General features: G+C 61.3%; 66 protein-coding genes (1 of these 66 running past the window's edge). 15 read left to right on the top strand and 51 right to left on the bottom strand.

Annotated elements, in window-relative coordinates; all coding sequences use genetic code 11:
• The 3 genes in view from BGO64_RS08480 to BGO64_RS08490 are tightly spaced (at most 15 nt apart) and all read left to right on the top strand, a layout consistent with a single transcriptional unit that may run on beyond the window.
• On the top strand, window positions 1–102 hold the end of the coding sequence (locus BGO64_RS08480; RefSeq protein ID WP_286700463.1) for a heme/hemin ABC transporter substrate-binding protein. It extends 744 nt beyond the left edge of the window; 102 of the gene's 846 nt are visible here — the last part of the coding sequence; the start codon falls outside the window, past its left edge; its stop codon occupies window positions 100–102.
• Window positions 99–1130, top strand: coding sequence for a FecCD family ABC transporter permease (locus BGO64_RS08485; RefSeq protein ID WP_039040072.1), 1032 nt, complete (start codon window positions 99–101; stop codon window positions 1128–1130). Before BGO64_RS08480 ends, BGO64_RS08485 begins: the two co-directional genes overlap by 4 nt.
• Before the next feature lie 15 nt (window positions 1131–1145).
• On the top strand, window positions 1146–1937 hold the full coding sequence (locus tag BGO64_RS08490) for a heme ABC transporter ATP-binding protein (RefSeq protein ID WP_286700464.1): 792 nt from the start codon (window positions 1146–1148) through the stop codon (window positions 1935–1937).
• Window positions 1938–2034: 97 nt separating this feature from the next.
• On the opposite strand, the gene BGO64_RS08495 is transcribed toward BGO64_RS08490, so the two are convergent.
• On the bottom strand, window positions 2035–2643 hold the full coding sequence (locus BGO64_RS08495) for a YitT family protein (RefSeq protein WP_039040037.1): 609 nt from the start codon (window positions 2641–2643) through the stop codon (window positions 2035–2037).
• Window positions 2644–2935: 292 nt separating this feature from the next.
• On the opposite strand from BGO64_RS08495, the gene BGO64_RS08500 reads away from it, so the two are divergent.
• The gene (locus BGO64_RS08500) at window positions 2936–4285 is read left to right on the top strand and encodes a UDP-glucose dehydrogenase family protein (RefSeq protein WP_286700465.1); all 1350 of its coding nucleotides are present in this window, start codon (window positions 2936–2938) and stop codon (window positions 4283–4285) included.
• Window positions 4282–5280, top strand: a complete 999-nt coding sequence (locus tag BGO64_RS08505; protein ID WP_286700466.1) for an NAD-dependent epimerase — start codon at window positions 4282–4284, stop codon at window positions 5278–5280. Before BGO64_RS08500 ends, BGO64_RS08505 begins: the two co-directional genes overlap by 4 nt.
• Window positions 5281–5322: 42 nt before the next feature.
• On the opposite strand, the gene BGO64_RS08510 is transcribed toward BGO64_RS08505, so the two are convergent.
• The 3 genes from BGO64_RS08510 to BGO64_RS08520 are packed head-to-tail and all read right to left on the bottom strand — an operon-like array spanning window position 5323 to window position 8100.
• The gene (locus BGO64_RS08510; RefSeq protein ID WP_286700467.1) at window positions 5323–7011 is read right to left on the bottom strand and encodes an ArnT family glycosyltransferase; all 1689 of its coding nucleotides are present in this window, start codon (window positions 7009–7011) and stop codon (window positions 5323–5325) included.
• The gene (locus BGO64_RS08515; RefSeq protein WP_039040033.1) at window positions 7001–7360 is read right to left on the bottom strand and encodes a lipid-A-disaccharide synthase N-terminal domain-containing protein; all 360 of its coding nucleotides are present in this window, start codon (window positions 7358–7360) and stop codon (window positions 7001–7003) included. The genes BGO64_RS08510 and BGO64_RS08515 overlap by 11 nt, the downstream gene beginning before the upstream one ends.
• Window positions 7360–8100, bottom strand: a complete 741-nt coding sequence (locus BGO64_RS08520) for a glycosyltransferase family 2 protein (protein ID WP_042016786.1) — start codon at window positions 8098–8100, stop codon at window positions 7360–7362. The genes BGO64_RS08515 and BGO64_RS08520 overlap by 1 nt, the downstream gene beginning before the upstream one ends.
• A 311-nt stretch (window positions 8101–8411) precedes the next feature.
• Between BGO64_RS08520 and BGO64_RS08525 the strand changes: the two genes are divergently transcribed.
• On the top strand, window positions 8412–9254 hold the full coding sequence (locus BGO64_RS08525; protein ID WP_010673217.1) for a lytic transglycosylase domain-containing protein: 843 nt from the start codon (window positions 8412–8414) through the stop codon (window positions 9252–9254).
• A 570-nt stretch (window positions 9255–9824) separates the two neighbouring features.
• On the opposite strand, the gene BGO64_RS08530 is transcribed toward BGO64_RS08525, so the two are convergent.
• The 9 genes from BGO64_RS08530 to BGO64_RS08570 all read right to left on the bottom strand — a co-directional run bounded on the left by BGO64_RS08530 (window position 9825) and on the right by BGO64_RS08570 (window position 22111).
• The gene (locus BGO64_RS08530; RefSeq protein WP_281706351.1) at window positions 9825–10109 is read right to left on the bottom strand and encodes a DUF2845 domain-containing protein; all 285 of its coding nucleotides are present in this window, start codon (window positions 10107–10109) and stop codon (window positions 9825–9827) included.
• 71 nt (window positions 10110–10180) lie between these two features.
• Entirely contained in the window at window positions 10181–10405 is a 225-nt protein-coding gene (locus BGO64_RS08535) for a hypothetical protein (protein WP_286700468.1), read from the bottom strand.
• A complete protein-coding gene (locus tag BGO64_RS08540) occupies window positions 10402–12351 on the bottom strand; it encodes a hypothetical protein (protein WP_286700469.1) in 1950 nt (649 codons plus the stop codon). Before BGO64_RS08540 ends, BGO64_RS08535 begins: the two co-directional genes overlap by 4 nt.
• Window positions 12352–12378: 27 nt before the next feature.
• On the bottom strand, window positions 12379–12783 hold the full coding sequence (locus tag BGO64_RS08545) for a hypothetical protein (protein WP_286700470.1): 405 nt from the start codon (window positions 12781–12783) through the stop codon (window positions 12379–12381).
• A gap of 22 nt (window positions 12784–12805) precedes the next feature.
• Window positions 12806–13294, bottom strand: a complete 489-nt coding sequence (locus BGO64_RS08550) for a hypothetical protein (protein WP_286700471.1) — start codon at window positions 13292–13294, stop codon at window positions 12806–12808.
• A gap of 2 nt (window positions 13295–13296) precedes the next feature.
• Window positions 13297–14487 (bottom strand): hypothetical protein, encoded by a 1191-nt coding sequence (locus BGO64_RS08555; RefSeq protein WP_286700472.1) that lies wholly within the window; start codon window positions 14485–14487, stop codon window positions 13297–13299.
• A gap of 45 nt (window positions 14488–14532) precedes the next feature.
• Window positions 14533–18153, bottom strand: coding sequence for a curculin (mannose-binding) lectin protein (locus BGO64_RS08560; RefSeq protein ID WP_286700473.1), 3621 nt, complete (start codon window positions 18151–18153; stop codon window positions 14533–14535).
• A complete protein-coding gene (locus BGO64_RS08565) occupies window positions 18150–18533 on the bottom strand; it encodes a hypothetical protein (protein ID WP_286700474.1) in 384 nt (127 codons plus the stop codon). Before BGO64_RS08565 ends, BGO64_RS08560 begins: the two co-directional genes overlap by 4 nt.
• Window positions 18533–22111, bottom strand: a complete 3579-nt coding sequence (locus BGO64_RS08570; protein ID WP_286700475.1) for a tape measure protein — start codon at window positions 22109–22111, stop codon at window positions 18533–18535. Before BGO64_RS08570 ends, BGO64_RS08565 begins: the two co-directional genes overlap by 1 nt.
• A 118-nt stretch (window positions 22112–22229) precedes the next feature.
• Between BGO64_RS08570 and BGO64_RS08575 the strand changes: the two genes are divergently transcribed.
• Complete coding sequence (locus BGO64_RS08575) at window positions 22230–22517, top strand: hypothetical protein (protein ID WP_286700476.1); 288 nt, start codon at window positions 22230–22232, stop codon at window positions 22515–22517.
• 59 nt (window positions 22518–22576) lie between these two features.
• Here BGO64_RS08575 and BGO64_RS08580 read toward each other — a convergent pair whose 3' ends face one another.
• The 16 genes from BGO64_RS08580 to BGO64_RS08655 all read right to left on the bottom strand — a co-directional run bounded on the left by BGO64_RS08580 (window position 22577) and on the right by BGO64_RS08655 (window position 33327).
• Window positions 22577–23326, bottom strand: coding sequence for a phage tail tube protein (locus tag BGO64_RS08580; RefSeq protein ID WP_286700477.1), 750 nt, complete (start codon window positions 23324–23326; stop codon window positions 22577–22579).
• Between the two features lie 39 nt (window positions 23327–23365).
• Window positions 23366–23788, bottom strand: a complete 423-nt coding sequence (locus BGO64_RS08585; RefSeq protein WP_042881739.1) for a hypothetical protein — start codon at window positions 23786–23788, stop codon at window positions 23366–23368.
• Complete coding sequence (locus BGO64_RS08590) at window positions 23785–24342, bottom strand: phage tail protein (RefSeq protein ID WP_286700478.1); 558 nt, start codon at window positions 24340–24342, stop codon at window positions 23785–23787. The genes BGO64_RS08585 and BGO64_RS08590 overlap by 4 nt, the downstream gene beginning before the upstream one ends.
• Entirely contained in the window at window positions 24342–24881 is a 540-nt protein-coding gene (locus BGO64_RS08595; RefSeq protein ID WP_286700479.1) for a head-tail joining protein, read from the bottom strand. Before BGO64_RS08595 ends, BGO64_RS08590 begins: the two co-directional genes overlap by 1 nt.
• 8 nt (window positions 24882–24889) lie before the next feature.
• Window positions 24890–25201 carry a head-tail connector protein gene (locus BGO64_RS08600; protein WP_042881744.1) on the bottom strand — a complete coding sequence of 104 codons (312 nt, stop codon included), beginning with the start codon at window positions 25199–25201 and terminating at the stop codon, window positions 24890–24892.
• Window positions 25202–25203: 2 nt separating this feature from the next.
• Entirely contained in the window at window positions 25204–25392 is a 189-nt protein-coding gene (locus BGO64_RS08605) for a hypothetical protein (protein ID WP_042881746.1), read from the bottom strand.
• Window positions 25393–25458: 66 nt separating this feature from the next.
• A complete protein-coding gene (locus BGO64_RS08610; RefSeq protein ID WP_180911202.1) occupies window positions 25459–26748 on the bottom strand; it encodes a phage major capsid protein in 1290 nt (429 codons plus the stop codon).
• A gap of 68 nt (window positions 26749–26816) precedes the next feature.
• A complete protein-coding gene (locus tag BGO64_RS08615; protein ID WP_286700480.1) occupies window positions 26817–27752 on the bottom strand; it encodes a S49 family peptidase in 936 nt (311 codons plus the stop codon).
• Complete coding sequence (locus BGO64_RS08620) at window positions 27740–28993, bottom strand: phage portal protein (protein WP_286700481.1); 1254 nt, start codon at window positions 28991–28993, stop codon at window positions 27740–27742. The genes BGO64_RS08615 and BGO64_RS08620 overlap by 13 nt, the downstream gene beginning before the upstream one ends.
• The gene (locus tag BGO64_RS08625; protein ID WP_042881754.1) at window positions 28993–29181 is read right to left on the bottom strand and encodes a hypothetical protein; all 189 of its coding nucleotides are present in this window, start codon (window positions 29179–29181) and stop codon (window positions 28993–28995) included. The genes BGO64_RS08620 and BGO64_RS08625 overlap by 1 nt, the downstream gene beginning before the upstream one ends.
• On the bottom strand, window positions 29175–30896 hold the full coding sequence (locus tag BGO64_RS08630; RefSeq protein WP_286700482.1) for a terminase large subunit: 1722 nt from the start codon (window positions 30894–30896) through the stop codon (window positions 29175–29177). The genes BGO64_RS08625 and BGO64_RS08630 overlap by 7 nt, the downstream gene beginning before the upstream one ends.
• Before the next feature lie 9 nt (window positions 30897–30905).
• Window positions 30906–31391 carry a phage terminase small subunit P27 family gene (locus BGO64_RS08635; protein WP_286700483.1) on the bottom strand — a complete coding sequence of 162 codons (486 nt, stop codon included), beginning with the start codon at window positions 31389–31391 and terminating at the stop codon, window positions 30906–30908.
• 95 nt (window positions 31392–31486) lie between these two features.
• Window positions 31487–31867, bottom strand: coding sequence for an HNH endonuclease (locus tag BGO64_RS08640; protein WP_286700484.1), 381 nt, complete (start codon window positions 31865–31867; stop codon window positions 31487–31489).
• A gap of 86 nt (window positions 31868–31953) precedes the next feature.
• Window positions 31954–32496 carry a DUF2514 family protein gene (locus BGO64_RS08645; RefSeq protein ID WP_286700485.1) on the bottom strand — a complete coding sequence of 181 codons (543 nt, stop codon included), beginning with the start codon at window positions 32494–32496 and terminating at the stop codon, window positions 31954–31956.
• Window positions 32493–33011 carry a lysozyme gene (locus BGO64_RS08650; RefSeq protein WP_319894355.1) on the bottom strand — a complete coding sequence of 173 codons (519 nt, stop codon included), beginning with the start codon at window positions 33009–33011 and terminating at the stop codon, window positions 32493–32495. The genes BGO64_RS08645 and BGO64_RS08650 overlap by 4 nt, the downstream gene beginning before the upstream one ends.
• The gene (locus BGO64_RS08655) at window positions 32998–33327 is read right to left on the bottom strand and encodes a phage holin, lambda family (protein ID WP_231557464.1); all 330 of its coding nucleotides are present in this window, start codon (window positions 33325–33327) and stop codon (window positions 32998–33000) included. The genes BGO64_RS08650 and BGO64_RS08655 overlap by 14 nt, the downstream gene beginning before the upstream one ends.
• A gap of 313 nt (window positions 33328–33640) precedes the next feature.
• Between BGO64_RS08655 and BGO64_RS08660 the strand changes: the two genes are divergently transcribed.
• Both BGO64_RS08660 and chrA read left to right on the top strand, forming a co-directional pair.
• Window positions 33641–34582 carry a chromate resistance protein ChrB domain-containing protein gene (locus BGO64_RS08660; RefSeq protein WP_286700486.1) on the top strand — a complete coding sequence of 314 codons (942 nt, stop codon included), beginning with the start codon at window positions 33641–33643 and terminating at the stop codon, window positions 34580–34582.
• Window positions 34575–35945: a chromate efflux transporter gene (gene chrA / locus BGO64_RS08665; protein WP_286700487.1), complete on the top strand. Its 1371-nt coding sequence runs from the start codon at window positions 34575–34577 to the stop codon at window positions 35943–35945. The genes BGO64_RS08660 and chrA overlap by 8 nt, the downstream gene beginning before the upstream one ends.
• Window positions 35946–35950: 5 nt before the next feature.
• Here the strand turns inward: chrA and BGO64_RS08670 are convergent, their stop codons facing one another.
• Genes BGO64_RS08670 through BGO64_RS08680 form a run of 3 tightly spaced genes read right to left on the bottom strand, consistent with a single transcriptional unit; the run spans window position 35951 to window position 37777 of the window.
• Window positions 35951–36325: a hypothetical protein gene (locus tag BGO64_RS08670; RefSeq protein WP_286700488.1), complete on the bottom strand. Its 375-nt coding sequence runs from the start codon at window positions 36323–36325 to the stop codon at window positions 35951–35953.
• A gap of 10 nt (window positions 36326–36335) precedes the next feature.
• Window positions 36336–37481 carry a nickel/cobalt efflux transporter gene (locus BGO64_RS08675; protein WP_286700489.1) on the bottom strand — a complete coding sequence of 382 codons (1146 nt, stop codon included), beginning with the start codon at window positions 37479–37481 and terminating at the stop codon, window positions 36336–36338.
• A gap of 8 nt (window positions 37482–37489) precedes the next feature.
• On the bottom strand, window positions 37490–37777 hold the full coding sequence (locus tag BGO64_RS08680; protein ID WP_216944627.1) for a metal-sensing transcriptional repressor: 288 nt from the start codon (window positions 37775–37777) through the stop codon (window positions 37490–37492).
• 514 nt (window positions 37778–38291) lie between these two features.
• Between BGO64_RS08680 and BGO64_RS08685 the strand changes: the two genes are divergently transcribed.
• From BGO64_RS08685 to BGO64_RS08695, 3 genes are all read left to right on the top strand, one after another.
• Window positions 38292–39026, top strand: coding sequence for a HupE/UreJ family protein (locus tag BGO64_RS08685; RefSeq protein WP_438408979.1), 735 nt, complete (start codon window positions 38292–38294; stop codon window positions 39024–39026).
• An 11-nt stretch (window positions 39027–39037) separates the two neighbouring features.
• Window positions 39038–39730 carry a transmembrane anchor protein gene (locus BGO64_RS08690; protein ID WP_286700490.1) on the top strand — a complete coding sequence of 231 codons (693 nt, stop codon included), beginning with the start codon at window positions 39038–39040 and terminating at the stop codon, window positions 39728–39730.
• 175 nt (window positions 39731–39905) lie between these two features.
• Window positions 39906–40946, top strand: a complete 1041-nt coding sequence (locus BGO64_RS08695) for an amidohydrolase family protein (protein ID WP_286700491.1) — start codon at window positions 39906–39908, stop codon at window positions 40944–40946.
• A 93-nt stretch (window positions 40947–41039) separates the two neighbouring features.
• Here the strand turns inward: BGO64_RS08695 and BGO64_RS08700 are convergent, their stop codons facing one another.
• The 16 genes from BGO64_RS08700 to BGO64_RS08775 form a co-directional block, all read right to left on the bottom strand.
• Window positions 41040–41669, bottom strand: a complete 630-nt coding sequence (locus BGO64_RS08700; protein WP_286700492.1) for an antitermination protein Q — start codon at window positions 41667–41669, stop codon at window positions 41040–41042.
• Window positions 41669–42022, bottom strand: coding sequence for a DUF1064 domain-containing protein (locus BGO64_RS08705; protein WP_235687573.1), 354 nt, complete (start codon window positions 42020–42022; stop codon window positions 41669–41671). The genes BGO64_RS08700 and BGO64_RS08705 overlap by 1 nt, the downstream gene beginning before the upstream one ends.
• Window positions 42019–43008 (bottom strand): DUF968 domain-containing protein, encoded by a 990-nt coding sequence (locus BGO64_RS08710; protein ID WP_286700493.1) that lies wholly within the window; start codon window positions 43006–43008, stop codon window positions 42019–42021. The genes BGO64_RS08705 and BGO64_RS08710 overlap by 4 nt, the downstream gene beginning before the upstream one ends.
• Window positions 43005–43268, bottom strand: a complete 264-nt coding sequence (locus BGO64_RS08715) for a hypothetical protein (RefSeq protein ID WP_286700494.1) — start codon at window positions 43266–43268, stop codon at window positions 43005–43007. Before BGO64_RS08715 ends, BGO64_RS08710 begins: the two co-directional genes overlap by 4 nt.
• Window positions 43252–43470, bottom strand: coding sequence for a DUF3283 family protein (locus tag BGO64_RS08720; RefSeq protein WP_286700495.1), 219 nt, complete (start codon window positions 43468–43470; stop codon window positions 43252–43254). Before BGO64_RS08720 ends, BGO64_RS08715 begins: the two co-directional genes overlap by 17 nt.
• Window positions 43442–44068, bottom strand: a complete 627-nt coding sequence (locus BGO64_RS08725; RefSeq protein ID WP_286700496.1) for a 3'-5' exonuclease — start codon at window positions 44066–44068, stop codon at window positions 43442–43444. Before BGO64_RS08725 ends, BGO64_RS08720 begins: the two co-directional genes overlap by 29 nt.
• Before the next feature lie 30 nt (window positions 44069–44098).
• On the bottom strand, window positions 44099–44920 hold the full coding sequence (locus BGO64_RS08730; RefSeq protein ID WP_286700497.1) for a BRO-N domain-containing protein: 822 nt from the start codon (window positions 44918–44920) through the stop codon (window positions 44099–44101).
• A 103-nt stretch (window positions 44921–45023) separates the two neighbouring features.
• On the bottom strand, window positions 45024–45413 hold the full coding sequence (locus BGO64_RS08735; protein WP_286700498.1) for a DUF4406 domain-containing protein: 390 nt from the start codon (window positions 45411–45413) through the stop codon (window positions 45024–45026).
• Window positions 45403–45708 carry a hypothetical protein gene (locus BGO64_RS08740; RefSeq protein ID WP_286700499.1) on the bottom strand — a complete coding sequence of 102 codons (306 nt, stop codon included), beginning with the start codon at window positions 45706–45708 and terminating at the stop codon, window positions 45403–45405. Before BGO64_RS08740 ends, BGO64_RS08735 begins: the two co-directional genes overlap by 11 nt.
• Entirely contained in the window at window positions 45701–45907 is a 207-nt protein-coding gene (locus BGO64_RS08745) for a hypothetical protein (RefSeq protein WP_286700500.1), read from the bottom strand. Before BGO64_RS08745 ends, BGO64_RS08740 begins: the two co-directional genes overlap by 8 nt.
• A complete protein-coding gene (locus BGO64_RS08750; RefSeq protein WP_286700501.1) occupies window positions 45907–46134 on the bottom strand; it encodes a hypothetical protein in 228 nt (75 codons plus the stop codon). Before BGO64_RS08750 ends, BGO64_RS08745 begins: the two co-directional genes overlap by 1 nt.
• Window positions 46131–46391, bottom strand: coding sequence for a hypothetical protein (locus BGO64_RS08755; protein ID WP_280094277.1), 261 nt, complete (start codon window positions 46389–46391; stop codon window positions 46131–46133). The genes BGO64_RS08750 and BGO64_RS08755 overlap by 4 nt, the downstream gene beginning before the upstream one ends.
• Complete coding sequence (locus tag BGO64_RS08760) at window positions 46391–46885, bottom strand: hypothetical protein (protein WP_286700502.1); 495 nt, start codon at window positions 46883–46885, stop codon at window positions 46391–46393. The genes BGO64_RS08755 and BGO64_RS08760 overlap by 1 nt, the downstream gene beginning before the upstream one ends.
• Complete coding sequence (locus BGO64_RS08765; RefSeq protein WP_286700503.1) at window positions 46863–47921, bottom strand: conserved phage C-terminal domain-containing protein; 1059 nt, start codon at window positions 47919–47921, stop codon at window positions 46863–46865. The genes BGO64_RS08760 and BGO64_RS08765 overlap by 23 nt, the downstream gene beginning before the upstream one ends.
• A gap of 55 nt (window positions 47922–47976) precedes the next feature.
• On the bottom strand, window positions 47977–48120 hold the full coding sequence (locus BGO64_RS08770) for a hypothetical protein (RefSeq protein WP_281705823.1): 144 nt from the start codon (window positions 48118–48120) through the stop codon (window positions 47977–47979).
• Window positions 48113–49150, bottom strand: a complete 1038-nt coding sequence (locus BGO64_RS08775; protein ID WP_286700504.1) for a Rha family phage regulatory protein — start codon at window positions 49148–49150, stop codon at window positions 48113–48115. Before BGO64_RS08775 ends, BGO64_RS08770 begins: the two co-directional genes overlap by 8 nt.
• Window positions 49151–49207: 57 nt before the next feature.
• Here BGO64_RS08775 and BGO64_RS08780 point away from each other — a divergent pair, with 57 nt between their 5' ends.
• Together BGO64_RS08780 and BGO64_RS08785 are read left to right on the top strand one after the other, a co-directional pair.
• Window positions 49208–49462 (top strand): BssS family protein, encoded by a 255-nt coding sequence (locus BGO64_RS08780; protein WP_286700505.1) that lies wholly within the window; start codon window positions 49208–49210, stop codon window positions 49460–49462.
• A 256-nt stretch (window positions 49463–49718) separates the two neighbouring features.
• Window positions 49719–50024, top strand: coding sequence for a hypothetical protein (locus BGO64_RS08785; RefSeq protein WP_286700506.1), 306 nt, complete (start codon window positions 49719–49721; stop codon window positions 50022–50024).
• A gap of 19 nt (window positions 50025–50043) precedes the next feature.
• Here BGO64_RS08785 and BGO64_RS08790 read toward each other — a convergent pair whose 3' ends face one another.
• From BGO64_RS08790 to BGO64_RS08800, 3 genes are all read right to left on the bottom strand, one after another.
• Window positions 50044–50433 (bottom strand): hypothetical protein, encoded by a 390-nt coding sequence (locus BGO64_RS08790; RefSeq protein ID WP_286700507.1) that lies wholly within the window; start codon window positions 50431–50433, stop codon window positions 50044–50046.
• Window positions 50434–50500: 67 nt separating this feature from the next.
• Window positions 50501–50956 (bottom strand): phage regulatory CII family protein, encoded by a 456-nt coding sequence (locus BGO64_RS08795; RefSeq protein ID WP_286700508.1) that lies wholly within the window; start codon window positions 50954–50956, stop codon window positions 50501–50503.
• Between the two features lie 25 nt (window positions 50957–50981).
• Window positions 50982–51248: a hypothetical protein gene (locus BGO64_RS08800; protein ID WP_180911231.1), complete on the bottom strand. Its 267-nt coding sequence runs from the start codon at window positions 51246–51248 to the stop codon at window positions 50982–50984.
• A 104-nt stretch (window positions 51249–51352) separates the two neighbouring features.
• On the opposite strand from BGO64_RS08800, the gene BGO64_RS08805 reads away from it, so the two are divergent.
• On the top strand, window positions 51353–52036 hold the full coding sequence (locus tag BGO64_RS08805; protein WP_180911232.1) for a LexA family protein: 684 nt from the start codon (window positions 51353–51355) through the stop codon (window positions 52034–52036).
• The last annotated feature ends 1281 nt before the right edge of the window (window positions 52037–53317 follow it).

Below are 53317 nucleotides of genomic sequence, written 5' to 3' on the forward strand. Positions count from 1 at the left end.
GCCATCCACGCCATCGACGGGCATGCCCTGCAAGGGGGGCTCAGCCTTCGTTCCCTGCAACAGGCGAACCAGATCGCCCAGTGGATCAAGCAGGGTTCCTGATGCGCCTGCCTCTGCCCTGGCTGCTCGCCCTGACCGGCTGCGCGCTGGCGTTGCTGCTGGTCGGGTCCCTCGCGACCGGCCCCATGTCCCTCTCCCTTGGCGAGAGCCTGCGCGCCCTGTTTGCCGGACCACAGAGCGGGATTGAGGCTCACAAATTATTGATCGTGCAGGAGATCCGTCTGCCACGAACCCTGCTCTGCATCGCCGTGGGGGGCATTCTCGGCCTCTGCGGCGCCGTCATGCAGGGACTGTTTCGCAACCCCCTGGCAGACCCCGGCATCATAGGGGTGTCGGGCGGGGCGGCACTCGGCGCGGCCCTGGCCATCGTGTTGCTCGCCCCGTTGGGTTCGCACCTGCAGAGCCTGCTCGGCCTGGGGTTGCTGCCCCTGCTCGCCTTTCTCGGCGGAGCCCTCACCACCACCCTCGTCTATCTGCTGGGTACCCGGGAAGGGGGCACCTCGGTCACCGTGATGCTGCTGGCCGGGGTGGCCATCACGGCGCTCTCCGGCGCCGTCATCGGACTGCTCACCTACCTCGCCGACGATCAGATGCTGCGCAACCTGAGTCTGTGGCAGATGGGCTCCCTGGCGGCAGGCAAGCCGGTCGATGTGACGCTGGCGCTGCTGACCCTGGCCGCTTTGCTGCTGCTGTTCATGCGCGATGCCAATCCCCTCAACGCCCTGCTGCTGGGAGAAGGAGAGGCACGGCACCTGGGGGTGAACGTGCAGACACTGAAGCGTCGCCTCATCCTGCTCACCGCTGCCGGTGTCGGCGTGGCGGTGGCCGTGGCGGGCATGATCGGCTTTGTCGGCCTGGTGGTTCCCCATCTGGTACGGCTGCTGGCCGGTCCCAACCATGTCCGCCTGTTGCCGCTGTCTGCCCTGTTGGGGGCTGGCCTGCTGCTGGGGGCCGATATGCTGGCACGCACCCTGCTCGCTCCGGCCGAGCTGCCCGTCGGCATCATCACCGCCCTGCTGGGGGCCCCCTTCTTCATCTGGCTCTTGGTCAAGAGCCGCCGAACCCTGTAACAGGAGATCGTCACCTTGCCCGGATCCCCCTCCCCCCTGATCAGTTGCCGGGGTCTTCGCCTCAGTCGTGGCAACCGGCTTATCCTGGACAGCCTGGATCTCGACCTGCATGCCGGCAGCCTGACCGCCCTGCTCGGCCCCAACGGGGCGGGCAAAAGCTCACTGCTCAAGTGCCTGACCGGCGAGCTGGAACATGAAGGGGAGATCCACCTGTTCGGCCAGACCCGCAGGGGGTGGGCCGACAACGCTCTGGCCCACAGGGTCGGTGTGCTGCCGCAAAGCTCCTCCTTGAGCTTCCCCTTCCTGTGCGAAGAGGTGGTGGCCATGGGCCGGCTGCCCCACAGCGAGCCTGCCAGCCGGCGCGACGAGATTGTCCGCGCCGCCATGACCCACGCCGGGGTCGACCATCTGGCGAACCGCCTCTATCCCGGCCTCTCCGGCGGGGAGCGTCAACGGGTGCAGTTCGCCCGGGTGCTGGCCCAGATCTGGCAGGCCCCGGAGGAACCGCAGCAAGCGCGGCTGCTGCTGCTGGACGAGCCCACCTCGGCGCTGGATCTCAAATACCAGCACCAGTTGCTCGCCATGGCCCGGGCGCTGGCCGGTCGCAACACCGCCGTGCTGGTGGTGTTGCACGACCTCAATCTGGCAGCCCGCTACGCCGATAGGCTGGTGATGCTGGAGCAGGGCAGGCTGATGGCTGACGGCAGCGCAGGCGAGGTGCTGACCCCGGCGCTCATCGCGCGACTCTACGACTACCCCGCACAGGTGATCCACCACCCCGAGAGCGGCGTCCCCATGGTGGTGTGACCCCCAGGGGCAGATAGCAACAGAGCGCCATCAGGCGCTCTGTCTTTTTGCGGTATCCAGCCCTGGGCTGACCAGCAGGGCAATCCCCACGGGTACATCAGGCTATCTGGTAGCGCCCCGGCTTGTGATTGAGTGTCAACACCAGATTACAGATGATGGCGGCCACCACGGAAAGCGCCAGCAGCCAGGGGGAGACCACGAAGAAAGAGGCGACCACGATGGCGCAATCCAGCCCCATTTGCAGCTTGCCTGCCCGCACACCCCATCTGTCCTGAATGAAGAGCGCCAGGATGTTGAAGCCCCCCAGGCTCGCCTTGTGGCGGAACATGATGAGCAGCCCCATGCCGATCAGGGTGCCGCCGATCAGCGCCGCATAGACGGGTTCGATCTTGCCGATTTGCAGCACGGCGTTGAGGTGATCCGTCATGAAGGAGACGGTGGCCACGGCGGCAAAGGTATTGAGGGTGAAACGCGGCCCCATTCTGAGCCAGGCCAGGGCATAGAAAGGCAGGTTCATGGCGAAGAACAGCAGGCCGAAGCTGATGCCGGTCACCTGTTGCAGCAGCAGCGCCAGGCCGGCGGTGCCACCGGTGAGCAGGCCGACCTGATGGAACAGGAAGATGCCGAGGGAAACGAAGCCTGCTGCGGTCAGCAAGGCGAGCACATCCTCATAGAGCGGGTGCGCAGAGCGTGAAGTGTTGTCCATAACCAGGTATCCAGTCGCGAAGCAAGAGAGTGTTGGCCGCCCGTCGGGCGGAGCGAGCCCCGTGAACCGGGGCTTCGTTATGCAGACAGTCTCCAATTTGAGTGAGATGGATCACAAGTCCCGCCCTTCACGCGCCAAAATGGTGCGCGTCATCCAGGCGTTACAATCCTTGCACCAAAATGTCCCACACTCACCGCCGGCATGATGCTGAAAAACCTGAAACGGGCCGCTGCCCCCGCGCCCGAATCGTTCTAGAATGAGTCGCTTGTCACTGCCAGCGGAACAACAGCGGATGAGAGTCACCGTATTCGGAATAGGTTATGTCGGGTTGGTTCAGGCCGCCGTACTGGCGGAGATGGGTCACAAGGTGGCCTGCGTGGATGTGGATGCCGACAAGGTCGCGGGCCTGAAAGAGGGGCACATTCCCCTCTTCGAGCCCGGCCTCGCCCCCCTGGTGCAGCGCAACCATCAGGCCGGTCGCCTGATCTTCACCACAGACCCGGCCCGGGCAGTGGAGTTTGCCGAGCTTATCTTCATCGCGGTCGGAACGCCGCCGGACGAGGACGGGTCTGCCGACCTCCATCAGGTGATGACGGTGGCGGACACCATAGGCCGCCTGATGCAAGGGGGCAAGGTGGTGGTCAACAAGAGCACAGTCCCTGTCGGCACCGCCAGCCGGGTACGGCGACACATTGCGGAGCGCCTCGCCGACCGTGGTCTCGACCTTCCGCTCGACGTGGTCTCCAACCCCGAATTTCTCAAGGAGGGCGCCGCCGTCGCCGACTGCCTGCGGCCGGATCGCATCATCATCGGCACCGACTCCGATCACGCCTTCTCCCTGCTGGAGGAGCTCTACGCCCCCTTCAACCGCAAGCGAGACCGCATCCTGCGGATGGATGCACGCAGCGCCGAACTGACCAAGTACGCCGCCAACGCCATGCTGGCGACCCGCATCTCCTTCATGAACGAGATGGCCACCCTGGCCGAAGCCCTGGGCGCCGACATCGAGGAGGTGCGCAAGGGTATCGGTGCCGATCCGCGCATCGGCCACCACTTCATCTACCCAGGCTGCGGTTATGGCGGATCCTGCTTCCCCAAGGATGTCAGGGCGCTGATCCACACCGCGAAGGAGGCGGGGTGCGAGACCCCCCTGCTGCGCTCGGTGGAGCGGGTCAACGAGGCGCAGAAACACAGGCTCATGACCCGGCTGCACCACCATTTTGGTGCCAGTCTGTCGGGGCACACCTTCGCGTTATGGGGACTCGCCTTCAAGCCCAATACCGACGACATGCGCGAAGCCCCGAGCAGGGTGCTGATGGAGGCGATCTGGGCGGCAGGAGGCCAGGTGCAGGCGTTCGACCCCGAGGCCATGACCGAGGCCGCCCGCCTCTATAGCCAGCGGGCAGATTTGCTCCTGTGCGACACCCAGGAAGCCGCCCTTCAGGGGGCCGATGCCCTGCTCGTCTGCACCGAGTGGCAACAGTTCCGCGCACCGGATTTCGACCTGCTTCGCCAGACCCTGAAGCAGGCCATCATCTTCGACGGCCGCAACCTCTATGATCCGGCCCGTCTACGCCAGCGCGGTTTCACCTACTATGCCATCGGCCGTGGCGACAGCCTGGCTCATCAGGAGGAGCGATGAAGTACCTCGTCACCGGCGCCGCCGGGTTTATCGGATTTCATGTGGCGCGCAGGCTCTGTGGCGACGGCCATCAGGTGGTGGGGATAGACAACCTCAACGACTACTACGCGGTGAGTCTCAAGGAGGCGCGCCTCGCCCTGCTCACGCCTCTACCCGGCTTTCGCTTCGAACACCTCGATCTCGCGGACCGCGCGGCCATGGCCTCGCTCTTTGCCCACGAGCAGTTTGACCGGGTGATCCATCTGGGGGCCCAGGCCGGGGTGCGCTACTCCCTGGACAACCCCTTCGCCTACGCCGACAGCAACCTCACCGGCCACCTTACCGTGCTGGAGGGGTGTCGCCAGACCCGGGTGCAACATCTGGTCTATGCCTCCTCCAGCTCGGTCTACGGGCTGAACGAACAGATGCCGTTCAAGCCGTCCGATGGGGCGGATCATCCCGTCTCCCTCTATGCGGCGAGCAAGAAGGCGGGGGAGCTGATGACCCACTCCTACTCCCATCTCTACGGCCTGCCCACCACCGGGCTGCGCTTTTTCACCGTCTACGGCCCCTGGGGCCGGCCCGACATGGCCCTGTTCAAGTTCGTGCGCGCCATCCTGAACGGCGACCCCATCGACCTCTACAACCAGGGCCAGCTCAGCCGGGATTTCACCCATGTCGACGACATCGTCGAGGGGATAGTGCGCATCTCAGACAGCCCCCCCGCGGGCGATGCCCACTGGCAGGGGGCCCCGGACGCCAGCCCGGCCCCCTATCGCCTCTTCAACATCGGCAACGGCAGCCCGGTCAGGCTGCTGGACTTCGTGGATGCCATCGAGTCGGCCCTCGGCAAACGGGCCATCCGCAACATGCTGCCCATGCAGCCCGGCGACGTGCTCGCCACCTGGGCCGACACCCGCTCGTTGTTCGACGCAACGGGCTATCGCCCCCGTATCGGGCTCAAGGAAGGGGTCGACGGCTTTGTCCGCTGGTATCGGGACTACTACCGGGTCTGAGCCAAACGAGGTGGCAGGGTCCCCTGGCTCGCGACCCTGCGCTCAGGATGAAGGGATATAGCTGAAGGGCACCATGGTGGGGGAGAGCCCACGACAGGCGGGTTTGAGGGCCTGTGGGCCTGCCAGCAGCCAGTCGGTGCGGTGACGGTTGCCGAGGTTTTCCATCTTCGCGGGGTCAAAACACCTCACCATCAGGTCGGCGCTCCCCAGTACCCAGCGTCCGGGGGCAGCCCCTATCCAGGCGGCAGCTTCCCGAGCCTGCTCCCCGTCTCCCATCAGATAAGGGTAATGTTTCACTGGTTGCAGGCTAAACAGCAGATGCTGCTCCTTGAATCCCGCCAGCAGCAGTTCATCCCCCGCAGGCACCTTCTGCGCCGCCAATGCCATGACTGCCTGAGGGGTGCGCACCTCGTTGAGGCGCACGCTGATCCAGCAGGAGTAGATCAGCCACCCCACTGCCAGGGAGCTGAGAATGGCGGTCAGTGGCGCCCGGCGAAGCCAGGCATTGATCAGCAGCAAGGATCCCCCCAGCACCAGCAGGGGAAGCCAGGGATCCGGCCCCAGTTCCCCCAGACGGCTGGCCACTCTGTCGCTAAATGCCAGCACCAGAGCCCCCACCAGCCCTGCCCCCCCCAGCAGCCAGCCGAGCCCGGCCAGCAGTCGCCCCGGCCAGACCCGGACCAGCAGGGTGCCGATGAAGGGTGCGGCCAGGAGCGCCAGGGCGGGCGTACCGGGCGTGATGTAGACGCCCCGCTTGCCCGGCGAGCAGGAGAAAAACAGCACCACCAGCACCAGATAACCCAGCAGCAGCAGGATACGCCTGTCCTGCGCCCGGATGGCGCGCCGCCAGGCCACCACCAGCCAGGGCAGCAGCAGGGAGAGCGGCAGCCAGAACGGCGGGATCACCGAGGTGAGGTAGTACCAGAAGGGTTTGACGTGGTGCCAGGCGCTGGTATAGCGAGTCACCGTCTGGCGCAGCAGTATGTTGTCTCTGTAGGCCAGCAGGAGGGGATCCCCGCTTCGGGTCACGGCCTCCAGCATGGGGACCAGCCAGAGACCCATCGCCAGGGCCATGGCCAGCGGCCCGAGCAGGGCCTTCAGCCAGGCTGACAACGGCGCGGCGCGGATTTGTGCCCTGTGGGTCCAGAGCGCGGGAAGCAGCACCAGCAGGGCCAGTACTCCCACCCCCTTGGTGATGACGCCAAGCCCCGCGGCAAACCAGCCGAGCCAGTACCAGCGCCACCCGCCACCGCAGAGGAGGAAGCGCAGAAAACCATAGAGACCGAGGGTGATGAAGAAGGTGACCAGGCCGTCGATCTGCGCCGTCTTGGCCTGCAGGGTAAACTGGACGGTAAAGAGCAGCAGCAAGCCCGCCAGAAATCCCGTCGCCGGATCCCACAGGCGGCGCCCCAGATCCCACACCAGCAAGATGGTCAGCAAGCCAGACAGCAGGGAGGGCAGCAGAAAGGCCACCTTGATGGAGCCAGTCAACACATAGCCGATCGCGATCCCCCACATAAACAGCGGAGGCTTGTCCGGATAGAGCTCCCCGCCGCGCATGGGGAAGAGCCACTGGCCACTCTCCACCATCTCCCGGGCGATCAGGGCGAAGCGCGGCTCGTCCGCCGGCCAGGGATCCCGCAGACCCAGCCCGGCCCCCAGCACCACCAGCGCGATCAGCAGCAACCAGCCAAGGGACGTCTGATTGAGCAGGGTGCGATCACTCACCATGACGGGCCTCCCCGGTCACTGCCTTGTCCCGCCGCCAGCCCCGATGCTGGATATCGAGATAGAGGCTGTAGAGCGCGGTGAAGGTGGGGAAGAGGTTTTGCAGCACGCCGACAGAGTCCTGCTTGGGAGAGAAGGTGAAGTAGCTGAGCGTCATCAGGCTGCCGATCACGCTCATGTACCAGAACAGGCGCGGGATGACGGGTCGTCCCGCCCGCCTGGACGCCAGAAACTGCACCAGCCAGCGTCCGCCGAACATCAGCGCCCCCGTGTAGCCAATCAGCTTCCAGCCGGTGACATGCACCCCGGTCCAGTCCAGCCAGTCGATGGGGGCAGACAGCCAGGCGTCCATCACTCCAGCATCTCCCGGATTTCAACCACCTTGGATCGGCGCTGCAACCACCAGACCCCGACCACGTCCACCAGCCCGACCCAGAGCCGGTTCCAGACCCCGTATTTGGAGATGCCCGCCTGGCGTGGCCTGTGGTTGACCGGCCAGGGCGCCATGCGCCCCCCTTGTGCCTGGATCAGCGCGGGGATGTAGCGGTGCATGTGATTGAAGGCGGGCAGTTTCAGATACCAGTCACGACGCACTACCTTGAGCCCGCAGCCGGTATCCGGAATACCGTCGCGCAGCAGCAGGTCGCGAAAGCCGTTGGCCAGCTTTGAAGAGAGGCGCTTGACCCAGTCGTCACGGCGGTTGACCCGGTGGCCGATGAGGCCCACCTGGTATGGATCGCTCTGGTAGCGGCGCATCGCCTCCTCCAGCATGGCGGGAATGTCGGCGGGATCGTTCTGACCATCGCCGTCGAGTACCACCAGCCAGTCGCCACGCCCGTGGCGCACTCCGCTCAGCACCGCCATGCTCTGGCCCACGGCATGGACATGACGTAGCACCTTCAGCCTGGTGAAACGCGTCTGCAAATCGCGCAGTACCACATGGCTGTCGTCCACACTGCCATCGTCCACATAGATCAGTTCGTACTCGAACCTGCCCCCAAGGGCGGCATCTATTTCGCCGACAAGCGGGGCCAGATTATCCCGCTCATCCTTGGCAGGCACCACGACAGAGATATCGACCGATTCGACCATATGCACATCCTGCCCTCATCAGAGGCGCTATCGATTCACCCGGCAGACCCGACGACATTGCATCGATGGCCTGGCTGACATCATGCAAATACAAGGCGTTAGAAAACAACTCTGTCAGCATATTGAACTTCAATTAACAAATCTATCAAAGCAGTCACTGACCCGGGAGACTGCCGCTTCTCCCCTGCACCAAAAGTTCCATACCGTTTTCATCTCTGCCGCTCACCCACATAACCAGATGTTCCATCTGCTGGCTGGCGTCCCTCCCCGGATCGGGCCTATATGTTGCGGATACCAACGACGAGGTTTCCATGAAAAAACGACTCTGGGGCTGGGGACTCCTGATACTGCTCGCCACCACTTCCCACGCAGATCCCTTTCGTCAGGCCCCCAAGGCCATGAGCGCACTGCGCCAGGGCGCCGCCATGGAACAGGGAAACCCGCGGCAGGCCATCGCCCACTACTGCACCGCCGCCAACCTTGGCAACCCGGAAGCCTATTACCGCATCGGCCGCCTGCTGGCCCGCGGCCCCCAGGGGATCCGCAATGCCCGCAGCGCCAACGCCTACCTGGCCATGGCCATGCGCCTTGGCAACCAGCAAGCCGCCCGTTACTACAACGAGCGGGTCGGCAATGCGCCCCTGGGTACCTGCGGCATTGGAGGCGGTGGCGGAGCCCCCTGGGTGCGCCCCAGTACCCCCTTCGATCAGGAGCGCTACCTGGCCAGACAGTCACAGGCCAAGCAAAAGCTGGCCGTCATGATCCGCCAGGCCGCCCAGCGTCACAAAGTGGACCCCCAACTCGCCCTGGCTATCGCCATCGCCGAATCCAATCTGAACAGTACCGCCGTCTCCCCCAAGCAGGCTCAGGGCGTCATGCAGCTCATTCCCGAAACCCAGGCCCGCTTCGGTGTGACCCGGCCGTTCGATGCCCAGCAGAACATCCGTGGTGCCATGATCTACCTGAAGTGGCTGGAGAAGCAGTTCGGTCCGGACTGGGTGAGGATCAGCGCCGCCTACAACGCCGGGGAGCAGGCCGTGCTGCGCCACGGCGGTGTGCCGCCCTATCAGGAAACCCAGGAGTATGTGCAGCGGGTGCTCTACTACTCGGGGCAGGATCCTGACAAACCTGCCCGTCGCAGCTCACCGCGCTGAGCTTGCCCGGCGGCCCCTCTTCCCTCGCGCCTGTCGATCGTCCCGGCCTGCGGCGCCCGGCTTTGCCGCCCCTCTCCCATTGGTTTACAATCGACGGGTTTTTTGGAACCGGGTTGACGGCCCGTCGACCCGGCCCCACCACGACATCAGTTTGTTAATGCCAAGACATTAAACTGCTGAAAGGAAGAGAATTAGCCAATGGCTCAATTTATTTACACGATGAACCATTGAGGCAGAACGAAAGCTAGATAGAGCTACCAAGAGCCGCATAAAGCTGGCTAATTCATAATCTTACGCTCTTTCCCCATCAGCTAACCTCGGCTTTTCATAGCTCTTTTTGTGGCCCCATTTTGGCCCCAAACCCATCAGTTCTGCATTTTTTGGCCCCAGGATGGCCCCAATTTTGGAAGCCTTGTTGCTGGAGATAGTGGCGCCAATCCCCAAGAGAAATAGAACTGTCAGATCTGTCAGTTGCCAAGATGGAAAAGGGGGAGATGAAGCGTGCCGCGAGTGAACGGCTCGCTGAATTTTCAGAGGCAAGAATGGCCACATTGCGTGGCCATTGTCATATCAGCGAGTGAGGTCTTCTATCTGGGTAACCTTGCCATTGATGATGGTCACGGCCTGAGGGATGTCACTTTCGCGAGCCTGATAGGTCCAGCGCTCCCCGATCTTAGGGGCATCCAGAAGCCGCTCGTCGATGATGTCCTCTTTCATCTGAGGTTGACCGCACTTCTTCTGCACGTTGAAGGATGAGTCGCCTTCGCTGATTAATGCGCTTTTACATCGCATGGCTCCTGCCTGGGATGTAATGGGAACAAGAGCGATCAAACACAGCAGCATCCATTGTCTCATAGCTGATCCTTGTCAGTGGTTTATTGGCCGAGTACAGGCAACTATTGTAGTTCTACCTCACCGATATGGACTCAAACTTCTATCTCAAAGGTTGGTAGATCTGGAGCCTCCCCTAGCAGCTCTCCACCGCGGTAGAACGCCTTCTGGCCGATGGCCACCCCTCCCCCTCGCACGATCACCACGCCCCCGCCTGGGGTCTCCAGCGTGGTGCTGGTGCCCGTCGTTGCGGTGACGGTACCGACCAGCAACGGGTCGGCACCGGGTATCAGTGCCTGGAACTGCTTGAACAGGTTCATACAAATCGCTCCACACTCAGTTGCTGGCGCACCGTCATGGCTCGGCCCTGCATTCCAGCCGCGACCCTGACCCCTCGGTTAAAGCCCTTCCAGCCATCGACCGCCAGCAGCGCCCCGGGCAGGATGAGCCCGGTGTCGCTTGAGAGCGGCAGTTCGATGGTCTGGGTGCGCCTCGGCATGGTCTTGGCCAGCCCCACCACACCTTGGGCGCGAGCTGCCACCACATCGCACACCAGCGGGTGGGTGATGGTCGGTGCCTGCTTCTCCCCTGCCGTGCCTTGGCGCAGCACCCGGGCATTGATGCCCTGATGGCCACCGCTGACATAGATGCCGTTCGCCGCCTGACCCGGCTGGAAGTCGCTGCCCAGCGTCGTGATGATGGCGCGGGGGATGGCCACGTCTGCCAGCGCCCCGTCGAGCTGCCAGGGTACGGTCGGATAGCGCGGCTTGATGACCAGGTGCCGATCGCGCTGGTGCGGCAGCACGAACCCGCCCGCCGCCTCTGCCAGGTACTTGATCGCCTCGATGGGGGTCTGGCTCTCCAGACTGAAGAAGCCGCCGGGTACCAGCCAGTCCGGTGCCTGCCAGTCCAGGGTCCAGCCAAACGGCAGCAACGCCTCCGCCAGCTGGGCCATGGTAGCCAACGCGCTCTCGCTCACCGCTTGCGCCAGTACGTGGGTCGGCGACAGATAAGCGGTGCGAGAGCGACCGGTCAGGGTCGCCGACTGCCGGCCAAAGCTCTCGCTCGACTGCCAGCCGTCGCATACGCAGTCCCACTGCTGGCCGTTGACGTGGATGCTGACCTCCTCATCGTCCGTCATGGCCGCCGTCGCGATGCGCGGGATCTGGGCCGTGAACTGCCAGGCCCAGGAGTCGGTGTCGAGTTCGATGCTCAGCGAGGTGGTTGGGATATCGACCCCATCCCTCACCCGCACAATGCTTGCTGTGTTGCTCACCAGATAAACCCTCCGGGTTGGGATAACAATCTGAGCCTGTCCGAACCAGACGAACTCCAGGGAGGCGTCCCCCCGGGGCCGGCCGAACGCCAGCACCTTGGTCCGTTTGTCCGGGCGTACCGGGGGCGTCGTCGGCTTGGGCGGCGGTGACATGCCCCAAGGGGGCTGCATTGCCTCCTCCCAGCGCGACAGCCAGCCCTTGTGCAGCTGCAGGCCGAGCTGCCAGCGCTGATCCCCCAGGGTGACGCCGAGCGGGGTGGCCTCCTGCCAGCGGTCGGCTTGCCACTCCTTGTCCTGGCGCGGGGGGTTGCGAAACCCGCTCACCTGCCAGCGGCCCACCGGCGCCCCCTCGACCCAGAGCGAGCGGGTCACGGCATGGCCGGGTGGCAGGCTGTCGAAGCCATGGCCGTTGTTCGCGCCGAGGGCCTGCCCCTCGTCGAACGGCACCCGCACGGTGCCATCCTCCCGGGGCAGCTGTTCGGCCAGGCCGGTCCACTCGGTCTGCAGGGGGCGGGCCTCCTGCCAATGATTCTGACAGGGGGCGGGAACGAGGGCTGGCTGCTGCCAGTCGCTTTGCACTGCCCGGGTCACCAGCGCGGCCCGCTCGAAATGATCGGTGCTGGTGTGGCTCGGTCCCCGGAACACGTTGATGTCGTGGCCGGCCTCGATGGCAGGCAGCAGGGGTCGGGCTGTGCTGGCCAGGGTCGCCTCGATGACCACGGCGGCGCCTATCTCGACCACCGGCTGCGGCGCCGTGGCCAGCAGGGCAGCCGGGTAAACCGGTATCACCGCCAGGCTGGCCTGGGTCGCGGGCCCCGCCCCCTGCAGTGCGCTCGGCAGCACCAGGCCCGGGGAGCAGGTCAGGCTGGGCGGCAGGCTGGTCCCCCGCAGCACGGCCGCATAGCGCTGCACCTGGAGCGGGTTCAGCTCCAGGGTGGCGTTGGCCTTGCGGGCCTTCTGCAACTCCAGCCGGGCGTCGGTTCTGGCCATGCTGACCTCGTGGCTCACGGGGAGCGGTTAGGGTTCGGTAAAGATGGCGTCGTTGATGCGCACCATGGCGCCGGTGAACAGCTCACTGGCGGGGATTTCGATGTCGGCGCCGCTCTCCGGTGGCCCCACGTCGAGATCCGCCACAAAGCCCCCGTCCCGGTTGGCGATGCGCCCCCAGGACTGGACCCCGTTGGCGATCACCATCTGCTCGGCCAGGGGCTTGAGCGTCAGCACCCCGCCCGTCACGCTCTGGGCGCAAGGGTGGGTGAACTGCAGCGTCACCAAGAGCACCTGGCTGGTAACGGCAGCGCCCGGGGCGGGGCGTCCACCGGTGTAGATTTTGAGGGTCGCGGGCCCCGCGCTGCCCTCGTCGATGGCGGCCGCCAGCAGCTGGGCGCGGCTGGTGCGCAGTGCATCTGCATACGCGAACATAGTACCTCCTGGTACGGCCCTATCAGGCCAGGCCGACCCCCTCACCGGGGGCATAGGGGGTGGGGAGCTGGTAGTCGGCTGCCACCGCGTTGTAGTCGGCGGGGCCGAACGCGGGATCGTCCTGGGCGACCAGCATATAGCGGCGGTTGAGCCACAAGAGATCGAACCGGTATTTGCCATCGCTGGCGCGGCTCATGGTCTCGCCGACGAGGTTGCCCGCCTGGTCGAAGCAGAGCACCCGGCGCCGCACCCCCTCCCCGTTGATGGTGACCGTGCTCTCGATGTAGCCCTGCAGGGCGTTTTGCACCCCGTCGCGGATCCACTGCATGGAATGACCGCTGCAGAGCAAAATTGCCTTGGTTGGCAAATTGGGAATGGGGCCTGGGTAGACATAGCCGGGGATTCCACGCCAAGCCACGTCCTGCGGCTGAAACTGACTGCGGGATTCTTGGTTTGCGGGAATGGCGGTGATACGAACTACTGCCGCCGCATAGGGCAGATCATCAGCCATGCTTACCTCCATGGCCCAGTCAGATCAAAACCCATCAGCGTAACTCCACCGAGAGGAGACTCAGCGAAACCCACTCTAACAAAACGCACGATTTTTCCCGTCAATGCTGGCAGGTTGGCAAAGTTCTTGCGGTCCCATGCAGCTACGGTCGCAAAGGGGCATATGACACCAGGTAAATATCCTCGCAGATGGTTACCTGACTCCATTACCATTATGGGGTCCGCGCCCATATAAAATGCGTTGTCAGGACCATTTGGTACGGCCATCCCTGTACCAAAGCGGGAAAAGATACCTTTCAACCACCAACTCGTCACACCGAAAATCTGTGAGTAAGATCTAGCAATGACATGATGATCGCTGTTGTCAAACGAGCTGAAAGTATTTCCCCAGTTCGTGACTGCCCCGCCTGCGGGGCTCGCCCATCGACGGTTTACGTCACTGGCATCCATTGTGGGATAATGATTCAACACCGCATGGTAACGGTCACCAGGGCGGATCGAGTTGATATAGCCAAAGCTGTAGACATGCTGATAGCTGGATGCCGCATAAGCGGGCATAAAATAGAACATCTGAGGATCCCCTATTAGATCCCAACGCTTATCGCTATATCTGGCAGTCGCAGGCCAGCGGTGTTCATAGATGGTGGCATAGGTGTTTATATCCACCACATCTTCCACCATGGCCACCTTGGCTAAATGAGCTATATAGGTGACCCCCATCCAGCCGCTGAATGCGGTGTTGTCGATACGCAAGGAGACGTTGCCCGACTCGCTGACGTTGGTGGGGCGATAGATGGCCACCTGGCCGTCACCGCTCTCATGAGTCAGGGTCCAGCCGAGGGGGGCCACCTTCATGGTCATGGTGCCACTGGCGGCCGAACCCGGGTTGCCGCCGTCCAGCTCGAACCAGACCTCGGTGCTGCTCACCTTCTTGACTCGGTGCTCTCCGTTATAGGCCGCCGGGCTGGCGCCGCTCACCTCGACCACCGAGTCCTGCAGGTAGGCATGCCCACCCGCGATGGTGGCCTTGGCGGCCCCCTCGGTGGCATCCCATACCAGGCTGTTGAGGGTGAGGTTGCCGAACCCGGTCACCAGCACCGCCTTGAGCAGGGCCGTCAGGGCCCCGGCGGTGGTGTCCCCCAGGCTCGGGGCACCCTGCATCTGACTCGCATACCATTTCACCGGAAAAGCCATGGTGTTCTCCTGATTGGTTGGGGTGGGGCAGATTGCCCCACCCGGTTAACGGTTGACGTTGCCGCGCAGCTGCAGCTCGAACTTGTCGGTCTCCTGGGCCGCCACCGACTGCAGGATGGTGCGGATCACCCAGAGCGGATAGGCCGCCGCCTGGGTGGTGAAGCGCAGCACGTTGCCATTCGCCCAGCCCGCCCCCCAGCCCCGGTGATCCAGCAGGAAATAGGGCTGGCCGTTGTTGGGGTTGATGGGCGCCAAGTCGGTGTTCACGTCCCCCACCGCGATCTGGCCCACATGCTCGCCGACCAGCACAAAGTTGGTACTGGAAGAGAAGATGATGGCCCAGCGCTCCTGCAGGGTGGCGCGGTTGGTGACCTGGACTGGGTAGTCGGTGTCGTTGTACTGCGCCGTGGACTCGTCGCCGTCCCGGTAGTCCTGCCATTTGTTGGTCCAGGTTTTCTGGTCGAACAAATTGGTGTAGCGCGCCCACAAGTCGCCGATGATGAGCGCGCTCGACACCAGGGTGTCGGCGGGGTCGTAGTCGTGGGACAGGGGCCTGGCCAACTGCAGGCGGCCCGAGATCTCCACGTCAGTGACCAGGCTCATGTCCTCGATGCGATGCACCACGTAGAGGGGTTCAGCGTAGCCGGTCAGGCTCAGCGGGTTGGCCAGCGTCACCACGCCGCTGTCGAGGTTGACGCTGTAGAGCGACGTGGCCAGCTGCTTGCCGTCCTTGTCCTCCACATGGGCGTAGGCCAGCCGCACCCGACCGGTGTTGAGCTGCTGCCCCGCCGACACCCCCATGGGGAACGCCGCCTTGCGGGTACTGTGGATCACCACGATGTAGCCCTTGCGGATGAAAGGCACCCGGCCGTCTGACGGCAGCCGCACCGGATCCAGCCCGATGAGATCGGCATTGAGCGGCAGATAGCTGAACACCACGCAGTTGAACCGGATGGTGTCGGCCACCACGCTGAGCGGCCGCCAGATCTTGCCGTCCTCCCCCACCAGTTCGGCGTCATACCATGGCTCGGCCTCGTTGCCGGCGGCCGTGACCTTGCGGCCAAAGCGCGCCGTCACCACGCCGGTCTGGTAGTTCACCCGGCCATCCATGTCGGCGGTGGTGAAATAGCCGTCCCCATCCGCCGTCGCCTCGATGCGCCGACCGGTGGCGGTGTTGGCACTGAGGTAGAGGCTGCCCGGGGCCACGGGGGCGCCCGGGGTGCGGAAGGTCACCATATCCACCGACTGGACATTGAACGAGGTGGCCAGGGACTGCAGCGACGGCTGGGCCCCCTGCCCCGCCGCCCAGTCGGCCAGCACCGCCAGCCCGTTGCTGTAGTCGATGGTGCCCGCCTGGATGCCGGCGCCGGTCGCCGGATCCGGGTCGCGGTAGAGCAGCCCTTGCCGGTCCACGTAGGTGGACCCGCCCAGGGTGAAGCGCATCGATCCCTCCAGGATCGCCTCGGAGAATCCCGGGGTCACGTCGATGCGCAGCGCCTGGGCGGTCAGGGTGGCATTCTGGGCCAGGGCGCTGTTGTTGTTGCGGTAGGTCACATCGACCCAGCCCCCCTCGCCATCGGGGAAGGTGTAGGCGGTGTTGACGTACTGGATCCCGGTCAGGGTCCAGCGCATGTCGGTATACCAGGTGCCTGTCACCGGATCCTGGTGGCTGCCCGCCGGCACCCAGGCATAGGTGGGTTCGGGCAGCAGGGCGGTGCCGTCCGGCATGAAATGCAGGGTGCCGGCGTTGTAGTCGATGGCCCCCAGCACGTTGCCGCTGGCGTCCATCAGGTTGCCCTGGCCATCGTCCTGCAGCGTGATGATGGGGTCCTTCTTCTCGATGGAGAGGATCCGCTCAGACGCTGCCACGATGGCGTAGAGCGCGTTGAATTTGACACGCACCGACCCCGGGGTGAGGTTGTGGGCGCCGCCGCCATCCCCGTCCAGGGTGATGGAGAGGTGCCCCACCTGGCCGGGGGTAGAGAGGCGCCCCGGCTCGATGTGGCGCTCGGTCACCGGCTCGCCGTACTGGTACTGAGCCACGTACTCCTGGCCCAGCGCCGGCAGAGTGATGTGCTCCAGGTCGATGATGCCCTCGGCGTAGTTGATGGTGCCGGTGATGTCGCCCCGGATCCGCCCATCCCCCACCGCATCGTTGGCGGTCTTGCCGCTGCCCCAGGTCAGGATCAGGCTCTTGGGGGTGATACCGGTGTGGGGCAGCTGCCAGGCGCTCTTGCTGATGCTGATGGCCTGGCCGCTGCGGTTGGTGTAGTTGACCGGGGTGGCCCAGCTGAACAGGATCGCCGTGTCCACGTCCGGCAGCGCCCCCAGGGTCAGCATGACCGAGCCGGTGGCGTGGTTGACGACGCCGGACCCGTAGGACCTATCCGCCCCGAACAGCTCGCCACGGCCGTTGTCTTTCAAGTCGTACCATTTGCCTTGCGCCATGTACGACACCGTCAGGGTGCCCGGTGCCGGGGTCGGCTGCAGGGTGATGGTGTAGGCATAGCCCCGGTTGTTGGCCTTGATCTCGATCTGCGCCGTGTCGGCGATGCGCGACGGGCGGGCCGCCGGCCAGAAGCTGACGTCCTTGCTCGCGGCGCCGTAGTTCGGGCACTGGGCGTTGAACTCCATCTGCCCCCGGCCGTAGTCGATGGACCCGATCACCGACCCCGCCACCACCAGTTCGCCGCCCTTGTCGGTGATAACGGCGGCGCCGATGGTGATGGTCAGGGTGCCGGGCTTCACGCCGGTGCCGAGGAACAGGCCCCGGCTCGGGGCGATGCTGACCACGGTATTGAACGTGACCAGCCCCTTGCCGGAATCCACCAGGCTGGCCAGCTCGCCGGCGGCGGTCAGGTCCACCGCCGGGGTTTCACTGCGGGCCGCCGGCACCAGCTGGGTGAAGATGGTCTTGGCCCGCACCTGCATGGCCCCCAGGTTCACCGCCTCGGCCAGCTTGGTGGTGGCGAAGTAGTTGGCCGCATCGGCCACCACGGTCTCGCGCAGGGCGGTCTTTAGGTTGGTCACCACGTCATAGGGGGTCGGTTGCTCCCCCTCGAAAGTGTAGCGCAGCGGGTCCGCCAGCTTGCAGGTCACCACGTTGCGCGTGAACTCGGGCACGTTGGGCACCTGGAACTTGGCCAGCTGCTGGGTCACTTCCAGCACCCGCACGTACTGCTCGAACTCCCCCGCCTTGCCCTCGTTGCCGACCAGCACCAGGGTCTCCCCCACTTCCGGCAGGCGCACCTCGACGCGCTGGAAGAAGCGGATCGCCCGCTGCCCTTCCAACTGGGTGTCGTACAGAAAGCCGCGCCACTTCGGGCCCCTGGCCAGGTAGCGCTCCAGCACGTCGCGGGCCTCGGCGCGGGTGTCGTGGTGATCCCCGGTGCTCATCAGACACAGGCCCACGCTGGGGTCACTCGGCGGCAGCAGCACAGTAGTGTTGGCGCCGTAGTAGGTGTCGGTGTTGTCGGTCTGCACCGTCAGGAACGCCTTGCGCAGGCTGACATCCCCATAGGCGCGGTCGAGATCGCTCACATCGGGAAACAGGCTGTTGTGCTCGCCGCTCACGATCTCGCGGCCGGTCACCCGGCCACCGCCATCGGGGGTGTCCGTCAGGCGCTGGCTGCCGAGCAGCTTGATGTCGCCGGAAAGAATAGTCATGGGGTTACCTCAAGAAGGCGAAGGGTGATTTCATAAGGGGTCTGGGCGTCCGGATCCGCGATCCGATAGAGCTGTTTGGCCTCAAGTCCTCCCGCCCCCTCTCGCCGCCATATGACCGTGAAGATGCGTCCGTTGAGGTGGAGCTGCATTCGAGCAGATGGCACTGCGGCCAGCGCCTGCAACGCCAAGACGGTTGAACGTCGTACCCATGCCTCACCATCTGAGCGAAGAGTGATGGGGCGCCCCTCGGATTGGACGGACTCTTCGACGATAATGGCGCCGGAAAGCGTTGGGGTTATGACCTGCCCGACAGGCTCCCACCCGAACTCATCTTCCCAGTCCAAGTCATCTGGCAACTCGATGCCGGCTAGTGTGATCATCAGCTTCTGAGTCCTTGCTGTTTCAACACTCGCAACAATGCATCCAGGTTTTCCTCATCGGACTGGACTACTGCGGTGTCGGTGGCGGATTTGAGATAGATGGTGACCGTTTTATTGCTGCCTGATGGCGTCGGTGCACTCTGCTGTTGTTGTGGCGGCGTGGTCCCTACAGTCGGCTGAGTCGTCGCTTTCTCCGCTTCCTTCTGCTGTGCCTTGTTCAGCTCGCTCTGGAGCTGCGCACGCATGGCCTCCATCTCCTTCTGGAACTTCTCGCCGTAGTATTTGCTCCACTCGCTGTAGGCGGGGATGTCCCTGACCTTCTTGCTGTAGCGAGCCAGCTCCTCTTCCACGCCCGCGAGCGTGTTGGCCAGGGCATCGGCGTTGCCGCGGAGCTGGTTGATATCCACCGTCTTGTAGAAGAAAGAGCCAGCGCCAACGGTGCGCGTGACATCCCCTCGCCCTGTACCCGACAAGGCAGAGCTGCCACCACTAGTACTGCTGATGGCGTCTTCCACATCGGCTTTGGTCTTTTTGGCCTCGTCCTGCACCCCTTTGAGGTTTTCCCTCATGGTGTCGGTCGCACTCTTCGACTTGTCTGCCGCGGTGTTGAAGCCATCACCAATCTCTGCTGCTTTCGCTTTGGTTTGGCGGATATGATCATCCAGATAGGTAAGCCCGCGTCCTTGCTCCTGTGCAGAGACCTTTCCCGCCTGCCCTACCGATAACCAGACCTTTCTCAGCTCCTCCAGCTCTTGCGCCGTGTCTGCCTTGTTGACGGCCGCCTTCATGGCGGCGGCAATATCCTGCGAGGTGGCATTCACATCGGTAGCAACAGCACGGAAGGTGTCGATGGTCTGGCGGCCCACGGCATCAATGCCGGTATGGAGTGCTTGATAATCCACACCCAGGCGGCGCAGCTTTTCAGACAGTACCGACTCCGTGATCTGGGCTGTGCTGATGGCACCATTTTTCATGGTGTCAAAAGCCGCCATTGACTGGACCTTCAACACCTCGAGATCCTGCAGGCTCATGTCCTGCAGGCTCTTGCGCAGCCCTGCATCAATCTCGGTCTGGGTGACTTTGCCCTGTTCCTTGAGCGTCTCGAACGCCAGCCCAAGGTTTTGCAATGAGGTCGGATCGCCAATCTGCAGCTGACTGAACAGGGTGTTTATCGTGGTCGCCGTTTCACCGCCTTTGGCCTTGAGCTGATCAAAACTGCTGATCAGGTTCAGTACCGCAGGGCGACTCTTGGCATCCATCACCTGAGCGGTCATATCTGAGGCGGCGGCCAGATTGGCAAACCCCTGGCGCATGCTGGCCAGCGCAGCATCGGCCTGATACTGCATGGACTCGGCCTTGAGCCCGGAGGCTTCAAGCGCCTTTTGCACCTGCAACTGGCCCGTCAGGTACTCGCGATGGCCTTTGAGCCGCTGCTCGTAGGCTGCCCGCTCGACGGCGGAGAGGTTGGCGACCTCCTGTGCAGTGAGGATCTGCACATTCTTGAACTCATCAAACTGCGCCATGGTGGTCATGCCCTGGCGCTGCAGTTGGGCGAAGAAGGCGCGAGACTGCTCGGCCACCCGCTGCTCAATCTCCCCTGCTTCTCCCATCCTGGCGGCCCAGATCCCGGTGTCCTCCGCCAGCTTGGCCAGCCCCTTGCCACCCTCGTAGGCCAACGTGGCCAAGGCAGCATAGGCGGCAGCAGTGCCAAGCCCGATCCGGCTGAGCATGCCGCCGGCCTTGTTCCCCTTCTTGGCCATCTCCTCCATGGACTCGCCCGCTTTCTTGGTATCCGGGGTCACGCGGGTTTTCAGAATGTCGGCGAACTTGAGTAGATCGGTGCTCCACTGCACCACCTTCATGGTTGCCCAGGCTTTAACGGCCAGCGCAATCGCACCGCGCCACTCAACCAGTCCCTCCACAAATTCGCGCAGTCCCACCACGGCCACCTTCAGGCCATCCGATACTTGGCGGGCCCAGGCGGCCAGACTACCGTCGGCGGCAGCGGCCTTGATCTGGCTGGTGACGCTCTGCAACTCACCTTTGATGAAGTCAAAAATGCCCGCATCTGCCACGGCCAGTTCGACCCGATTCAGCTCCTCAAGAAAGTTCGACCAGATCCCGCTGAAGGTCTTTGACATGGCCTCAGAGGCACCCGCCGCATCCTGTCCCATCGCCTTGATCAACAGCTCGATCTCATTTCGGCCCAGCTTGCCTGCCGAGGCCATGGCGATGATCTCGTCAGTGGTCTTGCCCATGGCTTTCGCCAGAAGCTGAGCTGCCGGTACCGAGCGTTCGTTGAGCTGGTTCATCTCCTCGGCTTGCAGCTTGCCCTTGGTATAGGCCTGGCCGAGGGCGGTGATGACCCCTTCCAGATCCTGATACGTGCCGGCCGTCTTGGCGGTGTAATCGGCGGCGGCCTGCAGCACCCCGTTATAGGGATCCAGCCCGAAGTTCTTCGCCTTGATGAAAGCAGTCGTGATCTCGTTGAGCTGGAACGGGGTCTTCTCATTGAACTCCCGCAACCAGGCCAGTGCCTTTTCACCGCCGGCGGCGCTCCCCTCCACGCTCTTGAGCGAAACGCCCAGGCGCTCCATCTCATCGGCGGTGCGGATCATGCCGGTGGTGCGGGCAATCAGCTGATCAAAGCTGAGGTAGGCCGCTGCCGCACCAGTGATGCGGCCGATAAAGTCCCGCCAACTCCCACTCCCGCTCTGCACGCTTTGGTGCAGGCTGTCAGTGTTCTGCTCGGCCTGCTTGGCCTTCTTGCTGTATGCCTCCATCCCGGCGGCAGACGAGCGCAATTGCGTGGCCTGCCCAGCAAGCTGGCTCTTCAGATAAGCCACCTGGGTTCCGGCCTGTTGGCTGGCCGTTTCAATCCGCTTCTGCTCGCTGGCCAGCTTGCGGGTGTCGACCCCAGCCTCGGTCAGGGCGCGGCGCAGCCCATTGAGCGTGCTGTTCTGCCGTTGATATTGGCTATCAAGGGATTGCACTTCCCGGCGAGCAGCGTTGAACTCCCGGGCCTGCTGACGCAGCGCCTTCTCGCTGGCATCCAGTCCGTTCTTGAGGGCATTGGTTTGCCCCGCGCTCTCTTTGTACTGGTCCCCCAGCAGACGAACCTGATCCCGCGCATCCTTGAGCGCCTGGCGCTGCTCCTTGGTGACGCTGGTCGCCTCACTGTTGGCCTGGCGCAGCAGATCCACCTTGGCCTTGGCTTCCGCATGAGCGCTCGCCAGCCGCTCGGTCTCCTGCCGACTGGTGCTGTAGGCAGCATTGGACGCCGTCAGTTCTTTCTTGGCATCCGCCAGTGCTTTGCCCATGCCGGTGGCCCGGGAGCGAGCATCCTCCAGCCCCTCCCCCAGATCGGCGGTGCTGCGCTTGAGGTTGGCGAACTGGGTCAGGGTGGCGTTCTGCTCACCCAGGCGCTGCAGTTCATCCCCCAGGGAACCGACCTGCTCGCTGCTCGACTCGGTCTCCCCACCCAGGGTATCCACCTCGGTGATGAGCTTGCTGATCTCGGCCAGCCCCTCAACGGCGGCGCGGATCCGCAGCTGGATATCGGTGTCATTGCTGGCCATGGGGAATCCTCAGAAATGAAAAAACCCGCCGAAGCGGGTTTTTGTGATGCAGGTTCGAACAGGTCTAACAACTGTGAGTTATGTTTGTGTTTTGCCTGTCTCTATATGGAGTTAAGTCATGAGCACGGAACGCCTTGAATCAATCATGCAGGACATTCTGATTCAACTCGAGATGCGGATGGATGAATCCAATAAATTGCTCCGAGACATCCACTATGAATTAGTTCATCTAAGAAAAGAGTTTAACTTAGGTGATAAGCTCAGTGCAGTTAATTACCTATCCCGCCAACTAGACCTAATTGAGCTTGCAGTAACCCATGTTGATGACAACACCAAAGAAATCCTTGCCTGTGTTCAGACAAATGATATGGGCGATGTAGAACAGTCACAGACCCAAGTCTTGTAATACTCTTTATCTGATGCTATTCAGCCCACCGGAATGCTGGGCTGAATAGCACACCTTTGTTAATTGAGAATTTCCATCCGATACGGCTCAGACTTGCCGGGCTGGGTCACCAGTGAGCCTTCCAACTCCCCTTCCATAAACTCGCCACTCATCAGCGCCAGGGCGCCCTGGGCGGCCAGCATGGCCTGGTCGATGGTGACGCGCACCCGCTGGCCGGGGTTGGCCAGGTTCTCGCCGTCGATCAGGAAGTAGCGAGGCTTGAGAGTCTCGGTGGTGCCGGTGTAGGTGGTGCCGGTCACGGCCGCCTTGGTGTAGCTGACTTTGCAGGCCGCAGCAGCCTGATCGCTGATGGCCATCACCATGTTGCCGTTGACCTGGTAATCGGTGTCGAGTACCAGCGCGGTACCGCCAGCACTGAGCTTGACGGTAATGGTGCCCGGCTTGATAAAGGCGGTGGCAAGCTCGACCCAACCCAGCTTGCTGAGCGTGACCAGCTCATCCACCACCGGGGCCTCGGCCTGGGTGAAGGCCACCTGCTTGCCGGCGATGGCATCGGCCAGCAGCTGTTTGGTCATGGAGTCCCACTTCAGGGAGAGCTTGGCCGGGTCCTTCGGCAGTTGAACCGAGTCCAGCGCCTGGCCGAAGGTGCTGCGCTTCTTGGAGATGCGCGACTTTTCCTCGGTGGTCGGCGGGGTGACGGTGATCTCGTTGACGTTGATGGGGCCAATCAGGGGCCCTTTCACGCCATTGGTGATTTCGGCGATGTAGACATCACCGGCCAGCAGCAGGCCTTTGTCGGTAAATGACATGCTTGGATGCTCCTATGGTATCCAGATGGTGGTGCCAACCTAGAGGCTGGCGGTATAGGTGAGGCTGAATTGGATGGAGGTCAGCAGGGTGTCGCTGCCGATTTCTTCGGGTTCCAGATTAATGGTGCCCACCGAGATAGCGAGCAGCGTCGTACCCGGCAGGGGGATCCCCGCCGTCGAGGGCACCAGCGCCGCCAGCACCTCTGACAGCAGCTGGTCACGCCCGGCACGTCCGGCACTCACCGACTGGTAGAGATCCACCTGAATGTTGCGGGTGCGCTTCCACTCCCGCCCCCGCCGCTCCGGTTTGCCCTCGGTCAGTTCCCGAAAATGGGCCAGCGGCAGCGGGGTGTGCTGGTCGATCTGCGGGTCGCTGTCGCATACCCTGTCTTCTGGCGACAGTGAAGGCACGCTGCGCAATTTGGCCAGCAGCGCATCGATGATGACGGTCGCTTCGGTCATGTCACTCTCCTGGTGAAGGTGCTGGCAAGGTTGGCTTGCAGCTCATCGAGGAACTGCTCGGTGATGATGTCGTTCCACCAACCCCGCAGGCCCACACCGCCCGCCATCACCAGTCGCGGCTTGCCGGCTTTCGCATAACGGATCATCGGTCGACGTTTCTTGCCGTAGGGGTTGATAAAGCCGTAGACCTGCGCGCGCTTGCCGCCCCGCAGCACCCAGACGCTGGCCCGGGTGCCGGTGCCATCGGTGCGCTGACTGGCAAACTTGACTCGGCTGAACGGGATCTTCTTCAGGTCCAGGCTGATGGTGGCGACGTCGCTAGTCGCGGTCGCCTTGTCGAGTCGGATCCTCGCCCTCACCGAGGCGGTGTTGAATCCATCGGCGGCAATCCGGTTGACCATGTCACTCCGAGTGGCGGTGGCCACGTCATTGACTGCGGCCACCAGCTGCTTGCGGATCGTGGCAGGAAGCGCCTTGAATGCATCGACGCTCTCGCTCAGGCCAGTGACGTTGATCGCCCTGGCCCTGCGCTTTCGGCTTAGCCCGCCCGGCATCAGACCACCATCACCCGGAGCGTGGTGCCGTTGTCACTGCCCTCTATCAGCCCATCGATACGGTATTGCCGTCCCCGCAAGGTGATCTGGTCACCCTGGCGTGCAAAGGGGGGGACGAGTTCAGGCAGGATCAGGTCTATCTGGTGTCGCGGTTCGCTGCGGGCCCCCACCATCACGTTCTCAGCCGCCAAGAAGGCGGTGACCGGATAAGGCTCCCCCTGCTTCGGGGTGTAGGTGGCGGGCTCGCCGGAGAGTTTGCGGGCCGAGATCTGCAAGGCGCCAGGCTCGATGGCGGTATCTTCGATCAAGTACCAGCAGGCATTCCCCTTCAGCAACTGCCCGGGCAGGATATCGCCCCGTGCTCGCACCGTGATCAGGGTCGATCCGGTTGCATAGATGCTGCCCTGTGCCTCGCGCCCTGCCGCCTTCGGGTCAATGATCTTCGCCCACAGTTTGCCAAGCAGCGGCCATTCCGGGGGCGTGCCGGTTGCGGCGCCAAAGCGCGTCAGCCGGGTGTCGAGTTCGCCACTTTTAAGCATGCGTCCTCCTAGCCCACCACGATGTCACGATAGGGGTGGATCAGCGAGTCATACGCCAGCGGCAGAGTCGTGGCGATGGTGCCTGTCACCACGGCCTCCCGGTTGGTATACCAGTGGCCGATCAGCAGCAGGGCCGCCAGCTTGAGCGCAGGGGTGAGAGGCTGCCCCTCCTCCCCTGCTGCCACCAGCGGCTTGTTGATGTCGGACTGGATGTGGCTGATCGCCGCTTCAATCAAACCGGCCAGCAACGCATCTTCGTCGGTCATCTCCGGTTCGATTCGGCACTGTGCCTTGGCCTCTACCACGGTGATCAGCAACATGTTTACTCCTTACCTTCAACCGACTCGCCACCTTCGGTTGGGGAATAGAGCACGGCTACGCCGCCGTCGATCAGGGCCTGCGCCCTGGCATCGTCAAAACCGGTGATGTCGCCGGGGCTGTAGTTCTTGAAGGGGCGGATGACCTTGATAATGGTCAGGGCGGACTCGTCCGCCTTTACGGGTTTGGCCATGATGGCTCTCCTGAACGGTCTTGATAGTGAAATGGAAGGGGCCACGCAGTAGCCCCCTGCCCTGGATTACCAGGTCACTTCGGTGCCCAGCACCAGCCCTTCTACGTGACGGAAGCCCACATCGTGGTTACCGACCAGACGGATCAGGGACTGGTTGCGGGCGAAGGAGCTGACCAGCTCGCCGGCGGCATCCACATAGGTGGCCTCGCGGCTGAAGTCGATGGTCATGTTGTCCTGCTCGCCGATCACCACGTCGTTCCAGTCCGCGAAGTAGATCTCGGTCTGGTTGGTGCCGACCCCCAGATTCACCGGAATGGTGTTGGTATGGGCGACCGGGTAGCCCTTCAGCAGGCCTTGGGCCATCTCCGGATAGACCTTGTTGCCGTTGCCATCGCGCAGGCCAAACAGCTTCATCCAGGAGCGCGGGCTCATGCCCCAACCCGGGTTGATCATCAGGGAGTCGGAGCTCATCAGCTTCAGGATGAGCGAGTCGAGGTAGGCATCGATAGTGGCCAGGTCCGCCGTGCCGGTCCAGGCGACAGTGCGACCCGCGTCGGTGGCCACTTTCTTGAAGCCGACCGGGGTATTGTTGCTGCCGTCATCGCGCAGGAACGCCTTGTCTTCACGACCGCCCATGGCGGCGAGCATGTCACCCAGCACCAGCTGTTCAACGTTGTACCCGGCGCTCCCGATTAGCTGGTTGCTCATCGGCACCAGGGTGATCATGGTCTTGGCCGCCAGCTTCACATCATCGAAGCTGCCACCGGTGGCCTTGGCATCAACGCCTTCCCCCACGTAGCTGGAGGTGGCCCCGCCGGACATGCGCGGCATGCTCAGGTTACCGTTGGGGAGTGGTACCGGACGAGCCCCGAGTTTGCGCACGATGGTTCTCGGGCGCAGCAGCTCGATCACCTCGGAGTGCAGGTTTTCGGGGATGAGCGCACCACCGGAGCCGGAAGCCGTGCTGATCACCATGGCGATCCCGGCATCGCCGATCTCTTTGGCGGCAAACTGCTCTGCCAGCTTCATGTCCCCCTGACCGGCAGCAACGGCCATGGCGAGGCGAGCCATGCCGGCACCGGGGTACTGCTTGAGCTCTTGTTTCACATGAACAGCAGGGGAGCCAGTCATCGCGCCAGAAGCCACAACCGGTACTGCCTGCTGAGCAGCCAGCCGCTCTGCAGTTTCCATGCGGGTGATCTGGGCACTGATTTCCGCGACTTTGCTCTCGAGCGAAGTGAACTCGGCCAACTGCTCGGCACTCAGAGCCCCGCCCTGTTTCTCAATGTCAGCCAGGGCGGTGATCTGGGCGACGATTTCGCCACGCTCGCGGCGGAGGGTTTCGATAGTTTTCATCGAGTGGTTTCCTTTGGGTATAAAAAAAGCCCCTGATGGGGCTTATTGGGATGGGCTCCGCCGCAGGGCTAGAGCTGGTTCTGCAATTCGATGGCTTTGGCCCGCAGGCCTACGGTCTGCTGGGGCTTACCCTGGTTGGCCACGCTGGCGGCGAGGGCGTTGAGATAATCCTGGGGATTGGCCAGCTCGTCGGCCAGGCCATTGGCCACGGCTTCACTGCCGCTGAAGAGGGCTGCCTCGGTGGCCTTCACTTCCTCTACCGGCAGGTCGCGATAGCGGGCGACGGAGCTCACGAACAGCTCGTAGGCCTGATCCATCCGGTGATCGATGGCGGCCATCGCCCCCTCGGAAAGGGGCTCGTGTGGAGTGCCGTCTTTCTTGCGCTCGCCGCGGTAGAAGGTGGTGAAGGTGAGACCCACTTCCTGCTCCCACTTGCTCACCTCCATGTGCTCCATGATGACGCCCACCGAGCCGCAGCCGCCGGTCTCGCTCACCACCACCCTGGTGCAAGCGGCCGCGATGAAGTAGGCAGCCGAGTAGGCGGCGAAGTTGACCAGGGCGGTGATCTGTTTGACGCTGCGCTTGGAATAGATGTACTCCGCCAGCTCCTTGCAGCCCACCGCCATGCCGCCGCCGGAGTTGATGTCGAGCACGATCTCCTTGACCCGCTCGTCGGTCAGCGCAGTGGCGATCTGCATCCTCACCCACTCGTAACTGGTCAGCTCGGTGCAGGTGGCATCGATGTGACCACGCCGCGCCATCAGGATGCCGTGCACTGGGATCACAGCCAACCCGCCGATGCGGTTCTTGAACTCGCCCCTGGCCTCCAGCGGCGCAGGCTCTAACCCGTCCGGCAACTCGTCGGCGGCCATGATGTCTCGCTGGTTGCCTAGCATCCGTGGCAGCAGCAGGCTCTTCACCCCGGCCAGAACATCCTGGGTGGCATAGAGGGGTTGGCCAAACGCCATGCTGGCCAGATGGGGGTAATTGATCAGCTTCGGCATAGGATGGCCTCGATCTCGTTGAGTTGTTCGGCACTGGCTTTGGTAATGCCTGGCGGGAGGGAACCGGTGCTCACCATGTTGAGCGGGGTCAGGTAGATTTCTCCACCTGCTACCGGCGGCAGGTTCTCCAACCGGCGGATATCGTTGACGCTTAGCCAGCCCCATTGGCGGCCGAGGGCATACGCCTCGTAGCGGGACTTCTGATCTGCCCGTAGCAACCCGGAGACGTTGAACTCGATGTAGAGGTTCTTTCGCTCCGCTGGCAACAGCAGGTCGCGCATCATGGCGCCTTCGATCCGCTTGACCCATGCCAGCAGGGTGTAGATGACAAACTGCAGCCCCTGGTGCTCGATGTTGTTGTTCGTCGCCCGCTCCAGTTCGCCGATCATGTGCGGCGGCACCTTGTAGAGCCGGCAGATCTCGTTGGCGCCATACTTGCGGGACTCCAGCAGCTGCGCCTGCTCGTTATTCATGGCGAGCTGCTTGTACTGCATTCCCTCCTGCAGTAATGCGACCGAGAAGGCGTTGCGCAGCCCGGAGTGGCGCTCTACAAACTTGCCGAGGAACGCATCCACCTTGGCCTGTGAGTCGAACTTGGCGCCATCCTTCGGGCTCTCGATGACTCCGGAGAGCGTGGTGCCGTTGGCAAACACCCGTCCCGCATGCTCATCCACCGCCATCGCAAGTCCGATGGTGTCCGGGTTGGTCTGGATTGGTGACAATCCCAGGTAGCCGTCAAGACTGAACGCCTTGACGTGGTGCACCATCCGCATCGGCAGGATCTGGTTGCTGCCATCCAACAACTGGTAGTAGGGCAACCCATCCGGCCCCTTAAGCACAGCTACCTTGTCCGGGTTGATGGGAATGAGTTCGGTGATGAAACCCCGCCCATCCCGGTCGATCAGGCTGTAGCTGTTACCCCGCAGGCCCAGGTGGCCCATGCGTTGTTCGTTATACTCGAACGCCGTGTCTTTCTGGTTCGGCTGGTTGTGGATCAGGTCGTAAAGGGGGTGGTCGGTGGCACGAAGCCGCTTGTCATCGTCACGGCGGTAGAGCTCGCAAGGGAGCTGGGCCACCGACTCCGCCAGCAGGGTGACACAGGCACGCACGACGCCTTGTGCCAAGGCAGTCTCCGGCGTCACCAGCACCCCAGCCTTGGTCGTCTTCCCGGCCATGCTGCTGATCCACTGACTGAAGTTGCCGCCCTTGCGCCCGCTGCCGAACATCATTGGCAGGAACATCAGCTATCCCCCTTGTTGCGTTTGGCAAACTCGGCGGCCGCCACTGCCCGGCTCATCAGAAATGACCAGGCGAGGCAGAGCAGGCCACCGACGACCCAGCCAAGGGGCGGTGAGTAGAGACTGGCGCCATAGGCCAGTGCCGCAGCCCCCAGCAGACCCACGATGAAAATTGAAAGTTGTTTCAGCATAAAACGTCCGAGGTTTCGTAGATGGAGCGCTCATCTTCACGGCCCGGCACCATGGCCCGACCGATGGCCATCATCAGCGCGACTGCACCGTCTATCTTCTGATCGGCGCTCTCCTTGACCGGGCGCACCATGTCATCGTTACCGGGCAGATACTTGCCGATCACGTTGCCAATGCACCAGGTCATCAAGCTGTTGCCGTCGTGGTGGAAGCGGCCTGCCGTGATGGCCGCCTCCAGCTCCTTCATGGCGCCGGACATGTTCTGATAGTTCTGGGTGATAGTGATGGGGGTCATCCCTTCGTCCGCCAGTGAATGTGAGAGAGCGATGGCGCCCGCCGGGTCGAGGGGTGTTTCCAGCACCTTGTTGTCGAGGTTGGCCTCTTTGGCCTCTTCGAAGATCTCGCGGTAGTCGATCTCCGCGCCGTCGGTGGTACTGAGCTCACCCAGGTTGACCCACTTCTGGTATCGCTCCGCCAGACGTCGGTTGTCGTTATCGAACACGGTATCTTCCGGCACCCAGAATCGGGGGGCTACGGAGTAGTAGTGGCGCTTGCCGTCGATATCGCGCCAGAACAGGCGGGCCATGGAGTTCATGTCGAGCTTGCGGGCTAGGTCGAAGCCGAGAATGCACTCGTCACCGGCAAACTGCTCCAGGGTGAGGCTCTTGTCCTCACAGGCCGCCCAGCGCTGCATGTTGTAGAACGCCGTCTTGGCCGAGACCCAGACGTTGAGATGCTTTGTCTTGAATATGTTGGCAAAGCGGGCCGATTTGATGGCCTTGGCCTGCCTGGCCAGCAGATACTCGGAGTAAACAGAAACCCCCATATTGGGGTTAGCCTTGGCCAGCACTGCCGGATCCGCCCAGTCATCACCCTCGTCAATGGTGTAGATGATCCCGAACAGCTCGTCGTCCGGGACCGTGCCGGCCAACATCTCGATCACCTCCCGCCGCTTGTCGTAGCAGGGGCCGTCGATGTTGTAGCCCGCGGTGGTGATGACCCACATCAGCGGTTGGCGGCGGGCGCCCATACCGGTGATCATGGTGGTGTAGAGGTCGTCGCTGTCATGCTCGTGGTATTCGTCCACGATGGCGCAGGATGGCGACTGGCCGTCACCCGGGTTGCCAATCAGCGGCTCAAAGCGAGCGCCGTCAGCAGGGATGTTTAGGTTGCTGGCGTTGACTTCAACCCCGTAATTGTCGAGGAAGTCCTGGGTGCGCTTGGCCATCAAGCGGGCGGGGCGGAATACCTCCCACGCCTGTTTTTCAGTGGTGGCGCCGGAGTAAACCTCGGCGCCAAATTCGTTATCCGCCGCGAAGCAGTAGAGGCCAACCGGGGCGGAGAGCGCCGACTTGCCGTTCTTGCGGGGGATCTCGTTGTAAACCTCGCGAAAGCGCCGCAGGCCGCTTCCTTTGCGCACCCAGCCAAACACGCAGCAGATGATGAACAGCTGCCACGGCTCAAGGTTCAGGGTCTGGCGCTTGAAGGCCCATTCCCCCTTGGTGTGGGGCATGAGCTGAACGAACTTGGCAGCCCGCTCGGCTTTGTCCTTGTCGAAACGAAACCGGAACTTGGCCGACTTCTCTTTGGCCAGATCATCGAGATGACGCTGGCATGCCTGGATCACGTAGCGGCAGGCTGGGATGTTGCCACGCACCACATCGCGGGCGTAGCCATTGGCCACGTTGACGTAGGGATAGCTTTTGCGTGCGGCCATAGTCCATCCCTACAAAGCAGCGAACGGGTTGCCTCCTCCCTTCTTCTTGTTGCCGCCGATCAGGCGCGAGCGGCTGGAAGGGTCCAGCCCGAGCAGGGCCCCGTATGTGGTCATTTGCTTGAGTGATTCGTTGGCGACGGTACAGGCCGGATTCTTGACTGGACCACCCGTGGCCCCTTCAACCACCAGGCCGTGCTTCGAGATCTCTTTCTCAGCGCGGCGCCAGCGGGAGTAAGCGGCGCAGAACGCCTCCAGGTTGTGCAGGTCGGTGATGCACAGCACCTCAGCGGCGCACAGTTCTTTGATCACCATATCCCACAGTGTGGGGGCCCATGGATCCTCTGCCAACCACTCAGGGCAGGCGACCCCGATCAAAGGGGTGAAGGTGGGTTCGTCTTTATTCAGTGCCCGCTTGCCGGCATTGCCCCCCAAGCGCTTCAGTGCGGTCGGCTTGGGCTTCCTACCGCGCCCGGGCACGGTAGCTGCACCGCCCATCGCGCCCTCCATTTAAATTTTTAATTTCGCGGGTATAAAAATTTCGCGGGGCGGAGCAGTGGTGAGGTCGAAAAGCTGGGAGGATTTGATCCCCCCTACCCCCTCACCAGCCCCCCCCGGCGCGATGCCAGCGCCTCTGCCCGCGTCTTTGTGGCGTGGCAAGGGTCGCAGATACTCTGCAAGTTATCGTCATCATCGGTGCCGCCAGCGGCCTTGTTGACGATGTGATCGACTTGAGTCGCTGGTGTCACAATGCCAAGAGCAAGGCACACTTGGCACAGGTAGCTATCCCTCACCAGTATCCGCTTACGCCGCTTGCGCCACGCCCAGTCATACCCGCGGTCATCGGCGCTGGTCTTGGCGACCTTCTTCCACCCATCAAGCAGATGTACATGGGCTGGGCAGTAGCCATGCCGCTCGGTGGTCAACTGATGGCAGGTGCGCTCTCTGCACACCTTGGGAACTCGTGGAGGCATGGCTGCTACCTGGTTGTTGCCGCACCGGCACACATTAACGCGGGACGACCCGCCAGATGGGAGAGTGACCCGGTGCGGCTATTCGGTTACTGCTGGGAAATTAGGGAGTGGTAGGCTCTTTCGCAGGCCAGACCAGATGCTCGAGCTCGGTCATACGCTCTTGCCAACTCTCCCGCTCGCGCATCAGCCCGGCTGAGCAGGTCGGCAAGCACCACGGCGGGCTGTCTGGCTGTTTCGCTTGGCTGGGCAACGCCGGTATGGCTGGCGCACTGATTTGCTCGTGCTGCCAAGCGGCGGGCTTGCTCGTGCAACCCAGCAGCAACAGCACTGGCAGCAGCAGCGTCACTCTCAGCCCGGGCAATCTCTTGTTCTGCATCCTGTCTCACCCTCTCTATGTCCGCTTGACGACGCTGTTCAACCTCTCGCGCAGCGGTTACCGCATCAGCTCGTGCAGAGGCCAGTTCGGCCGCCTGTTTGTTCCATTTCGCTGACCACTCAAGCCCCTTGTCATGAGCTCCGGAGCTGTATCCTGAGTGGTGAATCCACCACACCAGCAGCGCTACCGCGGTCAGGCGAGCGAAGAACCACACCACGGGATGCGCATCGAGGAACTGCCTGACGGGGCTCATGCTGCAGCTACCCCATTTTTGATGGCCGCAGCGGCATCCATACCCCTGAATAGGCATTCCTCTGCGACACGCCGGCGGGTCAGCCCGCGCATCACCTTGCCATCGTTCTTGTTCCACTTCCGAAACTCACGGGCTGCGCCATCGTAATCACCGGCGTTCAGCTTGCGCAGCAACGTCGAGTCCCCCAACCCTTCCGGAATAGTGTCAGCATCGATGTCAGACCCAACGTTGTAGGCGAACGACACCAGCGCATCGAACTGGCCTTGAGTCAGTGGTACCTTGACCAGCGACAGCACATCTCGCTCAAAGCGGCGAAGGTCATCAACGAACACGCTATCAGCCTGTTGTTGCGTCCACTCCAGCCCGGGCCTCACCTCCGGCCCGGTGTGCCCCCACCCGATAGTCCACGGCTCCCCATTCTTGCTGCCAGGGTCTGGGTAGGCCCTCAACTTGCAGGTCTCGAAGTAGTGCATAAGGCTGATGCCGTGCGGTGATGTGCGCTCAACTCGGACCATTGCCAAACCTCCTATCCAACACGCGACCGGCAAACTCACGGATCTTCTCGACCCCGAGGAACCCGATCGAACCGCCGACAAACCCGGATGCAGTGGCCGCAATCCCGAACAGCTCCATCCCAGACATCACTGAGAGGGAAATGGCGCCACACAACAACGACTCGAGTAGCCGCTGTCTAACACCGCCGCCGGAGTAAGTCACCCGCAGCCAGGAGATCACCACGGACAGAATGAAACCATATAGTGCGGGCCAGTGAGTGTCGGCCCACGCCAACAGCCAGGCCAACAGGCCAAGGTCTTTATCAGGCATCTTCATACCCACCACCCCGCAGGGCCTCTGAAATGAAAAACCCCGGCAAGGCCGGGGTTTGGAAGAGAAAATAAAAAGGACTGAACCCTTTCGGGTACAGTCCTCCATCATTGATATTCAGCCTACACAAAATTGCAGCTCGAGTAAACCCCCTCCTCAACCCGCCCTGGACCACTTCATTTGAAACACTAATTTAGATGACGATACCTGCTCAAAAAGAATCACCACACAGTGTGTTAACTGATAGATAACATTCTGCTTTCTTAAATTCGGGAACACGTATAATGTAGAGAAGTCTACTTAAAATGTAACTACCTCTATGAATAAATGGTTGGTGCTCATTATTGGTTTACCCACTGCAAATGCTACTGCCCGTATGCGTGCCTGGCGGGCTCTCAAGGCCAGTGGTGCTGCGGTGCTACGCGATGGAGCCTACTTGCTCCCGGCCAATCCTGATTGCCAGACCGCGCTCCAAGAGGTCGAAAGAGACATTCTGGCTCTCAACGGTACGGCTTGCTTGCTACCAATCCACGACCCAAACGGCCAACGCTTCATCCCGTTGTTCAACCGTGGCGAGGAGTACGCCAAATTACGGAGTGAGATTGCGGAGTGTCATGCTCAACTGACGACCGAAAATGCCTTAGCTACAACCAGGCAGATTCGAAAGCTTCGTAAGAGTTTTGCGCAGTTATCTGGTATCGATTTTTTCCCTGAGATAGCCAGACAGCAAACAGAGGCAGATCTGCAAAGATTGGAGACTGCGGTGAACCGTGCCTTGTCGGCTGACGAACCCAGTAGCTACAACCAGCCCATCACTTTGTGCAAACACAGTGACTATCAGGGCCGTATCTGGGCCACTCGCCGCCGTCCCTGGGTTGATCGGTTGGCAAGTGCATGGCTCATTCTGCGATTTATCGATCCTTCAGCCCGTATCCTGTGGCTGAACTCTCCCGATGACTGCCCTGATGATGCCATCGGGTTTGATTTCGACGGAGCGCAATTCTGCCATATTGGCAATCTGGTGACCTTCGAAACGCTACAAGCGAGCTTTGCCATTAATAAACCTGGGTTGGAGCGTTTAGCCGCACAGGTGCATTACCTTGATGTCGGCGGAACCCAACCAATTGAGGCGGCAGGGATAGAGCGAGTCTTGGCAGGTCTGCGTGAAAACATCCCAAATGATGACCACTTACTGGCCGCAGCCAGCGTCATCTTCGATGGACTTCTGGCTGCATTCATAGAAGAGAACCCTCATGAATAAAATACCCCCACAACTGACTGAGAGTGGTGGCCAAGATGTCCAACCCGTTAGTCTGCGCGAATCATTTTGGTTCTGGTTAAAACTCGGGTTTATCAGCTTCGGTGGCCCGGCGGGGCAAATATCGATCATGCACCAAGAGTTGGTTGAACGTCGTCGTTGGCTCTCCGAGAAGCGATTCCTGCATGCTCTCAATTACTGCATGTTGTTGCCCGGCCCTGAAGCCCAACAGCTAGCCACTTACATTGGTTGGTTAATGCATCGCACCTGGGGAGGGATCGTGGCGGGGGCTCTGTTTGTACTGCCATCCCTATTCATCTTGATCATGCTCTCATGGCTCTACATTGCATTTGGTGAGATGCCTGTGGTTGCAGGTCTCTTCTATGGTATCAAGCCAGCCGTCACTGCTATCGTCGTACAGGCAGCACACCGTATCGGTTCTCGAGCCTTGAAAAACAGCTGGCTGTGGACAATTGCAGCTGCGGCGTTCGTTGCCATTTTCGCGCTCAATATTCCATTCCCACTGATCGTTCTGAGTGCCGCTGTCCTCGGTTATCTGGGAGGGCGTTTCGCCCCCGACAGATTCGTCACAGGGGGTGGCCATAATGCGAAACAGCAATCTTATGGGCGTGCCCTGATTGACGATGACACCCCGACACCAGAGCACGCAACTTTCCGCTGGTCACGCCTGGCATTATTACTGATGGTCGGCACCATGCTCTGGGTGCTTCCCATGAGCATCTTGTTCCTAATGTTCGGTTGGAATGGGACTTTTACTCAGATGGGCTGGTTCTTCACCAAAGCCGCATTGCTGACCTTTGGTGGCGCCTATGCAGTTTTACCTTATGTATATCAAGGGGCAGTCAGCCACTATGGGTGGTTAACCCCGACCCAGATGATCGACGGCCTGGCACTGGGTGAGACGACACCAGGGCCACTCATCATGGTGGTCGCTTTCGTGGGATTTGTTGGAGCTTATGTGCAACAAGTGCTGGGCGCTGAGCACCTATTCTTGGCCGGCGCAGTCGCAGCCAGTTTGGTTACCTGGTTCACTTTCTTGCCCTCCTTTTTGTTTATTCTCGCCGGGGGGCCTTTGGTCGAATCGACCCATAACGAGCTAAAATTCACCGCGCCTTTGACAGCCATTACCGCTGCGGTGGTCGGTGTGGTTCTCAACTTGGCCTTGTTCTTTAGCTATCACGTGTTGTGGCCACAAGGCTTTACCGGTCATTTTGATTGGCCTTCAGCATTGATTGCCCTGGCGGCAGCGATTGCGCTGTTCCGGTTCAAACGCAGTGTGATCCAGGTTCTGTTTAGCTGTGCTCTTGTGGGGTTGATTGTTCATTTGCTGGGAGGAACTTATTGAGCAACTCAGCCTTTCCCAATAGCCTTTTTGGTGCAGTGGGACAGCATCAGCTGGTTGTACTCACCAGCATAGCGCTGCAATTGGCTGACTTCCGTCGAGCGCTCTCGACTGGCGGCATTATTGGTGAGCTTCAGGCTTCGAATGCCGCAGCGAGCCTTCGCATCATCTTGCTGCACAGTCGGGATACCAAGGACAACCTGCTCACTTCCGGACATCACCACAAAGAGCCGGGTGTCCCCTCGTTGGACGCTGATCTGAACATCTTTTTTGGGCCCGGTGGTCTCGGCGTGGCGGACGGTGAGCAAGGCAAGAACAACAACAACGCCAAAAAGGGTGATGTTGCCACGCAGCCCGCTCACCGCTTGAAGACACTTCCCCATGCCAAACAGCTTACGTGCTTAGACCCATCCAGCCATGCATACCGACGTAGATCCCCACACCGATGATCAGCAGACTAGACAAGTAAGGGGCTCGGCGCGCCACAGTTCCCAGCCAGGGCCAACGGTTGGAAGCTTGCCGGGCACCGATGGCCGCCGCGGCGCCGACACTGACCAACGTTATTGCCAGACCGATACTGAAACACAGCACCAACACGGCGCCCAGAGACACCTCTTGCACCTGCAAACAGAGTAACAGCACGGTGATTGCCGCTGGACATGGGATCAACCCCCCCGTGAGACCAAAGAGAATGATCTGCCCTGTCGTCACGTTCCGGTTGCTAAAGCGTCGGCGAATATCATTGGCATGAGCACGCTCGTGAGCATCTTGGTAACCATCAACGGACAGCTCCAACCCCTCCAGCTCGGAGTGGGAGTGACCATGCTCACTGAAGTCTAAATCGTAATCGTGGCTGTGATGATCATGGCCCAAGCTCAACCGCACGTTGAATTCATGGGGCTCGGGGATCTCATCCACTGACTCCAGATATCCACCGTGTTGTGCAAAGGTGAAACTCTGCACCTGCCCATCTGCGCGTGTGGTGTGTAATACCACCTCATCAGCCCCCCAAACATGACCGCTCAGGGGATGCAAACGCCAACGTGGCGGGACCCCTTCCTCGAAGATCGACAGCTCAACCCGACCATGGCCGGTATCGATGCGCCGGGTCTCATCATGGTGATGCTCATCGTGCTCGTGATGGTGGCCATGATCATGGTGATGATCATCGCCTTGCTCGAAGCGCCACATCTGTTCACCACGCCAAGTTCGCCACAGCATCCACAAGGCAATGGCGATGATGATCGCCGCTGAAGCAAGTTGGAAATAAGGCTCGGTGGTCTCGGCATCTAGCCCCTGCCCCAGGTACATACCGCCCAGCGCGATCAACCAGACGACTGCTGTATGCGACACTGTCGCAGCCAGGCCCAATAAGATCGCCTGTTTCACCGTGCCGCGTACCGCCACGATGAAGGCTGCCATCATCGTTTTTGAGTGACCCGGCTCCAGGCCATGTAGCGCTCCCAAGAGGATCGCGCTTGGGAAATAGAGCCAGGCGTGGGCCGGCCCCTGTTGTAGCAACTCAGCGAAGCTAGACATTGTAAACCTCAGAGGTATTTGGTGATTTGTTTGAATTCTTCCAGCGCATCATGATCGCCGCCGGTGAGCCCCTCGACGGCATGCTCCAAGCAATGATCGATGTGATCCTGGATCAGGGTGCGTTTGGCCTGGCACACGGCTTTTTCCACGGCGTGAAGTTGCTGGGCGATATCCACACAGGTACGGCCCTCTTCAATCATGGTGAGAATGCTGCGCAGGTGCCCCTCTGCTCGCTTCAATCTCTTACTGACTGCGGCATGACTTTGATGGTGGTGGCCATGTTCGTGCTTGCTCATTACTCAGTGCTCAGGTTAATATCCGAGCCAGAATCGTATCCCCCCCGGGGGGATACAGTCAAATCAATAAATCCCTAATTGGTGTGTGCTGGTAGTTCAGAATGTTCAGCAGATCTGTCATCAACAACGTTGTATTCGCATTGCTCCTGACCATGTTGATGGCCTGGGTCGGGCACACGTCCGCATTGTTCACACCCACCAACCAGCACACCCCTAGCAGTGCAGAACACTCTCATTCCCATGACGATGAGGCGACGCCGGATCCCGGTGCTGCCCAGTTATTCGCGGGTCACTTCCATACCTCTTTCATTGCTGACCATGTACATGAGCCCCCGCACCCGAGTGCCCAGCTCGTACTGACTTTCCAACCTGATCGCATTGCTCCCGTTCTGTATCCCGACACTGTGCTGCCCAATGGCCCAGTATCTCGCATCGAACGCCCACCCCGTTTCTGGCTCTAGTTCTGACACCTGCCGCATTGCGGCTCCAGACCTTTTGAACCAGGAGTATTTCTATGCACTCGCTCACGTTGAGCGGAGCAGACGCACTGCTTGCGCGTCTGCGCCAATCGTTTTTCCTTCTGCTCGCAGTCATGGTGCTGTGGGCCATCGCACCGGATGCACTCGCCCATGGCGTGCCAGAAGGTGACAAGGGCTTTATCCAGGAAAGTACTGGCGTACTGTTGATGCCGTTTATCTACATGGGCGCCAAGCACATGATCACCGGCTACGACCACCTGCTGTTCCTCTTCGGCGTCATCTTCTTCCTCTATCGGATGAAGGATGTTGGGCTCTATGTCACCCTCTTCGCCGTCGGTCACTCGGTTACCCTGCTGCTCGGGGTATTGAGCAACATCAGCATCAGCTCCTACGTCATCGACGCGATCATCGGTTTCTCGGTGGTCTACAAGGCGCTCGATAACCTCGGCGCTTTCCAACGCTGGTTTGGCCACCAACCGGATACGCGCGCAGCCACCTTGATTTTCGGCCTGCTGCACGGCTTCGGCCTGGCCACCAAGATCCAGGAATTCGAGATCTCCCCGGACGGTCTTATCCCCAACCTGATCGCCTTCAATGTCGGCGTTGAACTCGGCCAGCTCTTGGCCCTCGGCACCATTCTCATAGTGATGGGTTACTGGCGGCGCACGAACAGCTTCTGGCGCCACGCCTATACCGCCAACGTAGCCATGATGAGCGCAGGCTTCCTGCTCATGGGCTATCAGATCACCGGTCTCATCATTTCTCAGTAAGGATTTCAATCATGTTCAATACCAATGTCCCGACCTTCAATGACCTCCCGACATCCGCTCAACTGCTGCGCTCAACAGTGCTCGCCATGATCACCGCAGCCGTGTTGTTGGTCACCGTCGTCATGCCGTCGGAATACGCCGTCGACCCAACCGGTGTCGGCCGCGCACTCGGCCTGACCCAGATGGGGGAGGTCAAGTTACAGCTGGCGGAAGAAGCCCGTGCTGATGAAGCCGCGGCTCAAAGCGCCGCCATGACTGCAGCGGTGATCCCCTCCCCTACGACAGCCCCTGCTCCAACAGTGGTATCGGCTCAACCTGCCCCCGCTAAAACTGTGCCAACCCCAGCCCCACAAACAGCGGCAGCACCTCAAGCCACTGGCCAGCAGCATGAGATGAGCATCACCCTCAAACCCAACCAGGGCGCTGAAGTGAAGCTGGAAATGAAACAAGGTGCAAAGGTTAACTTCCTCTGGACAGCCAACGGTGGCGTGGTGAACTACGACACTCACGGTGATCCCATCAACGCACCGAAAGGGTTCTACCACGGTTACGGCAAGGGCCGCGCCACACCGGAAGAATCGGGTGTGCTGGAAGCTGCATTTGATGGCAAGCACGGCTGGTTCTGGCGTAACCGCACCGATCAGCCGGTCACGGTTACCCTTCGAACTCAGGGTGACTATGCCAGCATCAAACGGGTGATTTGATCTTGAGCACGCCCTTTGCTAAGTGAGCGTGCTACCAATCACTCACAATGGCCGCCATGTTGTGCAGCACGCAACTTGGCGGCCTTTTCAGAATGAAATACCCCGCCCGCCTCAAAAACCCTCTAGGTCTATCGAACTCTGGGGACATGGGTTGCTACGCTGAAAAGGCCATCAGATGTATTTCAAAATGCTCTTTTGGGCTCTACTCATTGCCCTCCCGGCAACCGGTGTACGAGCCCATAACTTCCGTTACAGCGACATTCATCTGCACTACGTAGATTTTTTTCAGGAAAGTGCAGGCATCACCAAGCTACTCGAAGGGGTTGCATCAGCCAAGATTGAGCATGCCGTGTTCACTGGTATTTCGGTCGCGAAAGAATGGGATGAAAACGAGCCCGTACAGCCCCGTTACTACGCCGGAGACGATGCTAAAGCCTACTGGTACAGCGCCACCGACACCCTGATCGCCCATGCCTACAAGCAGTTGCCGGCAGAGGCAAAAACTCGCTTTCATCCATTCATTTCTGGTTTCAATCCCAACGACATGAACGCAGCAGCCCGGATCAAGGACATGCTGAACCGTGACCCCGGGCTATGGCAGGGAATTGGGGAAGTGTTCACCCGCCATGACTATCTGACGGCACTGATTTATGGCAAAGCACCTCGCGCCAACAGCAAGGCTCTGGCAAAGGTTTATCGGGTAGCCGCAGAGTATGATCTCCCGATCCTGCTACATTCCAATATCACCTCCAAACGAGAGCGCAACCCGCTTTATCTCAATGAGTTTGAAGAGGCCCTACGTACCAACCCTGATGTGCGTTTCATCTGGGCGCACGCAGGCACAAGCATGGAAATATATCGGACTCAAGGTAAGATGGCGTTCCTGTTGCCAACGGTTGAACAGCTACTTGGCAAATATCCTAATCTCTACATCGATCTGTCCTGGAGTGTGCTGCATCCTTATCTGGTCGATGAGTTGGGCATTCCGGATCCAGCTTGGCTCGATCTGGTATCACGTTACCCAACCCGTTTCATGTTGGGTTCCGATGTCGTCGGTACTTTTGGCAGCCTGAGCAAGTACATGTTCGGGTTTGAACCCTTCCTTAATGCCTTACCACATGCAGTGGCACACCAGGTGGCCCTCTCTAACTTAATCTCGGTTCTACCAGCAGAACGTCAAAAGGAGATTCAGAAAACCGAAGACTGGGATCAATGACAGTAGCCGCATCTTTATCTAAGGTCCCCCCAACTGCACCATTATGTTCGACTAATGAAGGGAAACCATGCAGTAGACACACCACAAGGCGGCTCAAGCCGCCGTCACCTTCTTATAGAACGCAGCCACCTCGCTCTCCTGCACATGGCACCAGGCCAGCACCGCTTGATAGAGCGGGTACCACTGCCGCTCCCACTCGCCACGGGTCAGGGTGCCCAACAGCGGCTCGATGGCGCGGCGCACCAGGGTGCCGGGGATGGGCCGCAGTCCGGTACCGCCACAGCGCAGGCATACCTTGTCGACGGCCTTGCCGTGCAGGCGACTCAGCTCCAGATCGCGGATCACCCCTCGCCCATGACAGAACTGCGGGTGACAGGCTGCCCCAGGAGTGTCCACCGTGCGGCTATAGTGCTGCACCGCCAGCGCAGCGATCGCCTTCAGGGCCATTCCCTGGCTGCGCTCCTTGATGGCCCCCACATACTTGGGCGCCAGCTTGCTGCACTCTGCCATCACCCCGATCACCGCCTTGCGATGACTCTCCTTGTCCTTGGTGTAGCGGGCCATCATCAGTGCCAAGCCCACCCCTTCATATTTCTGCACCAGCCCCAGCGCCCCCAGCACATCGGCCTGCGTCAGGTGAGAAGGCCCGGTAGAGCGGGACTGGATGGTCTGGATCATCGCCGAGCGGGGTTGCCCTATCGACAGTGCATATTCGAGTCGCATCAGAATGCCTCCAGTGACCAGTGGGCGCCTTTGCGCTGAACCCCGACGAAGGTGAACATCCAGTGCTGCTTGGCGGCCACCTTGATCTTCACCCTGGCGTCATCCTCCCAGAACCCCTTCACCTCGTGCAGCTCGATCAGCCCATCCCGGCGCACCACCATGAAGTCCGGGGTGTAGAAGGTCTTGTCGGCCAACCGCAGCTTGAGCGGTTCAAACTCGTAGTGCAGCACCTCCCCCGCCAGCATCAGCGTGCGCAGGTGGGCGGCATAGGCCTCCTCGGTCTTGTTCATGGATCCCGGTACCGGCTGCGGGCGGGCCCGCGCCTTCACCCCACTTCCACTATATGGCGTCATCCAAACACTCCCAGGCCTGCAGCCTTGTTCAACGTCATCACGACGTGATCCAGCTGGCTGCCGTGGGTCTGCTCCCACTGCTGCCAGCCCTTGTTGTGCAATTCCATGTGTGCCTGGTGGCAGAGCGGAAAGGTCATCAGGTCATGGGTCTTGCTGCCCATCACGCTGAGCCCGTGCCCCACCACGTGGTGCGCCTCGATGCCATCGGTCTGGCCGGTCACTACGCACGGCAACTGGCGGACGAACGCCAGATAGTTGGCCGACTCCCAGCGCCGCATCTTGGGGCGGGGGATATGCAACATCGGCGGCTCCGGGTCGATGGCCTTCACCGCTGGCTTGATACGCAGCCGGCCGCGCAGCTCGGCCAGCGGATCCTGCTCCAGCAGCTCGGTGCGATTCACCCGATAGCGGGCATCCGTCTCGCGATAGCCGCGCCCTGGCACCAGCAACCGCTCTGGCTCCAGCGGTGGCAAGCGACAGGCGTGGCGCACCACGGCGATCGGCAGATGCTGCTGCACCTTGAACACGCTGGCCCACCAGCAGAGATCCCGCGCCTGCAACTGGGCCAGGGCAACCCCGCACCAACCCGCTACCCGGGTCAACAGTGCCCGGGCGATCGCCGCTGCATGCTCTCCCTGGTTGAACGGCAGCTGGCCATCCCGGTATGCGTTGTCATGGTGCCAGCACAGGGGGAGCGGCAGACCCCCCATCTCGGTGGTGACCGACTCCCCGATACAGCCATGGCCGATCAGGCACTGGCCCACGTTGCGCAAGGCCAGCTCGCCGCCGGCGGCGTTGACGATGGCAGGGTTGAGAAGAGCACTGGCCAGCTCCGGGAACTGGGTCAGCAGGTCGCCACCATCTGGGGCAGGAACCAGTACCGCCGGGCGGTTGGCCAGGGAGGTGCGAAGCTGTGCCAGCCCCTCCCCCACCTTCAGCAGCACCATCCCCATCTCCGGCACAAAGACCGGATGGGTCGGGATCATCCCAGCTTTTCCACCATCTCGAGCTTGTCGAGCAGCGGGCCCAGGCGGGCAAGCAACTGATAGCTGGCGGTGCGGCGCAGGGCGAGAGATTCAGAGGCAATGACCCGGCGGGCGGCCTCGGCGGCGGTCATGCCCGGGCAGGCGGTGTCAATGGAACGGAACAGCTCGGCACTGGCATTGATGGCGGCCCCTGCCGGGTTGCTGGCCTGCTGCTGCAGGTGCTGTACTCTGGCCGCACTGCGGCTAGTAAACTTGCTCATGTGACCCCTTTACCTCACGGTAGTGGTTCAGCCGATCGCGGAAATACGCCTGGTTCTCCACGGGCTGATTGATGATTGCCTTGGCAACATCCTCTCGGGTTGCCAGGTTGCGGCGGCACTGCCAAACCAGAAACGCCGCCTGCTTATCCAACTCTATTCGCTGACGCTCCTCATCAGGTAGCAGCGCCAGATTGAATGTCATGGCCAGTGCTCACTCCCCCTGTCAGCCCCTGCTTGAAGGCGTTCAGTATGTGGATCAGGTATGCGGCTTCATGGCGGGCATCGTGCAGCGCATGGTGGCGGGTACCCTCGAACGGCAGCTGATACTTGGGGTCAATGCCCAGCAGCTGCCGACCCATCCAGACCACAGTGCGAAGGCTCTGGTTGCCACGAAACCACCAGGGCTTCTCAACTCCCCACTGCTGATAGGCATGCGTCAGCAGCACGTTGTCGAATTCACTGCCATTGCCCATCAACTCGACCGCCGCCACCTTCTCGAAATGACGACCAAGGAAGTTGGCCAACGCCCGCAGCGCATCCACCAGGAACAGGCGGCCGGCATTGCCGAACATTTCCTCCCAGGCGGCCGGGCTTTCCACCTTCTGCCGTTCCCAGAACGCCAGGGTGTCGTCGTCACGCTGGCGGCCCTGCGCCAGATCGACCCGGCAGTAGAACTCATCCACGGTACGCAGCTGTGCCACATCGACAATGACGATCCCGATGGTGCCGATCACAGCATCTTGGCCTTGGCCGAGGGTCTCGATATCCACGACAGCGACCAGGCTCGGGTTACTACTCATACTGCATACTCCTCGGTTGAATTGTCAGTGTCATACCGCCACCTTCCCCAGCCCGACCTTGGCGAGCAGCTCGGCGAACCGGCTCTGGTACCAGTGCGGCTGCGTCTCGCGCTGGCAGCGCGTATCCACGATGTTTTTGCCATACAACAACCCTTTTGGCGTGATCGCCCAGAACTCCTTCTCCTTGCCAGGCGACTTGGTGGAGGGGCGGCGCATCTTGGTCAGCAACCCATTCGACTCGAGCAGGGCGTTGAAGTAGCGCACTCCCATGCTCACCCCGTGCTGCTTCAGCCCCTCGGTGGCCGAGAAGGTCGGCCGCGAACTGCCATCGGTGGCATCGCTCGGCGCATCGACGGCGTAAGAGGGCAGCAAGTTTGGCAGGCCATGCTGGCGCTGGATGGTCTGCAACATGCCCAGCTTGCCGGAGTTGCTCACGTTCAGCATGCGGGCCGCGGTCTCGGCGAACAGCAGTTCAGCCTGCACCGCCTCCACATGCACAGCCTGGCGTGGAACGACCTGGTACTGGCCAGTTTTGCGAATCGAAGGCAACACCTCACTCATCACCCAGCGTTTGAATGCCTTGGCAGCTGGCAAGGTACTCGCCATGATGGCCTGATACAGCCCAGCCTCGGTGATAAGAGACTGATTTACATGGTTTACTCCATTTTGGATGGTACGCTTGCGCTTATCCTCGTCATCGATCAGCTTGTTCATGTTGCTGGTCTGGGAATAGCCCAAGGCACGCGCCACATCAGACGCGATGAACCACAAAACATCATCTTCTTGTTCGATGCGGATTGACCCGAACTGCTCATTACTGAACATCACCACTGCATTACCACCATTCCCCATGTCACTCTCCCGATTGTCATGTCCTTGGTTTAGCCCCAAAAGATACTGTTTATTTATACAGCCATCAATCACCGTTCGTTAGGTTCTCACGGCGTGATATGACCTACACCATCAACGGCAGATGTTGGCAGACAACCTCCCTGCAATCGAGAGCCGCAAAATCCAGTTGCAGCAGCACCAGGCCGAAGGCGTGCGCCCGGGTGAACTCCTGCCGCGCCCCCTTGCTCTGCTGCCAGCCGGGCAGAAACGCCACCGCCTCGCACTCCATCAGCATGGGGATGGCGATCCGCATATAGGCGTCATGCTCCCAGCCATCCGGCAGCACGGCGGGGTTCATCACCCTGGCCCCCTGCCCCTGCAGGTAGGCCTCAGCGGCGAAGAACGCGGGCCGGTTTAACTGCGGTAGGCCTGTCATCGGCCCCGCGACATACACCTTCACCCCGGCCAGGTCGATCAGGCCACGCTCATTCAGTTCTTTCGGTTCAACGGTCATGATGGGCCTCCCCGGCCAGATCGCGATTCACACGGTTGAGCGCCACCAGCGCCACCTTGGTGATCGCCAGCAGCAGTGTGCCCAACCACACCAGCAGCAACAGGATGGCCCGCAGCGGCGCCAGCAGCAGGCGCACCACAGGGCACGGGAACATCACCAACACCCAGCCCGCGAGGATCACCCACACCACCGGCGCCTGCAGCATCTGCCAGCCCATACCCCCCTCATAAGGCACCATGGCCAGCACAAACAGCGCCACGAACAGGTACATCAGCACGAAGAAGGCCTTAGCCATGGCTGGCCTCCTTGGTCTTCGCCGCCAACTCGGAGAGCTCACGGCACGCCGACACCAGCCGCGGCTCATCCTCGGCCCCATCACCCTCCAGGTCCGGCCCCACTTCCTCTGCCATCCACTGGCGCAAGGTGAGCACGCACAGCCCCAGCATGGCGAACCAGGCCAACGCCAATCCCACAAACAACCATCCAAGACTCATCAGCTCCTCCCCCTCCCGGTGGTGGTGTAACGGGCAGCGCGAGACAGCGCATGCCCAACAACATAGGCAGCTTGCTCAGCCACCGAATCAAATCCCGACTCCCCAATCAGATAGAGCGCTACAAAGATGGGGATCCCGGCATCACGCGCTCGCAATACCTCCTCGATGCCCAGCAGCGGAGCCTGCCAGTCCCGGGTCGGGGTGTGCTGGGCGTAGTAGTGCATCATGCCACTACCCTCACCAGCTCCACCGCCTGGCCCCGGATCCGCGCCGCCTCTGCTCGCGCCTCCTCGGCCCCATCCCACACCAGGTAATACCCGGCGCCAGTGGCCGCATCGGTCTTGCCCAAGGTATCCAGCGAGTTCGACACCTCCAGGTGCACCCGCTCGCCCACCCAACCCCGCACCGGCGGATAGATGGCCACCCGGCAGAACTGCGCCTCACGCACATCACGCTCGGCGTTCGCGTTGAACTGACTGGCCATCACACCATCCTCCCTGTCACAGTGACGCCACGCTGACGCAGCTCGGCCTGCAGGCTGGCCAGCTCGGCTGCCACCCGTTCAGCCGGTGCCGCGCCGTCGCGTTTCAACACCCTGACCTCGGCGATCATCTCGCAGGCCCGAATCGACAGGGTTTGCCCGGTCGGGGCGACTGGCTGGGCTGCCTGCATCATGCGCACCACCAGGGCCTTCACTTCGGCCGGGCGCGGAGCAAATTGACGATCGACGTCATCCGCAAGCTGCAGCACCGCTTCACGCACCAGACCGACAGGAAAGCCCTTGATGGTCAGGGCCCACGCCTTGGCTGTGCCAGCGACGTTGCTATCCAACTGATTGGCACTGGCGGGCCAGAACGCGATCATCATCGGGAACAACTCGTTGGCTAGGAACAAGGCGATCGGGTCGGCAGTGCGCTGTGCGGCTGGCAGCTCACCTTGATGCAGCACAACCACGTCAGAGGATGGTGTTATCGTCATAGCCGACCCCTCCCGTGGCGGCCATGATGGCCTGGGCCTGCTGCTGAGCCTGCGCCAGATTGGACAAGGGCCGCTTGCGCTCGAAGCCCTCCCACTCCCCGTTCACGCAGCGCGGGCGGCCGATGGCATCCCATCGCTTGGCCGCAGCCAGATACCCGTCAAACTTCTGCGGGGCGAAGACCGTCATCGGGCGCAGGTACTCGCTCATCTTGAGGTCACCAGCCCAGTGCGCGGTTTTGAAGTCCACCACGAGCAGCAAGTCGGCAACCGAGTAGCCGTCGGCCAGCCGGGCGTTGATGTTCTGCAGGGCGGTGGGCTTGGCCTGATAACGGCGATCGGCGACCGCGTTGAAGTGTGCCAACACGGTCTTGGCATCCATGCTGACGGCCAGCGAGGCGGTGCCCTTCCGGTCGCGTTCGGTTTCGCCAGAAACCGGACAAGAGATCTGTTTAAGATCTTCTGTAGTTTCCTTTTCTTTTACTTCTTGTTCTGTTGTCGCGACGGTCGGGGCCCCGATGGGCGGGACAGTGGGCGCCCCATCACCCCCATTCAAACCCGCGCCAGACAAGGGATTGGGCGGGACACTCGGCGCCCCGGTCGGTACCCCGATGGGCGCCCCGTTTGTCGCGCCCTCAAACTGCTCTGTTGCGAACGATTCGCAATTGCTCGTGACCGGCTGCACGGCGGCCTGATAGTCGTCGTAGTGGCAAATCTCGATGATGGTCCCCCAGGGGGTGCCATGCAGCTCAATCATCCCCTCCTTGGCGAACCAGGCCAGCATGCGCTCTGTTCCCTTCTTGTCGAGCCCGCGGCCCCGCTCGTCGCGAAGCTGCTGGCCCAGCTCGGTGGCACTGATCACCAGCTGGCCCCGCAACAGGTGCCAGTCACGCCCCTTGTAGCGCACCGGCCCTGCCTCATAGGCCGCCATGCTGATCAAGCGCATCCAGGCCGCCAGCTTGGTGGCATTGCGGGCCCACTCTGCCTGTAGCAACGAGCGCCAGCACACCACATAGCCGCTGCGACGGTTGTCACTCATGTTGCACACCTTCTTTCGGGCTGGGGCGGCCACCGGGGCCGCCAGTCTGATCACCTCACCCATGACCCACCTCCAATCGCTGCAGTTGGGAAAAGACCGCCTTGGCCTGTGCCGGCGTGATGGGCAGGGCCACCCCCATCACCACCAGCTGATAACCGTTCACCCACTTCAGGTAGGGCAACACCTTGGGCTTATTCATCGCGCCCCCCTTGGCGGCCACGGCCGCCCACCGAGCCCGCACGCAGGCCGCCCGCCTGGGCACGGGGGAACATCGGTGGCCGGGTCATCGCCAGCGCCTCACTCATCGTCAACTCGCAGCCGCTGTGCTTGGCAATCGTTTGTAACGACCAGCAAGCCAGGTGCACCCGGTCGTGCAAAGAGACCGCCAGCGGCGAGCCCAGCGCCTTGAGCCCCGGATAAAGCTGCTCGTCCCACGCCTGCCGGATCACCGCCAGATGTTGCAGGGTGGCCGACACCGCATCACGCAGGTGGGCATGGTCGAGCTGGGCAAGGTAGTCAGGGAGGCGGAGCCGCTGCTCCATGGCATTGAAGGCCGCGATATAGGCCTCCTTGAACTCGGCAGCACGGCGCCCGGTAAAGCCCATCGCCACGAACACAAAGGCATCGCGGGTCAGTAGATAACAGGGGAGAGAACGGCCAGTGGGGTCGGTATATCGACTGAGCTTAAAATTGAGCTCAGTGAATTCGAGGGAACATTCGAGATTTTCGATCTTGGCAATAACGTTCTTGTGCTGCTTACCGAAGCACTCGGCCAGATCAAGGGACGTGGTAACGGCCTGACCGTCGATCACCCGAACGACGGGTGTAAGAGGGGTGGGGACAGTAGCCATGATGGCAGCCTCCAAGGTTGATAGATTGTCACTACCAACCTGAGGTTCCAATCTCATGGTGGTAGCCCGAACGGGGTTGGAACTATCGGCAACCTTGGAAACCGACCAGCCCGAAGGCTGCCCCGCCCGAGCCACCATAACGCTGTAGATGCCGGCTGCCGGGTAGGCGATCAGCACCCAAGTAAATGGGGGTCGAGTGCCGACAAAAAACCACGCGATGGGAGCGTGGGTCGGCTCCAAAGTTGTTCTCGGGGTTCCAATCCCGGCTGCGGATTTTGCCGCAGCACCCACAGCATAACTCTGGTTTACCAACAAGGTCAATTCACTGGCAAATGAAAGCAGTGCCCTTAACGCCGGATTGCGACCTGACTGAGTCATATTTTCTTCAGGTGCTATGGTTATATTTCGTGACTGACACCCGACATAGGAACTTGCATGACGGACAAAGACGACGAAACGCTGATCCCCATCTGTGGCTGGTATATCAGCCCACACAGCAACAACCGCATTGCAGTCCAGCTGGATTGCCGCACTTCCCCTCAACAGCCGATCGAGGATCTCTTTCTCGCCCCGTGCTATGCGTTGACCGCGAACCAAGCGATTACCCTCGCCAAAACGCTGCTGGCCTCGGCCCATTTCCTGACGAGTCAAGAGCAACTTGCTGCCACCCTCAATAGCCGACTCCAGTGAACACACTGCACGACCACAATCCTGCAGGGACATCCATCCAGCGTGACCGACAGGTTTCCACTCGGTGATGTGCCACGGGCATATGCGCTGCACTTGCCCTACCCCTGCTGATTTCGTATGCTTTTTCATGTTCTCATCTCCGCACGATGACTGAACCATGGCCCCGGCTGTTGACGCAGCGCGGGGCCGCCCTTTTGGGGCCTCCCCCTTGTGCTACAGTGGCTTTGCAAGAGTCCCACCTCACAAGGAGAAGGCCATGACCTACGACTACTACATCCAGTTTTTGACCCAGTACGACTCAGAACTCATCCCTGAAGGCCCCGTCCAGTTTCACCATCCCCTCCAAATCGGCGATGTTATCCAGCTCGTGGATGGGGGCGAGTACCATCTGGTGCGCCTGATCACCCATTCCCCAGCAGGCTCTAAGTTGCACCTCTCCGGCAAAGGCCAAGACATTGCAGACCTGTTCTTCTCAGAGCCAGAGCTGATGCCCCCAGAGACAGAAGGGTTTGAAGATACCGACCTCGGGGCGATCATTGCCTGGCAGAAAACCACTCGCTGAGTGCACCACGTGCGAACCTTCAGAGAAGGCCATTGAGGCGTGCCAGATTGGCTCTGGCACGCTCTCTCATCTGCTTGGCCGCCTCTTCTTGCCCTGGGATCACCGCGAACCGGGTGTCGCACAGCACGTGCTCGGAGTCCGCCATGATCTCGTCCATCACGGCACGGGGAACCGCCTTGATTAAGCTGGTCAGCACCAGCAGCAGCTGTTCTTGGGCGAGCCGTTCAACCCGATGCTGGCAGCCGGGGGTAAAGGGGTGGCACAGTGAGAGCGAAGCATTCCCCACGTTGTCAGCGCGCCCTTGCAGCACACCCAGTGCGCCTTGAAGGCGCCGGCGCAGATTGCGATAGGTCTCTTTGCGCTCCCCTTCCAGCTGTTGCCGGTTGTCATCGCTACCCTGTTTACTCATCACGATCTCCTTCGAGTTCCACCAGACACACTGCTGGCACCAGGTTGATATGCCCTGCTTGCTCAACTCACTGGGCACCACCGGATGGCGCCATGGGCAGAGTTCGCACGTTCGCGCCGGTGCTGCGGATCAGCCCCAGCACATGCTCCGCGGCCTGGGTGCCGATGCGCTCGATTTGCCCCTGCTCCATCCGGTCTATGACCCCGTCCGCCCTGGCGTCGTGAATGGCCTGCATGAGCTTGCCGAACACCGCCTGCGCCAGCAGCACCTGCTCAACCAGGTCGTCATCGCTCACCACCCCAGCGGGCAGGTCAACCAGCACCTTGCCGCGGCTAACCGCCCAGGCCTCGAGGATACGGTTGTCGCCGGTCAGTTCGGTGACCGCGACAGCCTCACCCAGGTTCAGGTGATGGGCATCGCACTCCGGGTTGAACTTGTTAGCCAGCACAGTCGGCCCCTTGCCCAACAGACGAGCCAGCTCGCTGATGTTGTGGTGCTTGCCAAACAAGTAGGCTGACCACAAAACATCCGGACGCGAAACCATTGGTTTACTTAACGTGGAGGTTTCGGTTATTTGCGTCATGATCAGCTCCATGGCCATCCTGCGGCTGCAAAGCCGACAGAATATCGGCTGCCCTTGTCGCAAGGGGTAAAGCAGCAATCTCCTGCTGGCTTAGGCCTTGCCTCAGTAATTTCGGTACCCAGGTGGCCGGTACAACATTGCGTTTGAATGCACGCATTACGGCAGGGGGGCTCACTTGCAACGCTTTTGCCAGCGCAGCTTTGTTCTTGAATCGCTCGAGTAATACGTTCATTGCAGCATCCTATCCATCTATCACAGACAAATGGTAACCGAGGATTTCTTTTTATGGCAACTGAAAGTTTCCAATGAAGGCAGGGACAATAGAAGGAATTCGTTATGCAGAAGAGAAACAATGACATGGCACGCTACGAGGCCGACAAGATAGCTTTTGCCAAACGCCTGAATGAAGCCTTAGAGGCTCAAGGGATTAGCGAACGTGGCCGAGCAGGCAAATTGAGGAGCATGTTACGTGATGCGCCATCAATCGTTGCCGTACGCAAATGGCTTTCGGGCGAGAACCTGCCAGAAGTGAAGCGCTTGGGCGAGATCTCCCAGATCATCGGCAAGTCAGTGCAATGGATGCTAACCGGTGAAGACGGTAACGTGGAGGAGTTTTCTGACCAGGTTGGGCTGGTGCCGATACTTTCTTGGGTGCAGGCAGGGGCGTTTTGCAGTAACGGCGACATTCCGCTCCCCGAGGAAGTAGATGAGCGGATCCCCAGCCCGGTCCGGGTTGGCGGCCGAGCCTATGCCGTTCGGGTCAAAGGTGATTCCATGGTGTCTCGCGATGGGGGCCGATCCTATCCGGAAGGCACCGTGCTGATTGTAGACCCGGATGTTCATCCAGATGCTGGCAAACGGGTCGTGGCACGCATCGGTGACGAGACCACCTTCAAAGAGCTGGTACGCGATGCGGGCCAGTGGTACCTGAAGCCGCTCAACCCCCAGTACAGGATGATCCCGGTGACCGAAGAGGTCGTCATCTGTGGCGTAGTTCGCTGCGCAGTGCAAGAAGAGTAAGGGCGCCTCTGGCGCCTTGCTTTTTCCCTTGCAGCCTTCATGGTCCAATGTAACGGCGTTCTGCTAGCAACCCACAACGCCAACTCCCCCCCTCCCCCAGTTTCCATTCAAACAGCTCAGCATTACCCACTCTCCTCGAAGCGAATAAGCTCTACGCCCCACTAATCCCAGCCCCACAGCGGGCTGCCGCATCACGTCCCCACCAACCAGTTCCTGGCACATGACAAAAAAACACAAAAAAACAGAAACCACAGGTTGACCGCAAGGAAACCCATGATTACCATGAAATCACAAACAGAAACCAATTTGCGAAAGACGACCCCAGCCGGAGGGCCAGCACAACACTGGCAGCGGTGGTAACAAACCGCTTGGGGACATAACACCGGCAACCGGGCTGATTCACCTCCCCGCGCTCCCTTGGCAAGGCTGGAATGCGTGCCGACCAAGGTGAACGGAAATTCAAATCAGTGACCGGCTGGCAGCTGGAAAGACAGCGCAGTTGAAGTGATAGCGAACGAAGCGAGTGGCGGGTCTGACTCCCCAGCCACCCACCCGGTGAAAGGCCGGGACACAACTGAGGTTGCATTGGTGCCAAATATCCCACCCCGGTGATGGCGCAAATTGGCTTGGGGCGCGGCCAGTGCAACCCCAGTTGTGGTGACAGCCATCCCATCCGCTGCATGCAGCCGGGAGGTGCCGATAGGAAGTGCAATCGTAGGCCGCCACAGCAAACCGATTTGACCACCCCAAGGAGGTGATCATATCTCCCACCGCAGGGTTACGCGGTCGCCTGGTCCCGCTGTGAAGCGCCACCCAGGCCCTCGCCGAGAGGCGACAGTTTCGATAGGTAGGTCTGCCCGTGAGGGCGCACCGGTACCGATAGCAAGAACGGCTGACTCACTGTGAAGTGCTCAAGCCACCACCACAGGTGCAACGCATGTGGTTACTACTCCTGATGTTGATCTGGCTGCTCGGGCTGGCAGCTGACCAACTTGCAATACCAGCCGTCACCCACCTGACGGCGCCATCAAGGGCAGCACAACCGCCCACGCTGGCACAGGGCTCCGGGCCCTGACCAATCAGCCCGAGTTGTTCTCTCCTGGCCCCGGCAACGGGGCCCTTATCCCACAAGCGATAGCGGCCCAACAGCGGGTCACGACCTCCTATTGCCTGTCGCTTGTGTGATGAGACCAATTTCAGAAATAGCGGAAGCATCCATGCACCCACGCGAGTTCATTGCCAAGCACATCAAGGCAACGCTGGAGAAGGAGGAATTCCCCC

Origin of the sequence: Aeromonas sp. 62-46 (assembly GCF_001898585.1) — a bacterium.
Lineage (GTDB): Bacteria > Pseudomonadota > Gammaproteobacteria > Enterobacterales > Aeromonadaceae > Aeromonas > Aeromonas caviae.

Coding starts and splice junctions, on each gene's coding strand:
- BGO64_RS08740 (WP_286700499.1), bottom strand. CDS start 45,708: ATGGCTAAGGCCTTCTTCGTGCTGATGTACCTGTTCGTGGCGCTGTTT.
- BGO64_RS08525 (WP_010673217.1), top strand. CDS start 8,412: ATGAAAAAACGACTCTGGGGCTGGGGACTCCTGATACTGCTCGCCACC.
- BGO64_RS08630 (WP_286700482.1), bottom strand. CDS start 30,896: ATGGCCGCACGCAAAAGCTATCCCTACGTCAACGTGGCCAATGGCTAC.
- BGO64_RS08600 (WP_042881744.1), bottom strand. CDS start 25,201: ATGTTGCTGATCACCGTGGTAGAGGCCAAGGCACAGTGCCGAATCGAA.
- chrA (WP_286700487.1), top strand. CDS start 34,575: ATGAATAAAATACCCCCACAACTGACTGAGAGTGGTGGCCAAGATGTC.
- BGO64_RS08720 (WP_286700495.1), bottom strand. CDS start 43,470: ATGACATTCAATCTGGCGCTGCTACCTGATGAGGAGCGTCAGCGAATA.
- BGO64_RS08675 (WP_286700489.1), bottom strand. CDS start 37,481: ATGTCTAGCTTCGCTGAGTTGCTACAACAGGGGCCGGCCCACGCCTGG.
- BGO64_RS08520 (WP_042016786.1), bottom strand. CDS start 8,100: ATGGTCGAATCGGTCGATATCTCTGTCGTGGTGCCTGCCAAGGATGAG.
- BGO64_RS08800 (WP_180911231.1), bottom strand. CDS start 51,248: ATGAACGTATTACTCGAGCGATTCAAGAACAAAGCTGCGCTGGCAAAA.
- BGO64_RS08615 (WP_286700480.1), bottom strand. CDS start 27,752: ATGCCGAAGCTGATCAATTACCCCCATCTGGCCAGCATGGCGTTTGGC.
- BGO64_RS08530 (WP_281706351.1), bottom strand. CDS start 10,109: ATGAGACAATGGATGCTGCTGTGTTTGATCGCTCTTGTTCCCATTACA.
- BGO64_RS08805 (WP_180911232.1), top strand. CDS start 51,353: ATGCAGAAGAGAAACAATGACATGGCACGCTACGAGGCCGACAAGATA.
- BGO64_RS08655 (WP_231557464.1), bottom strand. CDS start 33,327: ATGAAGATGCCTGATAAAGACCTTGGCCTGTTGGCCTGGCTGTTGGCG.
- BGO64_RS08790 (WP_286700507.1), bottom strand. CDS start 50,433: ATGAGTAAACAGGGTAGCGATGACAACCGGCAACAGCTGGAAGGGGAG.
- BGO64_RS08770 (WP_281705823.1), bottom strand. CDS start 48,120: ATGAATAAGCCCAAGGTGTTGCCCTACCTGAAGTGGGTGAACGGTTAT.
- BGO64_RS08660 (WP_286700486.1), top strand. CDS start 33,641: ATGAATAAATGGTTGGTGCTCATTATTGGTTTACCCACTGCAAATGCT.
- BGO64_RS08650 (WP_319894355.1), bottom strand. CDS start 33,011: ATGGTCCGAGTTGAGCGCACATCACCGCACGGCATCAGCCTTATGCAC.
- BGO64_RS08620 (WP_286700481.1), bottom strand. CDS start 28,993: ATGTTCCTGCCAATGATGTTCGGCAGCGGGCGCAAGGGCGGCAACTTC.
- BGO64_RS08730 (WP_286700497.1), bottom strand. CDS start 44,920: ATGGGGAATGGTGGTAATGCAGTGGTGATGTTCAGTAATGAGCAGTTC.
- BGO64_RS08495 (WP_039040037.1), bottom strand. CDS start 2,643: ATGGACAACACTTCACGCTCTGCGCACCCGCTCTATGAGGATGTGCTC.
- BGO64_RS08550 (WP_286700471.1), bottom strand. CDS start 13,294: ATGGCTGATGATCTGCCCTATGCGGCGGCAGTAGTTCGTATCACCGCC.
- BGO64_RS08755 (WP_280094277.1), bottom strand. CDS start 46,391: ATGGCCAGTCAGTTCAACGCGAACGCCGAGCGTGATGTGCGTGAGGCG.
- BGO64_RS08535 (WP_286700468.1), bottom strand. CDS start 10,405: ATGAACCTGTTCAAGCAGTTCCAGGCACTGATACCCGGTGCCGACCCG.
- BGO64_RS08765 (WP_286700503.1), bottom strand. CDS start 47,921: ATGAGTGACAACCGTCGCAGCGGCTATGTGGTGTGCTGGCGCTCGTTG.
- BGO64_RS08785 (WP_286700506.1), top strand. CDS start 49,719: ATGACCTACGACTACTACATCCAGTTTTTGACCCAGTACGACTCAGAA.
- BGO64_RS08715 (WP_286700494.1), bottom strand. CDS start 43,268: ATGAGCAAGTTTACTAGCCGCAGTGCGGCCAGAGTACAGCACCTGCAG.
- BGO64_RS08540 (WP_286700469.1), bottom strand. CDS start 12,351: ATGGCCAGAACCGACGCCCGGCTGGAGTTGCAGAAGGCCCGCAAGGCC.
- BGO64_RS08725 (WP_286700496.1), bottom strand. CDS start 44,068: ATGAGTAGTAACCCGAGCCTGGTCGCTGTCGTGGATATCGAGACCCTC.
- BGO64_RS08505 (WP_286700466.1), top strand. CDS start 4,282: ATGAAGTACCTCGTCACCGGCGCCGCCGGGTTTATCGGATTTCATGTG.
- BGO64_RS08695 (WP_286700491.1), top strand. CDS start 39,906: ATGTATTTCAAAATGCTCTTTTGGGCTCTACTCATTGCCCTCCCGGCA.
- BGO64_RS08565 (WP_286700474.1), bottom strand. CDS start 18,533: ATGATCACACTAGCCGGCATCGAGTTGCCAGATGACTTGGACTGGGAA.
- BGO64_RS08685 (WP_438408979.1), top strand. CDS start 38,292: ATGCACTCGCTCACGTTGAGCGGAGCAGACGCACTGCTTGCGCGTCTG.
- BGO64_RS08625 (WP_042881754.1), bottom strand. CDS start 29,181: ATGCTGAAACAACTTTCAATTTTCATCGTGGGTCTGCTGGGGGCTGCG.
- BGO64_RS08605 (WP_042881746.1), bottom strand. CDS start 25,392: ATGGCCAAACCCGTAAAGGCGGACGAGTCCGCCCTGACCATTATCAAG.
- BGO64_RS08545 (WP_286700470.1), bottom strand. CDS start 12,783: ATGTTCGCGTATGCAGATGCACTGCGCACCAGCCGCGCCCAGCTGCTG.
- BGO64_RS08780 (WP_286700505.1), top strand. CDS start 49,208: ATGACGGACAAAGACGACGAAACGCTGATCCCCATCTGTGGCTGGTAT.
- BGO64_RS08575 (WP_286700476.1), top strand. CDS start 22,230: ATGAGCACGGAACGCCTTGAATCAATCATGCAGGACATTCTGATTCAA.
- BGO64_RS08640 (WP_286700484.1), bottom strand. CDS start 31,867: ATGCCTCCACGAGTTCCCAAGGTGTGCAGAGAGCGCACCTGCCATCAG.
- BGO64_RS08645 (WP_286700485.1), bottom strand. CDS start 32,496: ATGAGCCCCGTCAGGCAGTTCCTCGATGCGCATCCCGTGGTGTGGTTC.
- BGO64_RS08570 (WP_286700475.1), bottom strand. CDS start 22,111: ATGGCCAGCAATGACACCGATATCCAGCTGCGGATCCGCGCCGCCGTT.
- BGO64_RS08635 (WP_286700483.1), bottom strand. CDS start 31,391: ATGGGCGGTGCAGCTACCGTGCCCGGGCGCGGTAGGAAGCCCAAGCCG.
- BGO64_RS08700 (WP_286700492.1), bottom strand. CDS start 41,669: ATGCGACTCGAATATGCACTGTCGATAGGGCAACCCCGCTCGGCGATG.
- BGO64_RS08515 (WP_039040033.1), bottom strand. CDS start 7,360: ATGGACGCCTGGCTGTCTGCCCCCATCGACTGGCTGGACTGGACCGGG.
- BGO64_RS08610 (WP_180911202.1), bottom strand. CDS start 26,748: ATGAAAACTATCGAAACCCTCCGCCGCGAGCGTGGCGAAATCGTCGCC.
- BGO64_RS08735 (WP_286700498.1), bottom strand. CDS start 45,413: ATGACCGTTGAACCGAAAGAACTGAATGAGCGTGGCCTGATCGACCTG.
- BGO64_RS08555 (WP_286700472.1), bottom strand. CDS start 14,487: ATGGCTTTTCCGGTGAAATGGTATGCGAGTCAGATGCAGGGTGCCCCG.
- BGO64_RS08750 (WP_286700501.1), bottom strand. CDS start 46,134: ATGATGCACTACTACGCCCAGCACACCCCGACCCGGGACTGGCAGGCT.
- BGO64_RS08670 (WP_286700488.1), bottom strand. CDS start 36,325: ATGGGGAAGTGTCTTCAAGCGGTGAGCGGGCTGCGTGGCAACATCACC.
- BGO64_RS08560 (WP_286700473.1), bottom strand. CDS start 18,153: ATGACTATTCTTTCCGGCGACATCAAGCTGCTCGGCAGCCAGCGCCTG.
- BGO64_RS08745 (WP_286700500.1), bottom strand. CDS start 45,907: ATGAGTCTTGGATGGTTGTTTGTGGGATTGGCGTTGGCCTGGTTCGCC.
- BGO64_RS08500 (WP_286700465.1), top strand. CDS start 2,936: ATGAGAGTCACCGTATTCGGAATAGGTTATGTCGGGTTGGTTCAGGCC.
- BGO64_RS08710 (WP_286700493.1), bottom strand. CDS start 43,008: ATGATCCCGACCCATCCGGTCTTTGTGCCGGAGATGGGGATGGTGCTG.
- BGO64_RS08690 (WP_286700490.1), top strand. CDS start 39,038: ATGTTCAATACCAATGTCCCGACCTTCAATGACCTCCCGACATCCGCT.
- BGO64_RS08775 (WP_286700504.1), bottom strand. CDS start 49,150: ATGACTCAGTCAGGTCGCAATCCGGCGTTAAGGGCACTGCTTTCATTT.
- BGO64_RS08680 (WP_216944627.1), bottom strand. CDS start 37,777: ATGAGCAAGCACGAACATGGCCACCACCATCAAAGTCATGCCGCAGTC.
- BGO64_RS08580 (WP_286700477.1), bottom strand. CDS start 23,326: ATGTCATTTACCGACAAAGGCCTGCTGCTGGCCGGTGATGTCTACATC.
- BGO64_RS08510 (WP_286700467.1), bottom strand. CDS start 7,011: ATGGTGAGTGATCGCACCCTGCTCAATCAGACGTCCCTTGGCTGGTTG.
- BGO64_RS08590 (WP_286700478.1), bottom strand. CDS start 24,342: ATGCCGGGCGGGCTAAGCCGAAAGCGCAGGGCCAGGGCGATCAACGTC.
- BGO64_RS08585 (WP_042881739.1), bottom strand. CDS start 23,788: ATGACCGAAGCGACCGTCATCATCGATGCGCTGCTGGCCAAATTGCGC.
- BGO64_RS08595 (WP_286700479.1), bottom strand. CDS start 24,881: ATGCTTAAAAGTGGCGAACTCGACACCCGGCTGACGCGCTTTGGCGCC.
- BGO64_RS08760 (WP_286700502.1), bottom strand. CDS start 46,885: ATGACGATAACACCATCCTCTGACGTGGTTGTGCTGCATCAAGGTGAG.
- BGO64_RS08705 (WP_235687573.1), bottom strand. CDS start 42,022: ATGACGCCATATAGTGGAAGTGGGGTGAAGGCGCGGGCCCGCCCGCAG.